General features: G+C 65.0%; 56 protein-coding genes (2 of these 56 cut by a window edge). 33 read left to right on the top strand and 23 right to left on the bottom strand.

The window, feature by feature from the left end; genetic code table 11:
• The 13 genes in view from ABIA90_RS02400 to ABIA90_RS02340 are tightly spaced (at most 30 nt apart) and all read left to right on the top strand, a layout consistent with a single transcriptional unit that may run on beyond the window.
• Positions 1-2073, top strand: partial view of a flotillin family protein gene (locus ABIA90_RS02400; RefSeq protein WP_354117151.1) — the 3' portion only. It extends 840 nt beyond the left edge of the window; the window shows 2073 of its 2913 coding nt (coding positions 841-2913); the start codon falls outside the window, past its left edge; it ends in the stop codon at positions 2071-2073.
• A 9-nt stretch (positions 2074-2082) separates the two neighbouring features.
• Positions 2083-2520: an SRPBCC family protein gene (locus ABIA90_RS02395; RefSeq protein WP_014496426.1), complete on the top strand. Its 438-nt coding sequence runs from the start codon at positions 2083-2085 to the stop codon at positions 2518-2520.
• A 5-nt stretch (positions 2521-2525) separates the two neighbouring features.
• Positions 2526-2969 (top strand): SRPBCC family protein, encoded by a 444-nt coding sequence (locus tag ABIA90_RS02390; protein ID WP_354117150.1) that lies wholly within the window; start codon positions 2526-2528, stop codon positions 2967-2969.
• Positions 2970-2971: 2 nt separating this feature from the next.
• Positions 2972-3790 carry an FAD binding domain-containing protein gene (locus ABIA90_RS02385; RefSeq protein WP_354117149.1) on the top strand — a complete coding sequence of 273 codons (819 nt, stop codon included), beginning with the start codon at positions 2972-2974 and terminating at the stop codon, positions 3788-3790.
• Between the two features lie 6 nt (positions 3791-3796).
• Positions 3797-4273, top strand: coding sequence for a (2Fe-2S)-binding protein (locus tag ABIA90_RS02380; protein ID WP_354117148.1), 477 nt, complete (start codon positions 3797-3799; stop codon positions 4271-4273).
• Positions 4274-4284: 11 nt separating this feature from the next.
• The gene (locus tag ABIA90_RS02375) at positions 4285-5877 is read left to right on the top strand and encodes a xanthine dehydrogenase family protein molybdopterin-binding subunit (RefSeq protein WP_354117147.1); all 1593 of its coding nucleotides are present in this window, start codon (positions 4285-4287) and stop codon (positions 5875-5877) included.
• Positions 5877-6899: a xanthine dehydrogenase family protein molybdopterin-binding subunit gene (locus ABIA90_RS02370; protein ID WP_014496431.1), complete on the top strand. Its 1023-nt coding sequence runs from the start codon at positions 5877-5879 to the stop codon at positions 6897-6899. The genes ABIA90_RS02375 and ABIA90_RS02370 overlap by 1 nt, the downstream gene beginning before the upstream one ends.
• A gap of 8 nt (positions 6900-6907) precedes the next feature.
• On the top strand, positions 6908-7789 hold the full coding sequence (locus ABIA90_RS02365) for an AAA family ATPase (RefSeq protein WP_028147224.1): 882 nt from the start codon (positions 6908-6910) through the stop codon (positions 7787-7789).
• Positions 7786-8907 (top strand): vWA domain-containing protein, encoded by a 1122-nt coding sequence (locus ABIA90_RS02360; protein WP_354117146.1) that lies wholly within the window; start codon positions 7786-7788, stop codon positions 8905-8907. Before ABIA90_RS02365 ends, ABIA90_RS02360 begins: the two co-directional genes overlap by 4 nt.
• On the top strand, positions 8904-9788 hold the full coding sequence (locus ABIA90_RS02355; protein WP_354117145.1) for an amidohydrolase family protein: 885 nt from the start codon (positions 8904-8906) through the stop codon (positions 9786-9788). The genes ABIA90_RS02360 and ABIA90_RS02355 overlap by 4 nt, the downstream gene beginning before the upstream one ends.
• A gap of 30 nt (positions 9789-9818) precedes the next feature.
• The gene (locus tag ABIA90_RS02350; RefSeq protein WP_028147221.1) at positions 9819-10667 is read left to right on the top strand and encodes an N-acyl homoserine lactonase family protein; all 849 of its coding nucleotides are present in this window, start codon (positions 9819-9821) and stop codon (positions 10665-10667) included.
• A gap of 22 nt (positions 10668-10689) precedes the next feature.
• Positions 10690-12264: an isochorismatase family protein gene (locus ABIA90_RS02345; RefSeq protein WP_354117144.1), complete on the top strand. Its 1575-nt coding sequence runs from the start codon at positions 10690-10692 to the stop codon at positions 12262-12264.
• A 3-nt stretch (positions 12265-12267) separates the two neighbouring features.
• On the top strand, positions 12268-12894 hold the full coding sequence (locus ABIA90_RS02340) for an FMN-dependent NADH-azoreductase (protein WP_039157148.1): 627 nt from the start codon (positions 12268-12270) through the stop codon (positions 12892-12894).
• A 71-nt stretch (positions 12895-12965) separates the two neighbouring features.
• On the opposite strand, the gene ABIA90_RS02335 is transcribed toward ABIA90_RS02340, so the two are convergent.
• Genes ABIA90_RS02335 through ABIA90_RS02310 form a run of 6 tightly spaced genes read right to left on the bottom strand, consistent with a single transcriptional unit; the run spans position 12966 to position 18828 of the window.
• Positions 12966-14015 (bottom strand): LacI family DNA-binding transcriptional regulator, encoded by a 1050-nt coding sequence (locus ABIA90_RS02335; protein ID WP_354117143.1) that lies wholly within the window; start codon positions 14013-14015, stop codon positions 12966-12968.
• Positions 14012-14656 carry a ThuA domain-containing protein gene (locus ABIA90_RS02330; protein ID WP_354117142.1) on the bottom strand — a complete coding sequence of 215 codons (645 nt, stop codon included), beginning with the start codon at positions 14654-14656 and terminating at the stop codon, positions 14012-14014. The genes ABIA90_RS02335 and ABIA90_RS02330 overlap by 4 nt, the downstream gene beginning before the upstream one ends.
• 10 nt (positions 14657-14666) lie before the next feature.
• Entirely contained in the window at positions 14667-15764 is a 1098-nt protein-coding gene (locus tag ABIA90_RS02325; protein WP_354117141.1) for a Gfo/Idh/MocA family protein, read from the bottom strand.
• Between the two features lie 22 nt (positions 15765-15786).
• Positions 15787-16635, bottom strand: a complete 849-nt coding sequence (locus ABIA90_RS02320) for a carbohydrate ABC transporter permease (RefSeq protein WP_247308867.1) — start codon at positions 16633-16635, stop codon at positions 15787-15789.
• Positions 16628-17566, bottom strand: a complete 939-nt coding sequence (locus ABIA90_RS02315) for a carbohydrate ABC transporter permease (protein WP_071915383.1) — start codon at positions 17564-17566, stop codon at positions 16628-16630. Before ABIA90_RS02315 ends, ABIA90_RS02320 begins: the two co-directional genes overlap by 8 nt.
• A 2-nt stretch (positions 17567-17568) precedes the next feature.
• Positions 17569-18828, bottom strand: coding sequence for an ABC transporter substrate-binding protein (locus ABIA90_RS02310; protein WP_354117140.1), 1260 nt, complete (start codon positions 18826-18828; stop codon positions 17569-17571).
• A 167-nt stretch (positions 18829-18995) separates the two neighbouring features.
• Here ABIA90_RS02310 and ABIA90_RS02305 point away from each other — a divergent pair, with 167 nt between their 5' ends.
• A complete protein-coding gene (locus tag ABIA90_RS02305; RefSeq protein WP_354117139.1) occupies positions 18996-19754 on the top strand; it encodes an SDR family NAD(P)-dependent oxidoreductase in 759 nt (252 codons plus the stop codon).
• Positions 19755-19912: 158 nt separating this feature from the next.
• Here the strand turns inward: ABIA90_RS02305 and ABIA90_RS02300 are convergent, their stop codons facing one another.
• Complete coding sequence (locus tag ABIA90_RS02300; protein WP_354117138.1) at positions 19913-20776, bottom strand: alpha/beta fold hydrolase; 864 nt, start codon at positions 20774-20776, stop codon at positions 19913-19915.
• A gap of 299 nt (positions 20777-21075) precedes the next feature.
• Between ABIA90_RS02300 and ABIA90_RS02295 the strand changes: the two genes are divergently transcribed.
• Positions 21076-22083 carry an alpha/beta fold hydrolase gene (locus ABIA90_RS02295; protein ID WP_354117137.1) on the top strand — a complete coding sequence of 336 codons (1008 nt, stop codon included), beginning with the start codon at positions 21076-21078 and terminating at the stop codon, positions 22081-22083.
• 91 nt (positions 22084-22174) lie between these two features.
• Here the strand turns inward: ABIA90_RS02295 and ABIA90_RS02290 are convergent, their stop codons facing one another.
• The 11 genes from ABIA90_RS02290 to ABIA90_RS02240 form a co-directional block, all read right to left on the bottom strand.
• Positions 22175-23218, bottom strand: a complete 1044-nt coding sequence (locus ABIA90_RS02290) for a uroporphyrinogen decarboxylase family protein (protein ID WP_354117136.1) — start codon at positions 23216-23218, stop codon at positions 22175-22177.
• Between the two features lie 35 nt (positions 23219-23253).
• Positions 23254-24123 (bottom strand): fumarylacetoacetate hydrolase family protein, encoded by an 870-nt coding sequence (locus ABIA90_RS02285; protein WP_063984355.1) that lies wholly within the window; start codon positions 24121-24123, stop codon positions 23254-23256.
• Between the two features lie 3 nt (positions 24124-24126).
• Positions 24127-24786 carry a polysaccharide deacetylase family protein gene (locus ABIA90_RS02280; protein ID WP_354117135.1) on the bottom strand — a complete coding sequence of 220 codons (660 nt, stop codon included), beginning with the start codon at positions 24784-24786 and terminating at the stop codon, positions 24127-24129.
• 9 nt (positions 24787-24795) lie between these two features.
• Positions 24796-25605 (bottom strand): ABC transporter permease, encoded by an 810-nt coding sequence (locus ABIA90_RS02275; protein WP_354117134.1) that lies wholly within the window; start codon positions 25603-25605, stop codon positions 24796-24798.
• A 7-nt stretch (positions 25606-25612) separates the two neighbouring features.
• The gene (locus ABIA90_RS02270; protein WP_041956016.1) at positions 25613-26419 is read right to left on the bottom strand and encodes an ABC transporter ATP-binding protein; all 807 of its coding nucleotides are present in this window, start codon (positions 26417-26419) and stop codon (positions 25613-25615) included.
• The gene (locus tag ABIA90_RS02265; protein ID WP_208085950.1) at positions 26398-27153 is read right to left on the bottom strand and encodes an ABC transporter permease; all 756 of its coding nucleotides are present in this window, start codon (positions 27151-27153) and stop codon (positions 26398-26400) included. Before ABIA90_RS02265 ends, ABIA90_RS02270 begins: the two co-directional genes overlap by 22 nt.
• Positions 27154-27158: 5 nt before the next feature.
• Positions 27159-28115, bottom strand: coding sequence for an ABC transporter substrate-binding protein (locus ABIA90_RS02260; RefSeq protein ID WP_354117133.1), 957 nt, complete (start codon positions 28113-28115; stop codon positions 27159-27161).
• A 52-nt stretch (positions 28116-28167) separates the two neighbouring features.
• On the bottom strand, positions 28168-28896 hold the full coding sequence (locus ABIA90_RS02255) for a GntR family transcriptional regulator (RefSeq protein WP_354117132.1): 729 nt from the start codon (positions 28894-28896) through the stop codon (positions 28168-28170).
• Between the two features lie 69 nt (positions 28897-28965).
• Positions 28966-29799 (bottom strand): N-acyl homoserine lactonase family protein, encoded by an 834-nt coding sequence (locus tag ABIA90_RS02250; protein ID WP_354117131.1) that lies wholly within the window; start codon positions 29797-29799, stop codon positions 28966-28968.
• Positions 29800-29820: 21 nt separating this feature from the next.
• The gene (locus ABIA90_RS02245; protein ID WP_027575101.1) at positions 29821-30207 is read right to left on the bottom strand and encodes a carboxymuconolactone decarboxylase family protein; all 387 of its coding nucleotides are present in this window, start codon (positions 30205-30207) and stop codon (positions 29821-29823) included.
• Positions 30208-30235: 28 nt separating this feature from the next.
• Positions 30236-31621: an MmgE/PrpD family protein gene (locus ABIA90_RS02240; protein WP_354117130.1), complete on the bottom strand. Its 1386-nt coding sequence runs from the start codon at positions 31619-31621 to the stop codon at positions 30236-30238.
• Positions 31622-31839: 218 nt separating this feature from the next.
• Here ABIA90_RS02240 and ABIA90_RS02235 point away from each other — a divergent pair, with 218 nt between their 5' ends.
• From ABIA90_RS02235 to ABIA90_RS02180, 12 genes are all read left to right on the top strand, one after another.
• On the top strand, positions 31840-32733 hold the full coding sequence (locus ABIA90_RS02235) for an NAD(P)-dependent oxidoreductase (protein ID WP_014496460.1): 894 nt from the start codon (positions 31840-31842) through the stop codon (positions 32731-32733).
• Between the two features lie 30 nt (positions 32734-32763).
• Positions 32764-34158 (top strand): MmgE/PrpD family protein, encoded by a 1395-nt coding sequence (locus ABIA90_RS02230; protein WP_354117129.1) that lies wholly within the window; start codon positions 32764-32766, stop codon positions 34156-34158.
• A 112-nt stretch (positions 34159-34270) separates the two neighbouring features.
• Positions 34271-35206, top strand: coding sequence for a branched-chain amino acid ABC transporter permease (locus tag ABIA90_RS02225; RefSeq protein ID WP_028147199.1), 936 nt, complete (start codon positions 34271-34273; stop codon positions 35204-35206).
• Between the two features lie 2 nt (positions 35207-35208).
• On the top strand, positions 35209-36981 hold the full coding sequence (locus tag ABIA90_RS02220; protein WP_354117128.1) for a branched-chain amino acid ABC transporter ATP-binding protein/permease: 1773 nt from the start codon (positions 35209-35211) through the stop codon (positions 36979-36981).
• Positions 36968-37675 (top strand): ABC transporter ATP-binding protein, encoded by a 708-nt coding sequence (locus tag ABIA90_RS02215; RefSeq protein ID WP_014496464.1) that lies wholly within the window; start codon positions 36968-36970, stop codon positions 37673-37675. The genes ABIA90_RS02220 and ABIA90_RS02215 overlap by 14 nt, the downstream gene beginning before the upstream one ends.
• Before the next feature lie 33 nt (positions 37676-37708).
• A complete protein-coding gene (locus tag ABIA90_RS02210) occupies positions 37709-38959 on the top strand; it encodes an ABC transporter substrate-binding protein (RefSeq protein WP_354117127.1) in 1251 nt (416 codons plus the stop codon).
• A 33-nt stretch (positions 38960-38992) separates the two neighbouring features.
• The gene (locus ABIA90_RS02205) at positions 38993-40228 is read left to right on the top strand and encodes an ABC transporter substrate-binding protein (protein WP_063984369.1); all 1236 of its coding nucleotides are present in this window, start codon (positions 38993-38995) and stop codon (positions 40226-40228) included.
• A 41-nt stretch (positions 40229-40269) separates the two neighbouring features.
• Positions 40270-40650, top strand: coding sequence for a carboxymuconolactone decarboxylase family protein (locus ABIA90_RS02200; protein ID WP_028137140.1), 381 nt, complete (start codon positions 40270-40272; stop codon positions 40648-40650).
• A 15-nt stretch (positions 40651-40665) separates the two neighbouring features.
• Positions 40666-41436 (top strand): SDR family oxidoreductase, encoded by a 771-nt coding sequence (locus tag ABIA90_RS02195; RefSeq protein ID WP_354117617.1) that lies wholly within the window; start codon positions 40666-40668, stop codon positions 41434-41436.
• 19 nt (positions 41437-41455) lie between these two features.
• Positions 41456-42196, top strand: coding sequence for an SDR family oxidoreductase (locus ABIA90_RS02190; protein WP_354117126.1), 741 nt, complete (start codon positions 41456-41458; stop codon positions 42194-42196).
• A gap of 23 nt (positions 42197-42219) precedes the next feature.
• Positions 42220-42933 (top strand): GntR family transcriptional regulator, encoded by a 714-nt coding sequence (locus tag ABIA90_RS02185; protein WP_282518547.1) that lies wholly within the window; start codon positions 42220-42222, stop codon positions 42931-42933.
• Between the two features lie 26 nt (positions 42934-42959).
• Positions 42960-43934, top strand: coding sequence for a tripartite tricarboxylate transporter substrate-binding protein (locus tag ABIA90_RS02180; RefSeq protein WP_085403182.1), 975 nt, complete (start codon positions 42960-42962; stop codon positions 43932-43934).
• Between the two features lie 12 nt (positions 43935-43946).
• Here the strand turns inward: ABIA90_RS02180 and ABIA90_RS02175 are convergent, their stop codons facing one another.
• Positions 43947-47051, bottom strand: a complete 3105-nt coding sequence (locus ABIA90_RS02175) for a DEAD/DEAH box helicase (protein ID WP_354117616.1) — start codon at positions 47049-47051, stop codon at positions 43947-43949.
• A 371-nt stretch (positions 47052-47422) separates the two neighbouring features.
• On the bottom strand, positions 47423-47683 hold the full coding sequence (locus tag ABIA90_RS02170; protein WP_071917581.1) for a hypothetical protein: 261 nt from the start codon (positions 47681-47683) through the stop codon (positions 47423-47425).
• A gap of 121 nt (positions 47684-47804) precedes the next feature.
• On the opposite strand from ABIA90_RS02170, the gene ABIA90_RS02165 reads away from it, so the two are divergent.
• Entirely contained in the window at positions 47805-48536 is a 732-nt protein-coding gene (locus ABIA90_RS02165) for a DUF3750 domain-containing protein (RefSeq protein WP_063984375.1), read from the top strand.
• 310 nt (positions 48537-48846) lie between these two features.
• Here ABIA90_RS02165 and ABIA90_RS02160 read toward each other — a convergent pair whose 3' ends face one another.
• Positions 48847-49902 carry a LacI family DNA-binding transcriptional regulator gene (locus tag ABIA90_RS02160; protein WP_354122418.1) on the bottom strand — a complete coding sequence of 352 codons (1056 nt, stop codon included), beginning with the start codon at positions 49900-49902 and terminating at the stop codon, positions 48847-48849.
• A 136-nt stretch (positions 49903-50038) separates the two neighbouring features.
• On the opposite strand from ABIA90_RS02160, the gene ABIA90_RS02155 reads away from it, so the two are divergent.
• From ABIA90_RS02155 to ABIA90_RS02135, 5 genes are read left to right on the top strand one after another with little or no spacing between them, the layout of a single operon-like run.
• Positions 50039-51055, top strand: a complete 1017-nt coding sequence (locus ABIA90_RS02155; RefSeq protein WP_354117124.1) for a TRAP transporter substrate-binding protein — start codon at positions 50039-50041, stop codon at positions 51053-51055.
• Positions 51056-51060: 5 nt separating this feature from the next.
• Positions 51061-52971: a TRAP transporter large permease gene (locus ABIA90_RS02150; RefSeq protein ID WP_502916615.1), complete on the top strand. Its 1911-nt coding sequence runs from the start codon at positions 51061-51063 to the stop codon at positions 52969-52971.
• Positions 52972-52990: 19 nt separating this feature from the next.
• Positions 52991-53530, top strand: a complete 540-nt coding sequence (locus ABIA90_RS02145) for a VOC family protein (RefSeq protein WP_014496479.1) — start codon at positions 52991-52993, stop codon at positions 53528-53530.
• An 18-nt stretch (positions 53531-53548) separates the two neighbouring features.
• A complete protein-coding gene (locus tag ABIA90_RS02140) occupies positions 53549-54754 on the top strand; it encodes a ribulose-bisphosphate carboxylase large subunit family protein (RefSeq protein WP_354117122.1) in 1206 nt (401 codons plus the stop codon).
• Positions 54751-56115 carry a four-carbon acid sugar kinase family protein gene (locus tag ABIA90_RS02135; protein ID WP_354117121.1) on the top strand — a complete coding sequence of 455 codons (1365 nt, stop codon included), beginning with the start codon at positions 54751-54753 and terminating at the stop codon, positions 56113-56115. The genes ABIA90_RS02140 and ABIA90_RS02135 overlap by 4 nt, the downstream gene beginning before the upstream one ends.
• 53 nt (positions 56116-56168) lie before the next feature.
• Here the strand turns inward: ABIA90_RS02135 and ABIA90_RS02130 are convergent, their stop codons facing one another.
• Positions 56169-57194 carry a glycoside hydrolase family 5 protein gene (locus ABIA90_RS02130; protein ID WP_354117120.1) on the bottom strand — a complete coding sequence of 342 codons (1026 nt, stop codon included), beginning with the start codon at positions 57192-57194 and terminating at the stop codon, positions 56169-56171.
• Between the two features lie 20 nt (positions 57195-57214).
• A protein-coding gene (locus tag ABIA90_RS02125; RefSeq protein ID WP_354117119.1) for an O-antigen ligase family protein crosses the window boundary here: on the bottom strand, positions 57215-57252 show its 3' portion. The gene runs 1249 nt beyond the window's last position; the window shows 38 of its 1287 coding nt (coding positions 1250-1287); the start codon falls outside the window, past its right edge — the gene reads right to left on this strand; it ends in the stop codon at positions 57215-57217.

Genomic DNA, 57252 nt, shown 5'->3' with positions numbered 1-57252 from the left:
GAGCAGGCGCAGATTTCCGCGCGGGAGACCATCGAGAAGGCACGCATCGCCAACGACCAAGCGATCGCGGAAGCCCGTATCGCCTCGGAGCGCGAGACACGCCAGCGGGAGATCGAACGTACCCGCACCATCGAGGAGAAGGAACTGCTCGCCCGCGAGGAGGTCGAGAAGACCCGGATCGCCAACCAGCGCTCGATCGACACCAGCCGCATCGCCTCTGAGCGCGAGGTGCGCCAGCGCGAAATTGAGCGGATGCGTACTATCGAGGAAGCCGAGATCGCCGCCCGCGAGGCGATCGAGAAAGCGCGTATCCAGCAGGACCGGGTGGTGACCGACGCCCGTATTGCCAATGAAGAAGAGACACGGCGCCGCGAGATCGAGCGGACCCGCGCCGTCGACGAAGCCGAGATCGCCGCCCGCGAAGCGACCGAAAAGGCCCGCATCGCCCAGACCCTGATTGTCAATGTCGAGCGCATCGCGTCAGACGAGCGCACCCGCGCGCTTGAGATCCAGCAGGTGCGCACGATCCAGGAAGCCGAGATCGAGGCCCAGCGCGCGGTCGAGGCCGCGCGCATCGCCCGCGAGCGGACGCTTGCCGCCGAGCGCATCGCCGCTGAGCAGAATACGCGGCAATTGGAGATCGAGCGGAACCAGGCACTCGACGTCGCGGGAATCAGCGCGCGCGAAGCCACCGAAGCCTCCCGCATCGCCCAGGAAGAACGAGTTCGTTCGCTCGAGATCGCCCGCAACCGCGCCGTCGAGGAAGCCGATATCGCCTCCCGCGAAGCGATCGAGGCCGCGCGCATCGCGCAGGAGAAGGCGATCGCGGCCGAGCGGATCCAGGCCGACAGGGAGACCAAGGCGCTGGAGATCGAGCGGACCGCCGCAGTCGAGGCGGCTGACCTCAAGCGGCGCGACGTGATCGAGCGCCAGCGCATCGGCGTCGATCTCGCGCTGGAGTCCGAGCGGATCAATTCGTCCAAGAAGCGCGAAGTGCTCAATATCGAACAGAAGAAGGCAATCGAGATCGCGGACGAAGACCGCGTCATCGCGCTCTCCACCAAGCGCTCCGAACGCATCGACGCCGACCGCCAGGTCAAGCAGGCCGAAATCGTCGCACGCAAGGACGTCGAGACCACTGACGTCTCGCGCGAGCAGGCGCTGGAGGCGGCACGGATCGAACGCCGCCGCTCGATCGAGCAACTCGAGGTCGCCCGCGTCCAGTCGCTCCAGGAAGCCGAGATTGCCGCGCGCGAGGAGGTCGAGCGCGCCCGCATTGCCTCCGATCGCGGCCTGGATGAAGCCCGCATCGGCCGTGAGCGCGAGCTGCGGAAGCTCGAAGTCAATCGCGAGAAGGAGGTCGAGACCGTTCTGATGGAGAAGGCGATCGCGATCCACCTGAAGTCGCTGGAAGAATCCGCCGCCCGGGCCTCGGCCGAGGAAGCGCGGATACATGCGACGGAGGCCACCGAGCGCGTCATCACCGCACGTGAAAACGAGATCGCCAGGCGTCGAAAGAGCGTGGAAATCGTGATCGCCGAGAAGCAGGCCGAGGAGACCCGAATTGCCGCCGAAGCCGAGCGCGTGCGCGCGGCCGTCGAGGCCGAGGCGCAGCGGCTGCTCAACGAGGCCGAGAACGTGCTGACCGACCAGGCTCGCTACTCCCTATTCCGCAGAAAGCTGCTCGACCGCATCGAAGGCATCGTGCGCGAGAGCGTCAAGCCGATGGAGAAGATCGAGGGCATCCGCATCCTCCAGGTCGACGGCCTCAACGGCAACGGCCATGGTGGCAATGGCGGCCGCAGCGCCACCGACGAGGTGATCGACTCGGCGCTGCGCTACCGCGTCCAGGCGCCGCTCATCGATTCGCTTCTGGCGGATATCGGCGTCGAGGGCGGCAGCCTCGCCAAGATGCCGGGCCTGATCCGCGAGGCCCGCGACATGCAGGGCATCAAGGAGTCCGCCCGCAAGGGCGGCGGTGGAGGCGGAGGCGGCGAGAAGCCGGCTGCAGCTCCCTCGCCTTCCACCGAGGGCGAACCGTCCGCGGAGCGCAGCCCCCGGAAGAAGAGCTGAGGTCGCATCATGGCCCGCGTCTATGTCTCAACCGTCGTCAATGCGCGCAACGATCGCGTCTGGGCGCGGGTGCGCGACTTCAACGGCATGCCGAACTGGCATCCCGCGATCGCGGAAAGCCGGATCGAGGGCGGCGAGCCCTCGGACAAGATCGGCTGTGTCAGGGATTTTCGCCTGCGCAACGGCGACCGCATCCGCGAAAAGCTGCTCGGCCTTTCCGACTACGACATGTTCTGCACCTATTCGATCCTGGAATCCCCCATGGGCGTCGAGAATTACGTCGCGACGTTGCGGCTGACGCCGGTCACCGACGGCGACCAGACCTTCATGGAGTGGACCGCCGAGTTCGACTGCGCACCCGAACGGGAAGCGGAGCTCGTCGGCAATATCGGCGGCGGCGTGTTCCAGGGCGGCTTCGACGCCCTCAAGCGCCAGTTCGGAGGGTGAGCTTCGTGCCGCATATCGTCAAGAGCACGATCCTGGATGCGTCCACCGATGCGGTGTGGAACGTGCTGCGCGATTTCAACGGACACGATCGCTGGCATCCGGCGGTCGCGAGCTCCACGATCGAGCGCGCGCACTCCCCTGACAAGATCGGCTGTGTCAGGCGCTTCAAGCTGCAGGATGGATCTGAGCTGCGCGAGCAATTGCTGGCGCTGTCCGATCTCGAGCAGACCTTCAGCTATTGCCTGCTCGATACGCCGGTGCCGATGTTCAACTACGTGGCGCACGTTCGCCTGCTGCCGGTGACCGACGGCGACCGCACCTTCTGGCACTGGGAGTCGCGCTTCAGCACCAGGCCGGAGGACCGCGATCGCATCATCCACATGGTCGCAGAAGACATCTATCAAGCCGGCTTCGAGGCGATCCGCCGGCACTTGAAGGAGGCGGTATAGCAATGGCCGTGACAGTGAAGACTTTTGCCAGCACCAGCGAAGCGGCCGGCGCGCTGTCGGCAGATCGCGGCGCACGCTATCTCGGCGGCGGCACGCTGGTGATGCGGGCGCTGAACGAGGGTGACGTCTCGGTCTCGACCGTCATCCGCGCCAGCGACCAAGCCCTGACCCGGATCGACGCGTCGGGCCCGCGCGTGACGCTCGGGGCCGGCATCACCTTCGCAAGAGTCCTCGCCGAGCGCGACCTCGGCTTCCTGCACGCCCCTGCCCGCTCGATCGGCGGACCTGCGGTGCGCAACATGGGCACGGTCGGGGGCAACCTGTTCGCGCCAAGTCCCTATGGCGACTTCACGGTGGCGCTGCTTGCGCTCGATGCCACCGTCGCCGTGCAGGGCGGCTTTGGCACGCGCGACATCGCCATCGAAGAGTTCTTGCAGTCGCGCGAGCGGCAGGCCGGCACGCTGGTGCTCTCGGTGTCCTGCGCACGGCCGGCGAGCGCGGACGCCTTCCGCTATCACAAGGTCGCCCGTATCAAGCCAAAGGGCGGCTCCGTCATTACGCTCGCAGCCCATCTGCCGATCAGCGGCGGACGGATCGCCGGGGCACGGATCGCGCTGGGCTCGATGGCGCCGACCCAGATTCGGGCACGCGCCGCCGAGCGTGTGCTCGAGGGACGTTCGCTGGATGCCGCGACCATCGGAGCTGCGGCGTCCGCCGTTACCGAGGGCACCTCCCCCTTCGACAACGCGCTCGGCAGCGCCTGGTATCGCCGCGAGATCGCCGGCGTCCATCTGCGCCGTCTCCTCTCGGGTCAGGAATAGCTCGTCATGGCCAAGACCGCCCTGCAATTTCGTCATAACGACCGCGACGTCGCGATCTTCGTCGATGGCGGCACCAATCTGCTGGTGGCTCTGCGCGAACTGATCGGCGATATGACGCCGAAATTCGGCTGCGGCCAGGGCGGCTGTGGCACCTGCAGTGTGCTGATCGACGGCGAGCTGCACCTGTCCTGCCTGACGCTGGCGGAGACCGTCGCCGGCCGATCGGTGGAGACGCTCGACGGCCTCAAGCAGGGCCCGAACCTGCATCCGCTCCAGCGCGCCTTCGCCGACAGTTTTGCCGCCCAATGCGGCTATTGCACGCCGGGCATGCTGATGGCCGCAAAGGCGCTGCTCGATCGCAATCCGCAGCCTAGCCGCGCCGAGGTCGTCGAGGCGATCTCCGGCAACATCTGCCGCTGTACCGGGTACGAACCCATCATCGATGCCATCCTCGCCGCTTCAGGCGGCCGGGCCAGCGCCTAAAGGATCTTGTCATGCTGGAACTGCGCAAGGACATTTTCGCCGACGAGCGCGACGACAACCTCAAGGAGATCGGCAAGGGCACGCAGCGCCAGGACATGCTCGGCCATGTCACGGGCACGTCGAGCTATTTCAACGACCACAAGCTTCAGGGCATGCTGCATCTGAAGGTGGTCCGCTCGACGCAGGCCCACGCGCGGTTGCGCCATATCGACACCACGGAAGCCGAACGCTCGTCCGGCGTGCGCCGGATCATCCGCGGCGCCGACGTGCCGCGCAATCTCAACACGCTTCTCAGCCTCATCAACTTCGGCAAGGACGACGAGCCCACGCTGGCGGCGGACAAGGTCCGCTACAAGGGCGAGCCGGTCGTCGCCATCGTCGCGGACAGCGAGCGCGAGGCGTTCGAGGCCATCGCAAAGGTGCGGATCGACTACGAGCCGCTGCCCGTCGTGCTCGACGTCGAGGACGCGCTCAAGTCCGGGGCGCCCGTCGTCAACGAGACCTATCCGAAGAACGCCTTCATCTATCACGACGTCCATGATCACCAGAAGCTGCGCTTCGGCGATGCCGACGCCGCGCTCGCGACCGCCGACCACGTGCTCGAACAGCGCTACCAGATGTCTCCGATCGAGCACGCGCCAACCGAAACCAATGGCGCGATCGCTGCGCCCGACACCAACGGGCGCTACGTCGTCTACACCTCGACGCAGGCGCTGTTCTTCTCGGTCGACACCTGCGCCAAGATCCTGGACCTGCCTTCCAACACCTTTCACTTCATCGGCGGCACGGTCGGCGGCGGCTTTGGCGGCAAGGTGGATACATTGACCGAGCCGCTCGCGATCCTGGGCGCGATGCTGACCGGGCGTCCCGTCCGCTACGTGTTCGGGCGCGAGGAGGAGATGCAATACGGTCCGCCCCGCGGCGCCGAGCGCATCTACATCAAGGACGGCGTGATGCGGGATGGCCGTGTCATCGCGCGAAAAATCCGCGCCTATTTCGACAGCGGCGCCTATACGAGGCTTTCCAGCTACGCCGCCGTGAAATGCGCCGCGCATCTGCCCGGGCCATACACTATCCCCAATGTCTATGGCGACGTCTATTGCGTCTTCACCAACCGGACGCCCGCGACGGCGATGCGCGGTTTCGGCGTCACCGCGATGGATTTTGCGATCGAGTGCCAGATGGACAAGCTGGCAAACCTCGTCGGCATGGACCCGATGGAGTTCCGGATCCTCAATGCCTATCGCGACGGCGACATGAAGGCGCATCGGCGCGAAGCCAAGAACACCGCGCTGATCGAGTGCGTCCAGGTCGCCGCCGAGAAGGCGAAATGGCCGATCCGCGAGGAGTTTAAGCGAGCGTCATCGCGCAAGGACGGCGGCGGCAGCCGCGCCGTGATCCCGCCGACACCGACGGATTCGCGCAGCCGACCGGCCGCGCCAGTCCAGCAGCGCACCAGCTATGACCGGCTCTCGCCCACCGTCACCCGCGAACCACCGCGCGAACCGCCGCCCCCTGCGCCGTCGCCACCTCCACCGCGGCCGGCCGCGCCCTCGCATGGCGCGCCCCGCTTCTCCTCCGTGTTCGGCACCAGGAGGCGCTGATGACCCGGCATCGCGGACGCGGTATGGCGTCGATTAACTATCCCATCGGCATGAATCTCGGCGGCGATCCCAGCCAGGCGTTGGTTCATTCCAACCCGAGCGGCAAGTTCACGGTGGCGCTGTCGTCGATCGACCTCGGCCAGGGCATGAAGTCGGTGACGCGGCAGATCTGCGCGGAGACACTGGGCGTTCCCGTCGAGGACGTCTATGTCGACACCGCGGATTCCGACACCGGTCCGCATTGCATGGGCTCCTTCGCCTCGCGCGGCACCCATCGCGTCGGCAATGCGGTGATGGCCGCGGCGCGCGAGGCACGCGGCGTGATGATGGAGGCGGCCGCCGAGGAGCTCGAGGTCAACGCCGCCGATCTCGAAACCGACGGACGTGGCAACATCCACGTCAAGGGTGCGCCGCATCGCTCGATCTCGACCAAGGACGTCGCCATCGCCGCCCAGTTCAAGCAGGGCAAGACCATCTCCGGCCGCGGCATATTCCTCGTGCCCCTGTCCAACGTCGACCCCGAAACCGGCGAGATGTCGCCGGCGACCTGCTACGCCCATGCCTGTCTCGTGGCGGAGGTCGAGGTCGACGACGAGACCGGTGAAGTCGCGATGGTCCGCATGGACTCCGCCTATGAGCTCGGCCGCGCGCTCAATCCGCGCCTGGTCGAGCAGCAGCTCGTGGGCGGCGCCTGGATGGGCATCAGCCACGCGCTCTACGAGACGACGGAGCCTCACTATCCCGACCCCGTTCACGGCCCCCGCGACTTCGTCGAATATCTGATGCCCGGCCCGGGCGACATTTGCCCGCACGATATCGCCGTGCTGGAGCGCCCCGCGCCAGATGGCCCGTTCGGCGCCAAAGGACCGGGCGAAATGTGCGCCAATCCCGTGCTGCCGGCTGTCGCGAATGCGATTTTCAACGCCGTCGGCGTACGCATCGACGATCTGCCGATTACGCCGGAAAAGGTGCTGCGCGCGATCAAGACCCAGGGCGGCGCGCGGCCACAGGCGCGACGCTGAGACTGGCCATGGCAGTCCGCAGCAACATCGTCGGCATCGACAACCCCGAAGCGCTGGAGAAGGCGCTTCGGGCAGCCTATTACCTCGCCGATGAAGGGCTCGCGACCGCGGCCTATCTCGGCCTTGCCCTCGGCAAACCGCTCCTGCTCGAAGGCGCCCCCGGCGTCGGCAAGACCGAGGCCGCGAAAGCCATCGCCGCCGTCCTCGGCCGCCGCCTCATCCGCCTGCAATGCTACGAGGGCATCGACGCCTCGGCCGCGCTCTACGAGTGGAACTATCCACGCCAGATGCTCGCGATCCGTCAGGCCGGCGACGAGAGCATCGACATCTATGGCGAGACGTTTCTGATTGAGCGGCCGATGCTGGCGACGCTCCGCGCGCCCGACTCGACCGTGCTGCTGATCGATGAGATCGACCGCGCCGACCAGGAATTTGAGGCGTTCCTGCTCGAATTTCTCTCGGACTTCCAGATTTCGATCCCCGAACGCGGCACAGTGCGCGCGGCCGAACGTCCTGTGGTCGTGCTGACGTCGAATCGGACACGAGACCTGCACGAAGCCCTGCGCCGCCGCTGTGTCTATCACTGGATCGACTATCCCACCGAAGAGCGGGAGGCGCGTATCGTGATGCTGCGGGCCTCCAGCGTCGCCGAGGCGACTGCGCGGGCTGTCGTCGCGGCCGTCGGCAAATTGCGCCGCGAGCCGCTCAGCAAGGCACCGGGCATTGCAGAGGCCGTCGACTGGGCTGAAGCGGCGACGCTCCTTCACAAGGGCGGTGCGCGCTGGCCCGACGCCTTCAAGCGCTCGATCGGCGTGGCGCTGAAAGACGAGGAAGACCTGCACTTCATCTCGCCACGGCTCGACGTCATGCTCGCGGAGGCAACCGCATGAGCACCGAGCCGGAGCTTCCGCGCGCCGCCCGCATCTTCGTCTCCTTCGTCGCGCTGCTGCGCGCCAACGGCTTTACCGTCGCGCCCGAGCAGACCACCTCCTATCTCGCCGCGATCGAGCTGCTCGGGCCGCGCGATCTCAACGACATCAGGCAATCGGCGCTGGCCACGCTCGCCCCGCCACCCGAGCGCCGCACGACCTTCGACCGGCTGTTCGACCTGCACTTCCGCGGCAACGAAGCCATCGAACATGTCGATGACGGTGAGGACGACGAGACTGTCCGGCTCCAGGAAGAGGGCCGCGGCGAACAGGACCCCCTGTTCTCCGACGACGCCAACGAATCCGGCCTCGCCGCGACGCGCACCGAGGCGCTGGTGGAGCGCCGCTTCGCCCAGCTCTCCGCCACCGACGCGCTCCGGCGCCTGGCGCGCGAGGCCTCCCGACGCCTGCCGCAGCGTCGCGGCCACCGGCGCATGCGCGCCCGCCGCGGGCCGTTTGCCGACCTACGCCGAACCCTGCGCGACAGCGTGCGGAGCGACGGCGAAATCCTGCGGCTCGGGCACCTGAAGCGGCGTCAGCGCCGACGAAAACTCCTGCTGCTGATCGACGTCTCCGGCTCGATGAAGACTCGCACCGAAGAGAATATGAAGCTGGCGCATACGCTGGTGCAGGCCGCGCCCAATGTCGAGGTCTTCACCTTCGGCACGCGGCTGACCCGCGTCACCCGCCCGTTGCGTCTCAAGCGTCGCGAGCAAGCGCTGAACGCGGCGGCGCACCTCGTCAGCGACTGGGACGGCGGCACCCGCATCGGCGACGCGCTGCAAGCCTTCCTCGCGGTGCCGCGGTTCGGCGGTTACGCGCGAGGCGCGGCCGTCGTCGTCGTGTCGGACGGGCTGGAGCGCGGCGAAGTCGATGCGTTACGCGACGCGGTCGCAAAGCTGTCGCGGCGCGCCTGGCGCGTGAGCTGGCTGACACCGCTCGCAACGGGCCCGGACTTCCGCCCGCAGACCGAGGCGCTGGTGGCCATCGAGCGCTTCGTCGATGATCTCGTGGATGGCGGTTCAAGCGCGTCGATTGTCGCGCACATTCTGACGTTGGGACGGAGGAGAACGGCGTGAGCGACATGGTCGACGGCCATCATCACATCTGGCGACAGGCCGACCTGCCCTGGCTGACCGGCCCGATGCAGCCGCGCATCTTTGGACCCTACGAGCCGATCCGTCGTGATTATCCGATCCGGGAATATCTCGACGACCTCGAGGGCACCGGCGTCACCCGTTCGGTCTATGTCCAGACCAACTGGGCCAACGACCGTTTCGAGGACGAGGCAGCCTGGGTCCAGCAGACCGCCGACGAGCACGGCTGGCCGCATGCCATCGTCGCCTACGCCGACTTCGCCGTCGACGACGTGCGCCCGCAGCTCGATCGCCTGAAGCGCTATCCGCTCGTGCGCGGCGTGCGCATGCAGCTGCACTGGCACGACAATCCGCTCTATCGCTTCGCGGCCAAGCCCGATCTCTGCGTCGATCCCATGGTCCGCCGCAACATCGCATACCTGGCCGACTACGGCTGGAGCTTCGACCTCCAGGTCTTCACGCCGCAGATGCCGGACGCGGCGCAGCTCGCCGAGTCCTGCCCCAGGGTGACCTTCATCCTCCAGCATGCCGGCATGCTGGAGGACCTCTCGCCCGCGGGCCGGGCCGCCTGGCGCGCCGGGATGGCCCGGCTCGCAGTCTGTCCGAACGTGGTCTCAAAACTCTCCGGGCTCGGCACCTTCATCCATCGCAACGATCCCGCGCATATCGCGGCCGTCCTCACCGATACCGTCGCGATTTTCGGCGCGGAGCGCTGCCTGTTCGGCTCCAATTTTCCGATCGAGAAATTGTGGACCAGCTATCGGGAGCTCGTCGGCGCCTTTCGTGCCGCGGCCGCGAGGCTGACGACCGAGCAGCAGGACGCAATTTTCAGGACGACGGCGACGCGCGTCTACCGGCTTTGACAGACAAGAACAGAACAGGGAGGGAAACGAATGGCGCTGGAGATCAAGATCCTGGACTATGGCGATATCGAGCTGGAATCGAGCTTTCTGGTCCTCGGCCGCGACTGCGGCCGCACTCGCCGCGTCCTCACCCTCGGCTTTCTGATCCTCGGCGGCAAATATCCGGTCGTGGTCGATACCGGTTACCGTTCCAACCAGATCATGGAAACGCTCGGGATGCGCGGCCTGCAATACCACGAGCACATGATCGAGAACCAGCTCGCCCGCCACGGCGTGCGCATGGGCGACGTCCGCTTCGTCTGCCACACCCATCTGCACATCGACCACGCCGGCAAGGACGATCTGTTTCCGATGAACACGACCGTCGTCCTCAACCGGAAAGAACTCGAATATTCCGTCTCCGGCTTGATGCATCCGCAATATCCGGCGCCCGACATCAAGCATCTCATCGACCGACTGCACACCAAGAGTGCGCTGCGCTTCCTCGACCTCGAGATCACAGGCCCTATCGAGCTGATGCCCGGCGTCTATTGCGATGCGGCCAACGCACATACCGAAGGCTCGATGAACGTCATCGTCGAGACTGCCGACGGGATCGCGACGATCTGCGGCGACGTGATCTACGACTTCAACGACCAGATCGTCACGCCCTTCAACGAGATCCACGACTGGGAGCCGCGGACGACGGGAAACCACGGCACCAGCAAGCGGGCCGAGAAGGCGTCGATCAAGAAGCTGCTCAGCAATTCGCGCTATCTGCTGCCGGTGCACGACAGGCCGGCCAAGATCGAGGGCGGCATGGTTGTTGGACGGCTGCACGACCAGGTCCCCGGCCCGATCGTGCAGTCGCTGCCCGCGCGCAACTGGTTCCCTGCCTGACGTGAGTTGAGGATATCGACCGATGACGCACGTTACCTTGCGCTCCGAATTCGAGACCCTGATCGACCCCTACGCGCCGGTCGCGCAGGTCGGAACGGGCTTTGACTTCACGGAAGGGCCGATCTGGCATCCGGTCGATCATTATCTCCTGTTCTCGGACATGCCGGGCGACGTACGCCGGCGCTGGGATGCGCGGCGCGGCGTCGCGGAGGTCAAGCGCCCGTCGAACAAATGCAACGGCATGACCTACGATGCCGAGCTCAATCTGATCGTCTGCGAGCACGCGACCTCGTCGCTGATCCGTGAGCGACCGGACGGGCGGCGCGAGGTGCTGGCCTCGCACTTCCAGGGACAGGAGCTCAACAGCCCCAACGACGTCTGCGTACACTCCTCCAGTGCCATCTATTTCTCCGATCCCTGGTATGGCCGCATGCCGGTCTATGGCGTCGAGCGGCCGCGCCAGCTCGGCTTCCAGGGCGTCTATCGCGTCATGCCCGGCGGCGAGCCGAAGCTCGTGGTGGACCGCAATTTGTTCGACCAGCCGAACGGGCTGTGCTTCTCGCCAGACGAGAAACTGCTCTATGTCAACGACACCGTGCAGGCGCTGATCCGCGTATTCGACGTCAACGGCGACGGCTCGCTGTCGAACGCGCGCGTGTTCGCGAGCGGCATCCGCTCCGAGCTGGAGCCGGGCCTGCCCGACGGCATGAAGTGCGACCAGCATGGCAATGTCTGGGTCACCGCCCCGGGCGGTGTCTGGGTCTATTCGCCGCGCGGCGAGTTGCTGGGGAAGGTCCGCGTGCCTGAGCTCGTCGCCAACCTTGCCTGGGGTGGCCCGGATTTCCGCACGCTCTATCTGACGTCGACGCATTCGGTCTATGCCATCCCGACCAAGGCCGGGCCGCGTCATGAGCCCTATATGAGCGGCAAACGCGGCAGCGGCGGCGCAAGTGCCGGTCCCGCGGCTGCCACACCCATCCTCGCCGATGGCGAGATGCGGCTCGATCCAGGCCGCTGCGCCATGATCATTCAGGATCTTCAAAACGACGTCATCATGGATGGCGGCGCGTTCGCCGAGTCAGGCGCACCGGGGCATGCGAAGCAACAGCATGTGGTCGAGAACGTCCGGCGCCTGGCGGAGACAGCTCGCGCGCGCGGCGTCGCCATCATCCATGTCTGGTTCGTGGTCGAGCCCGGCGCCCCCGGCGTGACGCTGAACGCACCGCTGTTCGAGGGTCTCGTCGACAGCAAGGCGATGGTGCGCGGCAGCTGGGGCGCCGCCCCGGTCTCCGGCCTCGAGCCGCGGCCCGGCGATTTCGTCGTCGAGAAGATGCGGATGAGCGCCTGGGAAGGCACCCGGCTGGAGACGATCCTGAAAGCCACCGGCCGCGACATGATCATCAACACCGGCGCATGGACCAACATGTCGGTCGAGCACACCGCACGCACCGGCGCCGACAAGGGCTATTTCATGATCGTGCCGGAAGACTGCTGCTCGACCATGAATGCCGACTGGCACTCCGCCTCGATCAACTTTGCCATGCAGAACGTCGCAATCGTCACCCGGGCGGATGCCGTCATCAGAGCGCTGGGATGAGTGGTGGCAAAGCTCTTGCACCTCTCCTGCTCGCCCCGTGCCGACTCCGAGTCGAGCGCCGGCGCGCGCGTCTTTCTTGACGGGTTTCGGCAGGCCCGTCCGGACTGGGATATCGACGTCGTGGATCTCTGGCGCGAGCGGCTGCCGGAATTCGCAGGTCCCATCGTCGAAGCCAAATATGCGCGTATGAAGGCGCAGCCCTTCAACGACGCGCAACGTGACAGCTTTGCCGAGGCCGAGCGGATGGCGCTGCGGTTTTCACTGGCCGATCGTGTGCTGATCTCGACGCCAATGTGGAACTTCAGCATTCCCTACAAGCTCAAGCAATGGTTCGATGTCATCGTCCAGCCCGGGCTCACCTTTCGGTTCGATCCCTCCCTGGGATATCTCCCGCTGCTGAAGGACCGACCAACCACGGTGATCCTCGCCAGTGGCAGCGATTTCGCCACCGGAATGAACCGCGGGCGCATCGACATGGCAACGCCTTACCTGCGGGAAATTTTGCGCTTTATCGGTATCAGCAATGTCCGTTTCGTGCCGATCGGGCCAACCACCGGGCCGCAACAGCCCATCGAGGCTGCCCGCGAAAGAGCCCATCAGCACCTCGCAGCAATGGCAGCGAACTTCTGAGCACCGTTGAGGCCGCTGCGGCACTTCGCGACACCTATCGAAGCAAGCTGCGCATCACCTGCGAACGCGACTCACGGCAGGTTGTCCCGCAGAAAGATATCGATGCGGATGCGCTCCTGGTCGGGGCTGATGGGCTCACCCGAACAATGCGCGAGCAGAACTCGCGCCGCAGACCGCGCCTCGTGACCGGGATCCTGGTTGATGATGGCATCGAGCGTGCCGCGGACCAGGAAACGCCGCGTGTACTGGGTCAGCTCGTGCGTGATCCAGACCACTTCGCGCGCGCGGCCCGAGGCCTCCAGCGCATTGGCGATGCCGCGGTTCCCGGCGCCGCAGCAGTAGATGCCGCGGAGATCGGCGTGGCGCGCCAGCAGTGCGACCGTGAGCTCCCGGGTGCGCTCGCTGTCGTCGCGGCCTTCGATCACCGGCAGCGCGAGCAGGTTCGGATACTCGCTGGACAGGATCTGGTGGAAGCCGAACTGCCGCTCGGTGTGATCGCGCAGCGATAACGATCCCGCGATCACAGCAACCTTCCCTTCGCTGCCGGCGAGGAAACGTCCCATCAGCGTTGCCGCAGTTCGCCCCGCGGCCGGGTTGTCGATACCGACATAATGGAGCCGGCGCGAACTCGGCGCGTCCGACACAAGAGTCACCACGGCGACCCCGCGCGCGGCGAGCTCGTCGATCGCGGCGCGCACCCTGGGATGGTCCAGTGCGATGACGGCGACGCCCTGATAGGCCGGCGACAGGTTTTCCAGCGCACCGGCGAGCACATCCGGATCGAACACGTCGACATGGAGGATATCGATGAAGCCGCGGTGGCCGGCGAGCCAGTCCGCGGTGCGTTGGACCTGTTCGGCCAGGTTGGTCATGAAGCTGTTACTGCCGCTCGGCAGCACGAAGGCGAAGCGGAACGTCTGCCCGCGGGCGAGCCGCGCGGCCGCGACATCGCCCCGATAGCCGAGTTTTGCTACCGCGGCCTCGACACGTGCGACGGTCTTGGCGCGCACGCCCTCGCGCCGGTTGACGACGCGGTCGACGGTTGCGAGCGAAACGCCCGCCGCACGCGCGACGTCCTCGAGCGTGGCGCGAACGGCCGGCTGCGTCGCACCGGCTGTCATTCGCGCGCGGCCCACAGCATGCCGCGGGTCATCAACGTTCGGATCTCCGGTACGTCGAGCTCGTAAGCGCGGTGGCCGAGCGAGGAGTAGAACACCCTGCCCGCGCCGTATCGCTTCTTCCAGACCACAGGCATCACCACGCCGTCGATCCAGGGCGCGTGCTCGCTGGTGAAGGTCGTCGTCGCCAGCACCTCGTTGGCGGGGTCGACATGCATGTAGTACTGCTCGGAACGATGCTCGAAACTCTTCAGCCCCTTCATGATGGGGTCATCCGGCTTCGTCAAGTCGACCTTGTAGTCGATGATGTTGCCGGGATGCGCGACCCACTGCCCGCCGCACAGGAACTGGTAGTCGACGGACTCGCGGAACGCATCGCACATGCCGCCATGATGCCCGGCCAGCCCGACGCCGCCACGCACCGCCGCGCAGAGATTGAGCGCTTCCGCCTTCTCGATCTTCGACATGGTATAGATCGGGATGATCAGCGACAGATCGTGGATCGCGGGATCGGCGAACGCCGCCGTCGTGGTCTCGACCCGGACCTCGAAGCCTTCGGCCTTCAGCCAGCCGCGGATCATCGAGGCGCAGAGATCGGGATCGTGTCCCGGCCAGCCGCCCCATACAATCATTGCCTTGCGCATGGTCATTCCCTCAGTCGATCTGTCCGGTTTCACGTCCGGCCGGCAGCATCGCCGGCCGCTCCACGCAGCTCCCGATCTTGACCCGGCGTCCTTCGTCGGCGGAGGTCTGGAACGCCTCCATCACCTCGAGCACATGGAAAGCGAGTGCGCCGCTGGCGCGATGCGGACGGTTGTTCAGGATCGCGGAGGCCATGTCGGCGACCCCGATGGAACGAAACTCGCCATCGACATGACCGTGGGTCAGCGGCACCGGCTCCCATTCACCGCCAGTCTTCGCGACCTGCACCTCGCCGCCGAACCGGTTCGGGTCCGGCACCAGCATGCTGCCCTTGTCGCCATAGATCTCGATCGGCGCGTGCCGGTGCTTCGGCACGTCGAAGCTCATCGCGATCGAGACGACCGCCCCGCTCTCGAATTCGAGCGTGCCGGCGACATGGGTCGAAACCTCGACCGGGATAAGGGTGCCGTTCATCGGCTGGCTGGTGACCAACCGCTCGGATTTCGGACGCGCGGTCGAGCCCATCACGCTCGCGACCGGGCCAAGCAGCTGCACGAGATCCGTGATGTAATACGGCCCCATGTCGAGCATCGGCCCTCCGCCGCGAAGGTAATAGAAGCCCGGCGATGGGTGCCAGCGCTCATGGCCAGGGCAGCCGAAGAAGACGCTGCCCGCGACCGGCGTGCCTATCGTGCCATCGTCGATCAGCTTGCGCGCGGTCTGGTGCCCACCGCCAAGAAACGTATCGGGCGCGCAGCCGACGCGAAGGTCCTTTTGCGCGGCGAGATCCATCACCTTGCGGGCTTCCGCGACGTTGATGCCGAGCGGCTTCTCGGAATGAACGTGCTTGCCGGCATTCAGCACGGCGAGGCTGACGTCGGTATGGGCGAGCGGGACCGTGAGATTGATGACGATCTCGACATCCTCCCGCTTGAGCAGTTGATCGACCCGCATCGCTGGCAGCCCGAAGGCGGCGCCCTGCCGCTCTGCCGCATCGCTGCGCATGTCGGCGAGCGCCTTGATTTCCATGACCGGAAAGCGCTGGGCCGCCTTCAGATAGGCGGTGCTGATATTGCCGCAGCCGATGATTCCGATGCCGACTTTTCTCATTGTGATCTCCGTAAGGTATCGTTCATCCCTTGACCGCGCCTGCGGTGAGGCCGGCGACGATGTGCTTCTGCGCCAGAAGAAAGAGAATGATGGTGGGCAGGATGGTCAGCGTGATGAAGGCCAGGATCAGGTGCCACTCGGACGAATACTCGCCCTGATAAACCATGATGCCGAGCGGCCAGGGATAGAGCGCATCGGTGTTGAGCATCACCAGCGGCAACAGATAGGCATTCCAGCTGTTGACGAAAGTGATGGTCCCGACGGTCGCCAGGATCGGTCGCGACAACGGCAGCGTCACATAGCGGAAGAATTTGATATAGCTACAGCCGTCGACCAGCGCGGCCTCGAGCAGTTCATAGGGAATGTCCTTGAAGAAGCGCCGCAGCAGCAGCACGCTCATCGCGAGGCTGAAGGCCACCTGCGGCAGCGCCACGCCAAAATAGGTATCGAGCAGCCCGAGATCGCGTACCTTGATGAAGAGCGGCAGCACCGCGGTCGCGGCCGGAAACAGCAGGCCGAGCGTCAGGTAGCTCAGCAGCATCGATGAGCCGTAGAACCTGACATGGGCGAAAGTGAACGCCGCCATCGAGGCGACGATCAGGGTCAGGGTCACCGTAAGCGTCGAGATGATCAGCGAGTTGCGCAAGAGCTGCCAGTAGCGCGCGGAGAACAGGATGTCGGCATAGTTCTGCCACTCCCAGTGACGCGGCAGGCCGAACGGATTGACGCGTAGTTCGCCGAGCGATTTGAAGCCGCCGAGCAAGGTCGCGAGCAGCGGCACCAGCACGAAGACGGCAACGACGGCGAGGAACACCGCCTTGAACAGCACGGCAGGATCTAACGGCGTACGATTGGTCTCGGTGCTACTCATCACGCATGAACCATCGCTTGTACGTGAAGGCAAAGGTCACGCAGATCGTGAACAGAATGACACCGATGGCGCTGCCATATCCGACCCGCATGCGGGAGATGCCGTTGTTGTAGAGGAAGCTCACCAGCGTGTTCGAGGAGTCCGCAGGCCCCCCGCGCGTCAGCGGCATGACGAGGTCGAACAGCTGCAGCGAGCCGACGATGGCGAAGAACACCGAGAGGCGAATCGTCGGATAGAGCAAGGGGATGACCACGTGTCGCAGGGCTTGCGAACGCGTCGCGCCGTCGATGCGCGCGGCTTCGATCAGGCTCTTGTCGAGGCCCTGGAGCGCCGCGATGAACAGCATCATGTGGAAACCGAAGTACTTCCAGACGACGACGATCAGCACGGCCAGCATTGCCGTATCGGTCGAGGCCAGCAGATGCGGGGGCTCGGCGCCGAAGGTACGCCAGATCGAGGCGACAAGGCCGTAATCGCCGTCATAGACGAAGCTGAAGATCAGCCCGGTCGCGATCTCGGCCAGGATATAAGGCATGAAGAACAGCATGCGCAGCGCCACCGCCCCGCGAAAGCGTTCGGCGAGCATCAAGGCCAGCGTGAGCGCAAGCGGCAGCTGGATGGCGAGCGAAACAGCGATGATCAGCCCGTTGTTGCGCAGCGCGAGCCAGAAGGCGCGTGTCTCCAACACGAAACGGTAATTGTCGAAGCCGATCCAGTTGGTCGGCCTGCCGAACCCGTTCCAGTTGAAGGCCGAGTACCAGGCCGCCTCGCCGATCGGCAGCACCACGAACAGCGTGAACAACAGCAGCGCCGGCGGCAGGAACAGGATCAGGACCGTCAGCCTGCCGTCCCAGCTCGGGCCGCGCTCGGCGACCTGCGGGAGCTCACCGGCAACGTCCATCGCCGACACGCTCGCGGCCCGGCGTGCCACCGTCAGTTACCCTGCTTCCACGCCGCCTCGATCGCCTTGGCCGCGTCTTGCGGGGTCATGCTGCCGCCGGCGATCTCGGCGGTGACGTCGTTGACGACGCGGCCAACCGAGGGGCCGAGGCTCTGGTCATAGAAGTTCTGGTGGTAGTTCGACTTCGCCAGATTGGCCGCGATCAGCTTCATGAAGGCGTTGTTGAGGCCGGCATCCGCGCCCTGCACCACGGGGATGATGAAGTTGCCCGCAGCAAGCCGCGTCTGCACGTCCCTGGAGACGAAGTATTTCAGGAAATCGACGGCCTCCTTCGGCGAGCCCTTGGTGATCAGCCAGCCGGTGATGCCGCCGAGCGTATCGGTTGGGGCGCCCTTGCCGCCGGCCACGACCGGGAAGTCGAACCAGCAGATCTTGTCTTCGCTCAATCCGACCTTGTCGGCGGCAAGCGCGCGCTGCAAATGATAGACCGTGCTGATGGCAAGCGTCATCGCCGCCTTGCCATCGCCGAAATAGCCGACCGCCTGTGGATTCTTGAAGCCGAGGAAGCCATTCTGGAACGGCTGGAGATCGACGAGTTGCTTGAACAGCTCGCCGGATTTCCGGAAGGTCTCGCCGGCGAAGCCGCCGTCCTCGCCGCGCAGCGCCGCGTCGAAGGCCGGCTTGCCGCCGACGCGCACCGCAAGATGCGTCCAATAGAAGTGCAGCGGCCATTTGTCGGCCCCGCCGACCACGATCGGGGTCACGCCGGCGGCTTTCAACGTCTTCACCGCGGCAAGCAGATCGTCCCAGCTCTTGATCCCTGCGGGATCGACCTTCGCCTTCGCCATCAGCTCCTTGTTGCAGAGGAAGCCGACCTGCGACAGCGCAGTCGGAAGACCATAGACGCGGCCGTTGGCCGTGAAGGCGGCGAGCGCCGCCGGCGTGAGGCTGTCGCTGTAACCCTTCACCTGATCGGTGATGTCGTCGAGGACGCCAGCCTCGATCTGCGTCTTCAGGACGCCGCCGGCCCAGCTGTAGATGATGTTCGGCCGGTCCTTGGATTGCAGGATGGTCGGCAGCTTGGCCTTGTAGGCCTCGTTCTCGAGGAACTGCATCTCGATCTTGGTGCCGGGATGCGACGCCTCATAGGCCCGCGCAACCTCCTCCCAGATCTTCACCTGGGCCGGATTGGCTTCGATGTGCAGCCACTTGACCGTCGTGTCGGCCGCGGCGGAGTTGGCCCAAAGCAGGCACGCGACGGCGGCGAGTCCCAGCTTCCCGAGCAGTCTCATCACATTCCTCCCAACCGGCTCTTATTCTTTGGCTGCAATCCTGCCTTCGATTTTTGAGGTACGCAACTAAAATTCTGATCTATGCACCTCACGCGGGGAATGGCTAAGGTTGGCGGGACAACTGGGCGGCGCCTCGCACCGCCCGCAACGCAACTTGAGAGGTGCCCATGGCCGCCGTTTATTCCGACCTTGCCGGCAAGGTCGTTCTCGTCACCGGTGGCGCATCGGGGATTGGGGCTGCGATCGTGCGGCGCTTCGCGCAGCAGAAATCCAATGTCGTGTTCTTCGATATCAAGGCCGACGAGGGCGAACGCCTCGCACGCGAGCTGTCGGATCAGGGTCTGGCTGCGCATTTCCAGCGCGTCGACCTGACTGACATCGCCGCGTTGCGCGCCGGCGTCGCCGAGACGCGCAAGACACACGGCGCGATCAATATCCTCGTCAACAATGCCGCACATGACGAACGGCACAACACCGAGGAGATGACGCCGGAATACTGGGACGACCGCATCGCGGTGAACCTGAAGCACCAGTTCTTCGCCGCGCAAGCCGTGCTGCCGGACATGAAGGCGGCGAATGCCGGCGCCATCATCAATTTCGGCTCGGTGTCGTGGATGGCCGGACAAGGCGGCATGGCCGCGTACACGGCCAGCAAGTCGGGCGTGGTCGGTCTGACGCGCTCCCTCGCGCGCGATTACGGTCCCTACAACATCCGCGTGAACGCGATCGCGCCGGGCTGGATCATGACCGAGCGCCAGCTCGAGAAATGGATGACGCCGGCGGGCGAGATCGAACTGCAGCAGCGACAGTGCCTGAAGCGCCGGCTGGTACCGGACGAGATCGCGAAATTCACCGTCTTCCTTGCCTCCGACGAGGCCTCCGCCTGCACCTCTCAACATTACGTCGTGGATGGCGGCTGGGTGTGAGATGCTTTGAGGGTCGTGGGCGGGACCAGAGCTCGAACCTGGGCCCCGCTGACTAAGAGTCAGCGGGTGGCTCCGTCCAGTTGTTTGCACAAGCCGAGGTCGCGAAGCCTATTGGAAAGATGCCAATGGCACTTTCAATCAGCTCACACCGCGACAGTTCAGCCGTGTTGCTGCGTGACGCTCGGACGTGAGTTGGTGACGGCCTCGCGTATCATTCCGGCGACCAGCTTCGGCGCGGTGATCGGCGATGCATGATCGACTTTCTCGGAGCGAACCTGCGCACCCATCCGTCGTGCCAGGAATAGCTGTGTCGCCGGATTGATCATTCGATCCTCCTCGGCGACAAGGTACCACGACGGCTTTGCCTTCCATGCCGCTTTCGGAGCCTTTTCCTGGATTGCCGCGACGGCAATGGGACGCTGGATCGCAGCAAGGAGCGCAGCCTGCTCAGGTCGGGCATGCTGGCACCAGGCCGCGCCAAACCGGTCGTTCGGCATCCAGAGGAAACCATGACTGTCGGGGGTGAGTTTCGGCGCCTCCGGCGACGGCTTGTCGCGATAGAATATTTGCGCGACTGTTTCGCCTTCGTCGGGAGAGAGAGCCGAAATGAAGACCAGCGACCGCACTCTGTCCTGCGTGACCGCACCAATGACGGCGCCGGCATAGGCATGCGCGACAAGGACAACCGGCCCGTCGGTCCGCTCCAACGCTCGCTCAAGCGCCGCAACATCATCCGATAGCGATGTGAGCGGGATCGGCGCCGCCATCGTCTTTAGTCCCTCGGACTGCAGTAGCGTAATGACGTGCGCCCAGCTTGAACCGTCGGCCCAGGCGCCGTGGACGAGAACGACGGTGGCGTCCGTCCCCGCAGCTTCCGATCTTCTGCTGACGTCGCGGGCGACCTTCTTGCTCGCTCGGGCATTTGCAACCGCCGGCGCGATCACGCCGAATGGTGCTGCCGCAACAGTCGTTGCCGCAGCACCAACGAAACGCCGGCGATCGTGGTTGATTTCGTCGGACATGGATCCTCCATTGCTCTGGCGGCTTGCGTTGACGCACCTCCGCTTACCCTGACCTCCCGCTATTCGGCGACGCGACCAAATTGGTTACAGGCGGAGGATCATTCCAGCGATCACTTCCCGACTGCCCCCGCCTCTGCCCCATCGCGCCAGCGGGATGACCGAAATCATCAGCACGAACGGTTCAGTGACGCTAATCCTGCGAAAGCGCGCTTCCACGCAGGTGCTAACATGTCTCACCGCGTCGTCATTGAGGGGGGCGTTTGCCAGGAGCGTCGCGCGAACCTCGAAGGACCTCAGGGATGACAGAAAAGACAAACATCGAGCGCCGCACCTTCGTCCAGGTGATGACCGCTGCATCGAGCGCCGCTCTATCACTGGCGCTTCTACCGCGACGCGCGGCTGGCCAATCCCCAAACAATTCCGCCTCGAACGCTTCCGATCTCTTCGAGACAAAGGAGATCAAGACCGATGACAACACCATTTTCATCAGGCGCTACGGGAGCGGATCCCCACTGCTCATGGTCCATGGATTTCCGCGAACCAGCCTGATGTGGCGTCAAGTCGCGCCGCGCCTCGCCGGTAATCGCACGGTCATCTGCGTCGATCTTCGTGGATATGGCCGCAGCGGCGTTCCCGCTTCCACGGAGGATCACTATCCCTATACAAAGCGGGCGATGGCGAATGAGCTTGTCGCCGTGATGGATAAGCTTGGCTTTTCCAAATTCGATCTGGTTGGACACGATCGGGGCGGTCGCGTTTCCTACCGTCTAGCGCTCGATCACCCGGAGAAGGTGCAGCGTCTCGCAGTGTTTGACGTGCTGCCGATCTCGGAAGCCTGGGGCCACGCCGACGCAAAGTTCGCCATGACCTACTGGCCATGGAGCCTCCTCTCGCAGAAAGCACCGCTTCCCGAAAAATACCTGATCGGTGCGCCGGACGCGGTATTCGACAATCCCTTCGGCCAAGGCTCATTCGGCCCCGAAGTGAAAGCGGAATACATCGAAACCTACCGCGATCCGGCCCGGGTGCATGCGATCTGCGAAGAGTACCGCGCGGCCGCAACCCTGGATATCGAGCATGACAAGGCGGACCAGAAGGAAGGCAGGCGCATTAAGTGCCCTATGCTGCACCTGTGGGCCTCCGGCGGGCCACTCGATACATTCTACGAGCAGAATGGCGGCGCATTGGGAATTTGGAAGAAGTGGGCCGACAACGTACAAGGTCGGGCCGTCAAGGGCGGTCACTTCTTTCCTGAGGAAAACCCTACCGACACAACGGAGCTTCTAACCAAATTCCTGTCGGCTTGAACGGCAGCTGACGCCCGCGCAGATTTCGACCAGGCTGGCCACAGCCAGGCGATGGCCGGCGAACGAACGATCCTCGCCGGCCCAGCTCCATTCAGCCGATCTCCCGCCGGACTATGGCCGCCGCATCGCACATCGCCTTCAGCTTTCCGAACGCGGTTGCGCGCGGCATGTACTTCATGCCGCAATCGGGCGCCGCGACCAGGCGGTCCGGCGAGACGTATTTCAAGCCGTTCCGGACACGGGCGGCCACAGTGTCGACGCTCTCGATCGCGGGATCAGCGAGGTCGAGCACGCCGAGCATGATCTTCTTCGACGACAGGTCCCTGAGCACGCCGAGGTCGAGCTTCGGCTGCGCGGCCTCGATCGAGATCTGGTCGGCAATGGTGTCGTCGAGCTCGGCGAGGAAGGAATAGCCGGCCGGCTTGTTCGAGCCCGGCACGACCGCGGCATAGCCGAAGCAGAGATGCACGACCGTCGGCACCGTGATGCCCTTCAGCGCCCGGTTGATCGCCTTGACGGCATAGCGCTTGGCGAGATCCGGATTGTTGCGCACCCAGGGCTCGTCGAGCTGGATCACGTCGGCGCCAGCCTCCTGCAGATCGAGCGCCTCGGCGTTGACGGCCTCGGCCAGCGCCATCGCGAGCTCCTCCTCGTCCCTGTAGAACTCGTTCTTGGCCTGCTGGCTCATGGTGAACGGGCCCGGCAACGTGATCTTGGCGGCACGGTCGGTGTTCTTGCGCAGGAACTGCATGTCGTGCAGCTCGACCGGTCCCTTCCGCTTCACGGGGCCCACGACGCGCGGCACCGGGGTCTGGGTGTTGCCGGTGCGCGCCACGATCATCGCGGGATTGTCCCCGTCGATGCCGTCGAGTGCAGTGGCGAAGCGGTTGGAGTAGCTCTCGCGGCGGATTTCGCCGTCGGTCACGATGTCGATGCCGGCGCGCTCCATGTCGCGGATCGCGACGATGGTCGCATCGTCCTGCGCCTCCTCCAGATGCTCCGCCGGCAACCGCCACATGTCGTGCAGGCGCGTGCGCGGCACCACCTTCGACAGCATGGCGCGATTCACCAGCCATTCCGGCTGCGGGTAGCTGCCGACCACCGTGGTCGGCAGGATATGCGTTGGCATGGGCATGGGATTCTCCTTCTTATTGTTGTGGAGCGCGGCTCTCAGGCCGCGCGCGTCGCCGTGGCCGATCCCTCGTCCTTGACGGGGTTGCGCAGGATGCCGATGCCGGAGATCTCGATTTCCACGACGTCGCCGCCCTTCATCCACAGCGGCGGCGTACGATAGGCGCCGACGCCGCCGGTCGTGCCTGTGACGATGACATCGCCGGGCGCAAGCTCGGTGAACGTCGAGCAGTAAGCAATCAAGGCCTGCACGTCGAAAACGAGATCAGAGATCGGGGCCTTCTGCACCTCGACGCCATTGAGGCGCGTGATGAGCGTCTGCTTGGTGACGTCGGTCAGTTCGTCGGTCGTGACCATCCAGGGCCCGAAGCCGCCGGTGCCGGCAAAATTCTTGCCAGGCGCGAATTGCGAGGTGTGGCGCTGCCAGTCGCGGATGCTGCCGTCATTGTAGCAGGCATAGCCGGCGACATGGTTCAGCGCAGCCTCGCGCGAGATGCGGCGACCAGCCTTGCCGATGATGACGGCCATCTCGCCTTCGTAATCGAAACGCTCGGACTCCAGCGGCCGGATCATCGGCTGGCCATGGCCGACCTGGCTGTTCGCGAAGCGGGTGAAGATCATTGGATGCGCCGGCGTCGGATGGCCGCTCTCGGCCAGATGCGTGGCGTAGTTGACGCCGATGCAGAAGATCTTGTCGGGATCGGGCACGGTCGGCAGCAGCGCGACATCCTGCAGCGCGTAGTCGGGCTTCTCGCCGGCGAGTTTCTTGAGCTCGTCGAGCGATCCCTTCGCCAGCAGCGCCTTCAGCGTCGGATAGGCCTTCAGGCGCTTGCCGGCATCGATGACGCCCTTGTCGGTGACGATGCCATAGCTCGCGGTGCCGGCGATCGTGAAGCTTGCAACTTTCATCAGTCAAACACTCTCTTCGATGGAGGAAACATAGTCGTTGATCGGAAGCGCGATCGCGCCGTTGCGGATCGGAACACATTGCGGCGGGAAGTCCTGGCGGAAGCGGGCGCCGGCCGCCTCGGCAGCGTCGAGGAAACGCTCGAGATGGTCCATCGCGCCGGTCGGAAGATCGTGCAGCACCATCAGCGTCCAGGGCTGCCGGCTGCACTGGTCGAGTGCGCGCTCGGTCCAGCCCTCGGGGTCGTCCCAGTCGCGCGGAATCGCATTCCAGAGCACGCAGCTGTGCTTGTTGCGGGCGAGATAGTCTACGACGGAGGGTTTCAACAGCCGCGCATCCAGATTGCCGCCGCCACCGAACGGCCGGAACCAGCGCTGGGGATGCGCGAGATCGGAGATCGCAGACTGCGTGCGGCCGATTTCGTTCTCTGCCGTCTCGCGATCCGCCTGCTCACCGAGCGGAATGGTGTGCGTAAACGTGTGATTGCCGATCCAGTGCCCCTCCCCGTGCGCACGCACCGCAAGGCCGCGCCGCGCGGGGTCAGCGAGCTTCTCGCCGATGACGAAGAAGGTGGTCTTGATGCCGCGCTCGGCGAGAATGTCGAGCACACGCGGCGTCACACCCGGATCGGGGCCGTTGTCGAATGTCAGGGTCAGATCGTACACGCCAGTACCTCAGGTCGCCGGCTGCATCGCGCGCGACGCGATCTCGTCATTGGCCTGACCGGCCCGCGTGCCGGTCTGCCAGATCGCCGCCTTGCGCTCGATCCAGCGGATCGCAGCGTTGAAGGCGATGGCGAGGAACAGCACGAGCAGCACGCCCGCGAACACGTGCGGACTATCGAGAATTGTGCGGTAGCGCGAGATCAGATAGCCGATGCCGGCCGATGAGATCAGCATCTCCGAGACGACGACGCCGACGATGACCAGCGCACCGCCGACACGCAGGCCCGACAGCACCGTCGGAATCGCCGCCGGGATGATGACGCGGATCAGCCGCTGGCTCAACGTGGCGCCCATGCTACGTGCCGCGAGCAGGAGCTGCGGATCGATGGTCTGGATGCCGGCGGCGGTGGCGAGCATCGTCGGCAGGAAGCCATAGATCGAGGCGAACGCGATCTTGGACTCCGAGCCGATGCCGAGCCATACCGTGAAGACGGGATAGAGGATCACGAGCGGCACCGCATACAGGCTCGACACCATCGGCATGATCAGGACGCGCGGACGCGGCAGGCTGCCGACGATCGCGCCGAGCAGGATGCCGCCGCCGCAAGCGAATGCCATGGAGACCACGACCTCGTAGAGCGTCACCGCGAGCGCATGACCGTATTCGGCAGCGTCGGTCCATCCGGCGATCAGCGTCGACGACAGCGACGGCAGGAACAGTTCGGGAATGAGCCCGGTGCGCGGCAACAGCTCCCACAACGCAATCAGCCCGGTCACGATCAGGTATCGCAGCGTCGTCGCGCTTATTCTGGCGCTCATCTCCGCCTCACGCCGATTTGCGGATGTGCCGCCAGATGCGGTCGCGCAGCGCGCCAAAGGCGTCGCCGCTCAGCATCTCGTAGGTGCGCGGCCGCGGCAGCTGGACCTGGAGATGGTCGACGATGCGGCCGGGCCGCGCCGACATCACGATCACCTCGTCAGCGAGATAAACGGCCTCCGTGAGGCTGTGCGTGACGAAGACGACCGTCTTGCCGGTCGCAGCCCAGATCCGCAGCAGCTCGTCGCCCATGGTCATGCGCGTCTGCTCGTCGAGGGCGGCGAACGGCTCGTCCATCAGCAACACCGGCGGGTCCTGCACCAGCCCGCGCGCGATCGAGACACGCTGCTTCATGCCGCCGGACAATTCGTGGGGATGCCGCCTGCCGAAGCCGTCGAGGCCGACCAGCTTGAGCGCATCCTGCGCCTTGGCGCGGCGCTCGGCCTTGGGCACGCCCCGCAGCGCCAGCGGAAACTCGACATTGTCCTCCGCCGTCAGCCACGGGAACAAGCTCGCTTCCTGGAACACCACACCGACCCTGTCGGGGTCGGGCTGCAGGATCGGCGCGCCGCTGATGGTGATCGTGCCGGAGGTCTGCTGGCGCAGACCCGCCATCATCATCAGAAGGGTCGACTTGCCGCAGCCGCTCGGGCCGACCAGCACGACGAAGCGGCCGGGCTTGACCTCGAGCGAGACGTCCTCCAGCGCGACGACGTCCTGCGACCTCGTCTTGAAGACCTGACCGACGTTCTTCACCTCGATCGCGCCGGCCCGCGCGGCGGGCTTCAACGGGGTCACGTTCGCCAATGGCTGCATCGCGTTTCCACCCATCTGACAAGTTCGTTGAAGGTCATGGCGATCGCGGCCACCATCACGACGCCGGCGAGGAGCTGCTTCATCTGGAAGTTCTCGCCCCAGGTCGCGATCTGGTGACCGATGCCGTCGCGTGAGGCGTACATTTCGGCCAAAATCACGCCGGTGAGGTTGAAGATCATGGAGATCCGCAACGCCTCCAGCAGCACCGGCAGCATGCTCGGCAGATAGACCCGGAACGCCGTCTGCATCGGCGTAGCGCCATAGGAGCGCGCCACCGTCAAGTGCTCGACCTTGACCGATTCCACCGCCGTGGTGGTCGACATGATCACGATAAAGATCGTCGAGAAGAAGCCGAAGCCCACCTTCTGGGCAAAGCCGACCCCGAACACCAGGATGAACATCGGCAGGAAGATCGACTTCGGGATACTGAAGGCAAAGAACAGCAGCGGCTTGGCAACGTCCGCGAAGTAACGGTTCTCCGCGACCAGGAAGCCGATCACCGCACCGAAGGGCACGGCCAGCGCGAACGCGGCCAGCACCTCGGTCGCGGTCACCATCAAATCCTTCTGCACCGCCGCGCGCTGCAGGAGATCGCCGAGCGTCGCAAACGTGTCGGACGCCGACGGCAGCAGGCGCGGATTGACGATGCCGGTGCGCGACAGCACCTCCCAAAGCGCCAGGACCGCGATGATGATCGCGATCCGCGCAAGGTTGATGACGAACGTGCTTTGCATCGTGACTACTTGGTCGGAACCGGCTTGAACTTAGCCGAGATCACGTCCTCGACCGGCACGATGTCCTTGAGTCCGCCGAGCTTGGCGAGGTCGAGCGAGAGCTGCACGGCCGCATTGACGTCCGCCGCGCCCATGTCGCCGCTGGTCTCGAGCTTCATGATCGTGTTGTCGTACTCAAGGCCCGCGATCTCCGGCGGCATTTCATAGAGCTCAGCGATCAGCTTGACGGTGACGTCGCGGTTGGCGCGCATGAACGCGACCGCGCCGTAGAGGGCGTTCACCGCCTTCTGCACCATCTGGGGCTTGGCCTCGGCGAATTTGTCGAGCACGATCCAGCCTGCGGTGAGGTTCGGCGGGACCGCGGTCGCGTAATCGAGGATGGGCTTGGCCTCGCCGGACTTCGAGATCTGGAAACTCAGAGGCGAATAGACCACGGCCGCCTCGACATTGCCGGCCAGCAGGTTCGGCACCAAGCCACCGCCGCCGACGGGAACGCGCGTAAAATCGATCTTCTTGTCCTGGATGGTCCACAGCGCGAGCAGGTCGGAGCCGGAGCCAGCCGCGGTGATCGCCACCTTCTTGCCGTTGAGGTCCTTGACGTCGAGCGTCGACTTAGTCGGGACCATCAATTGCCAGCCGAAATTGCCCATCGCGGCATTGGCGACGATCCGCGACATCACGCCTTTCTTGCGTCCGGCGGACACCAGCGACGGCGGATCGAGAATGATGTCGGCCGCGCCCGCAGCCATGCCTTCGAACGTCTCGGCGCCGCTGCGGTAGATCGTCAACTCGGCCTGGATGCCTTCCTTCTCGAACAGTTTCTGCCGCACCGCCGTCTCGGCAATCGTCGTCGGCCAATAGGTTTTCGTGGGCAGGCCGACGCGGATGGTGTCGGCGGCGCTCGCAGGCCCCGCCAGAATTGCGGTGGCGATCAGCGACATCAGCGCGTGATTGATCTTCATTATTGGCTTCCTCCCGGTCTCTGTTTTTTGTGTGCCGGATTTTTCCGGATCGTCAGGTCGTACGGCTCACCTCCGCAATGCGAGAGGCGGCGAGCTCGACGAATTCTTTGGTGGTGCCGAAGTGCTTTGACAAGGCGCGAACTGCCGCATCCGCATCGCGCCTGATCACGGCGGCGACGATCGCCTTGTGTTCGGCTTCGACGTTGCGCGGCTTGCCACCGGCCTCTCGGCGGATCGAGAGGCGGCGATATCGCTCGCTCTGCTCGTGCAGCACGTCGCGGAAGCCGAGCAGCCATGGCGAGCCGCACGCGTTGACCAGCGCGCGATGGAAGATGCGGTGACGGACCACCCACTCCTCGTAGTGCACGGTCGGATCGTCGGGATAGCGATGGGGAACGGCCTTCAAATCCGCCCAGGCGGATTTCACCGATGCGAGCCAGGCCTCATCGCCCCGCTCGATCGAGCGGCGGAGCGCAAGCCCCTCGATGTCGATACGGGTCTGCGTCACGTCGGCGAGATCGGCGAGTGACACCGGGCTCACGCGAAAGCCACGCTGGTCTGACGCCTGCACGAGCCCGTCCGCGACAAGTCGCGACAGCGCCTCGCGCACGGCGGCGAGACTCACGGAGAACTGTTTGGCGAGCCCCGCGATATGCAGCTTCTGGCCCGGAGGCAGCCGCGTCGCCAAGATGTCGGCACGCAGACGTTCGTGCAGCGCCGACGTCAGGCTGCGCGGACCATCCCCGGGGCTTCCGGACAACTGGAACTGAAGCGGACCCATGGTCGGATGATTGCAAGGCAGCGGCCGCTGGTCAACAGAAAATCGAAAATCGATTTTTTCTAGCTTAGGTTACGTTGCGCCTTGCCCAACGTCCTGGGAATGCGCGGACCTGGACGGCGCCACGTCGAGACGAACCGCTACGCCCTTCAAATCCGGGCCTGGCGCCGGGTAGAGCTTCATGACGAGCGGATCATGGCCAGGAACGATGTGGTCCGCGTCCGGCGCCGCGGCTCGCAGCTTGTCGAAACCCACCAGCATGTCACCAACATGAAATGCTGTCGTGAACGGACGCTCGCTCGTCATGTTCTCGTAGAAGTGACTGACGTCGGAGGCGAGCACGACCGGCCCGCGGCGCGTGTTGACGCGGACGAACTGAAGACCGGCCGAATGCCCGCCGGCCGCGTGGACCGTCAGTCCGGGCGCGATCTCGGCGTCGCCCTCGTAGAACAGCACCCGGCGCGCATAGTTCAGCCGCACGATCCCGCAGACGTCCTCGACCTCGAAGGAATGCGACAGCCTCGGATACTGCATATAGCGCCCGGTGGCGTAGGCGAGCTCGCGCTCCTGAAGATGAAACCGCGCATTCGGAAACCGGTCGAAATTGCCGGCGTGATCGTAGTGCAGATGCGTGAGGATCACATCCTTGACGTCGGCCACGTCGACATCGAACGCGGCAAGCGTCTCCACCGGGCAGCGCAGGAATGTTCGCCTGCGCTGCCTTGCGATTTCGGCGTTGAACCCGGTGTCGATGACGAAGGTGCGACCGCCCCCCCTCGCCAACCACATGAAATAGTCCATCGGCATCGGCCCGTCATGCGGATCGCCGCCGATGAAGTGCTCGCTCCGCTGGGCATCCCGCGTTGCATAGCGGATGGCGAAGAGCTCGTATTCCGGGTCGGCCATGGGGCCTCCAATCAAGCGGGCTCAGGACCCCGCATCGACCTCGTTGAAGGCCTCGCGCGCGTTGCGGAAGGCGTCGATGCCGGCGGGCACGCCGCAATAGACCGCGACCTGGAGCAGGATCTCCTTGATCTCCTCCTTGGTCAGCCCGTTCTTCAGGGCGCCCTTGACGTGCAGCTTCAGTTCGTGCGGGCGGTTCAGTGCGCCCAGCATCGCCAGATTGACGATCGAGCGTGTGCGGCGGTCGACGCCGGGCCGCGTCCACAACGCGCCCCAGCAGAATTCGGTCGACCACTCCGCCATGGTGCGCGTGAACTCGTCGGCACCGGCGATCGACTTGTTGACGTAGTCCTCGCCCAGCACCTCTTTACGAACTTTGAGGCCCTTTTCGAATAGTTCGGTTTTGCTCATGATCGTCCCTTTCCGGTCTTGAGAGATTCTAGTTGGAAATTGTTTGGCGCGACGCCGATGGTGGCCGCAGTGACTGCAGCAGCGTGGCGACGTCGTCCGCCGCATCAAGCCGCCAGACCGCGTCGATGACGCGGTCTGCATCCCAGTCGCTTCGACCGGTCCTCACGCCTTCGCGCAGCTTCTCTTCGATCTCGCGGTCTGAAAGCGGCGCAGCCTGGCTGCCGCGCGGCGACGTCACGGTCTCTGTGAGACTTTCACCAGACGACAGGCCCAAGGTGACGCGCGCAGCACCATCGGGCATCTGAGCATCAAGCTCCGCCCTCACCCTCTGCCGCAGTCGCGCGATATCGGGCCGGACCACGGTCTCCTGCGCGAACTCGGCCACACCGGCCGCGCCGAGCAGCAGTCCGCAAGCCACACAATGATGGATGCTGACGCGCGCATCGCGTTCGTTGTTGACCGGGCGATCACCGCGCGCGAGCAGCAGTGCCGAGCCCTGCACTGTCACCGACTCGATCTGGTCAACGCGTCGTCCAATCCGTTTGCGCAACAGCAGGCAGGCGTCGATGACCGAATGGAACACGATGCCCGCCGGATAGGGCTTGTAGGTGTTCTTCGCGATCTCCCAGGTCTTGCCGAGGCCATCGAGCATGCGGGCGAGATCCGGCTCATCCCCCATGGTACGCGCCCAGCCGAGCGGCCCCTCGATGGCGCGGGGCGCAGCCTCATAGCCCTGCTGCGCGAGCAGCGCGGCGAACAACCCGTTACGCGCGGCATTGCCGACGCTGACATTCTTGGCGGCGCTTGGCAGATTCTCGACATTGCCGGCCGACTGGCTCGCTGCAAGTCCGATCGCGTTCGCAATCCCTTCCGCGGGCAGGCCCAACAGCTTCGCGCACGCCGCCGCAGCGCCAAAAATCCCGCAGGTCGAGGTGATGTGCCAGCCGCGGGCATAATGACGCGGCGAGACTGCATTGCCGATGCGGCACTCCACATCCACGCCAAGGATAAACGCGGTCAGCACCGCGCGCCCCGTCAGCTTGCGCGTCTCCGCCAGCGCCAATATCGGCGCGGCGACCGGCGCGGCCGGATGGATGATCGTTTCAGGGTGCGTGTCGTCGAAGTCGAGCAGATTCGCCGAGATGGCATTGAGAAACGACGCGCACAGCGCGTCCATGGACTGCGAATGGCCGATGATTGTCGATGTCGCGGCGCCGCTGAACGGCGACAGCGTGCGCATCGCGGCCGTGACCACCGGATCGCGTGCGGAGCCGAGCGCGGTCGCAAAGAAATTGAGGATCGATCGCCGCGCCTCAAGACTCTGCGCCTCCACGTCCGCCCACGACGAGGACGCGACGAAATCGGCGAGCGTCTTGCTCACACTCGGAATTGAATCTTGCGGCACGCGGGGCATCTTCCTCGTTTTCCCGGACCATATGACGATCCGCGGCAAACTGTCGACCCCAAATGTTATGCTTGACAGCTTGTCTGACAATCATAACAATCCGTCCCGTTGGCGCGGAGTCCCGCGACCACGACGACGGCTGCCGACAAGGCCGGCCGGCGATAGCGATTGACCAACGAGATCAAGAAGGCGCGCCCGTCACGGGATCGCGCGACAGGGAGTAGACGATGGCGGGAGAGATCCTCGGCGTAATCGGCACGGGCCGCATGGGCGGCCCCATGGCGGGGCGATTGATCGACGCGGGCTATTCGCTCGTCATATATGACACGCAGACCGAAGCGACCCAGCCGCTGGTCAAGCGCGGCGCCCAGCTTGGCAAATCGCCGGCCGATGTCGCCTCCCGCGCCGATATCGTGCTCGCCAGCCTGCCGACGCCCGACATCGTCAAGGCGGTCACACTCGGACAGGACGGCATCAGCAGCGGCAGCCGCGCCAAGATTGTCATCGATCTCTCGACCTCGGGTCCCGGCGCCGCGAAGATCGTTGCGGAAGGCCTGAAGGCCAAAGGCATGACGCTGGTCGATGCGCCCGTGAGCGGCGGCATCAAGGGCGCCGTCAACGGCACGCTGGCCGTGATGGTGTCCTGCCCGCAGGCGACCTACGAGACCGTGCAGCCGATCCTGAAGAATTTCGGCAAGCTGTTCTACACCGGCGACAAGCCCGGCGTGGCACAGACGGCCAAGCTCGCCAACAATCTGATGGCGGCCGCGGCGCTGGTGATCACGTCCGAAGCCGTCGCGATGGGCGTCAAGGGTGGCGTCAATGCCAAGGTGCTGATCGACATCATCAACGCCAGCAGCGGCCGCAACAGCGCCTCCGAAGACAAGTTCCCCCGCGCGGTGCTGCCCGGCACGTTCGATTTCGGCTTCGCCACCGGCCTCTCCTACAAGGACGTCCGGCTCTGCGTCGACGAGGCCGAGGCCATGGGCGTGCCGATGGTCTGCGGCGCGGTGGTGCGGCAGATGCTCGCGATCACCAACGCCAAGTACGGCGCCTCGTCCGACTTCACCTCGATCGCCAAGGTCCTCGAGGAGTGGGCCGGGGTCGAGATGCGCGGCTGATCACGCAAGCCTTCAGGGAGAGCGATTGCGATGACGATCGGCCCGACCGGATCAGGCAAGGTCTCGCTCGCGCGCCAGATGGCGCGGAGCGTGCTTGCGCTTGATCTTGGAGATTTCGGGCCGGAGGTCGTCGCGAAGGCAAAGCTCTGCCTGCTCGACTTCCTGTCCTGCGCCTTCGAGGCGGGCCAACATCCCTGGAGCCGTCAGGCGGTTGCGATCGCACAAGCCGGCGGCGCTGCAACGATCATCGGGACGTCAAAACTCTCCTCGTCGGCCGATGCCGCCTTTGCCAACGCCGTGATGGGGCATGGTCTCGTCCGCGAAGACATGCACGCGGCCAGCATCGCGCACCACGGCGTCGTGATCTGGCCGACGCTGCTCGCGCTGTCGGAGCAGACGCCGCTGCACGGAGCCAGGCTGCTCGCTGCCGCTATCATCGGCTATGAGACCGGCGCGCGGATCGGCCGCGCGCTGCTGACGTCCGATCTCGCACGGCTCTATCGCCCGACGGGGCTCGTGGCGCCGCCGGGCGCGGCGCTGGCGGGAAGCTTTGCGCTTGGCCTGTCCGAGGACCAAGCAACCAGCGCCGTCGCGATCGCGGCCAATACATCCAGCGGGCTGAACGAGTGGCCGCATGCCGGCGGCTCGGACATGTATTTTCATCCGGGTTTTGCAGCCAGCAACGCGATCAAGGCGGTCGGTCTTGCCGCTGCTGGTGCGTTCGGCTCGGAAACCATACTGGAGGGTGAAGCCGGCCTGTTCGCCGCCTATCGCCGCCAGGCCGCGCCCGACAGCATCACGCTCTTCCCCGAAGGCGAGAGCGAGATCATGGCCGTCTACAACAAGCCGGTCCCGGCCTGCAATTTCGCGCAGACCGCGGCCCAAGCAGCGCTTCGCGTCTCGCACGAGCTCGCCAGCACTGAGGAGATCGACCGCGTCATCATTCGCGCACCCGATGCCGCCGTTCGCTATCCCGGCTGCGACTCAATGGGGCCCTATCGCAACGCGCTTCAGGCCAAGATGAGCATTCCCTTCAGCGTTGCTGCGACGCTGACGCGGGGCGAGATCGAGGAAGAGAACTATTCCGAACTCGATGATGCCGACATCATTCGCCTGGTCGCGGTCACCGATCTCGGGGCAGATCCAGGCTTCACCGCCGCCTTCCCCGGCAAGCAGGGCGCAGAGGTGACCGTGCATCTGCGCGGCGGCCGGACCATCCGGCACGCTTTGCCCGACGTCATCGCCGCAACGCCTTCAGATATTCGTGCGCGCTTCCGCGCCGCCGCAACCAGAGTCCTTGGCGACGATCGCGCGCACCGGCTCGAGCAACTCATCGACGGCTGCGAGCAGCTCGGCAATGCCGGCGACATCGCAGCGCAGTGTCGTCTGGATGCGCCGGAACGAGTTTTACGATCGGCATCATAAGAAATGCCAAACAATACGGGGGAAACATGGTCGACCGGGAGACCAGCCTAGCAGTGCCGACGACGCACAATCGCCAGCAAGCCGGCGCTCGCGCCGCGCGGAGGCGGGGCTGATGGAAGGCTTCTTTCAAGCGCTCGCTGCGGGCCTTTTGATCGGCGCCGTCTACGGCCTGATGTGCGTCGGGCTCGGCCTGATCTTCGGCGTCATGCGCGTCATCAACTTCGCCCATGGCGATTTCATGATGCTCGGCATGTATGCCGCCTTCTATCTCTTCACCGCCGCCGGCATCCAGGCGCTGTTCGGCAACACGGTCGGGCCGTTCGTGGCTATCCTGCTGGCCGGCCCCGTGCTCGCCGTGTTCGGCTATTTCGTCCATCTGGCCCTGATCTCGCGCGTCTCGGGTACACGCACCGCCTCACTGGAAGGCGAAGGCCATTACGCCCAGCTCATCCTGACGCTCGGCATCGCGCTGATCCTGCAGAACGGCGGCCTCATCGTGTTCGGATCGGTGCTGGCCTCGATCCGCACGCCGCTGTCGAGCTCGGCCTGGGAGTTCGTTCCCTTCTTCGACATCAGCATCTTCCTCAACAAGGCGCGCAGCATCGACGCGATCGTTTCGCTCGCGATCATGATTCTGCTTTCGCTGCTGATCACGCGGACCCGGATCGGCAAGTCGCTCCGCGCCGCCGCCGACAATCCGACCGCCGCGACCTATATGGGCATCGACGTCGACCGCGCGCATCGCACCGCCTTCGCGCTCGGCTGCGGCATCACCGCGATTGCCGGCGGCCTGCTCGCGACCAACTATCCGTTCCACCCCTTCGTCGGCCTCGAATACGTGATCGTCATGTATGCCGGCGTCGTGCTCGGCGGCATGGGCAGCATCATCGGCGCCTTCTGGGGCGGCATGACGATCGGCCTCGTGCAGCAGATGTCGACGCTGATCCTGCCGACGCAATTGCAAAATGCCGCGATCTTCGCCGTGTTCCTCCTCATCATTTTCTTCCGTCCGCAAGGTTTCTTCGGGCGCATGGTCGAGAGGACGTGACCATGCTCCGGATGCGTTCACTGCTGCCTCCCCTGCTCTTCACGCTCGCTTACGCTGGGATCTCACTCGGCGTCACCAACTCCTACTACCAGCTCATCCTGACGCTGGTGCCGGTGTGGGCGGTGTTCGGCCTGTCCTGGAATCTGCTCAGCGGCTACACCGGGCTGATCTCGTTCGGCCACGCAGCCTTCTTCGGCATCGGCGCCTATGCGACCGCGCTCGGGCAGATTTATTTCGATATCTCCCCCTGGCTGCTGATCCCGGTCGCCGCCATGCTCGGCGGCATCGCCGGGCTGCTGATCGGATTTCCGACCTTCCGCCTCCAGGGCCACTACTTTGCGCTCGCGATGCTCGCCTACCCGCTCGCTATTCTCTACGTGTTCGAGTGGCTCGGCTTCCAGGAGGTGACGCTTCCGATCAAGCGCGACGCGCCGATCGCCTATATGCAGTTCTCCGATCCCCACATCTACACGCTGCTGGGGCTGGCCATCATGCTTGCCACCATCGTGCTGACGCAGGTGATCGAGCGATCCCGCTTCGGCATGGCGCTGCTCGCGATCAAGCAGAACGAGGCTGCGGCGGAAGCGGCCGGAATCAACACGCTGGCCTGGAAGCTGCGCGCGATCACGCTGAGCGGCGCGATCGCCGCCGCCATCGGCGGGTTCTATGTGCAGGTGCTGCTGGTCGTGACCCCGCAGTCGGTGTTCGGCATGCTGGTGTCGGCACAGGCGCTCACGGTCGCGATGTTCGGCGGCGTCGGCACGGTCTGGGGGCCGGTCATCGGCTCCGTGATCCTGATCCCACTCGCCGAGATCCTGCACGCAGAGGCCGGTGCGCGCATCCCCGGCATTCAGGGCGTCATCTTCGGCCTGGCGATCGTCTGTGTCATCTTGCTCGCGCCGGAAGGCCTGTTCTGGAAACTGCGCGATCTCCTGCGCAAGCGAAATGCATCCAAGGCAACGGCTAGCGACACTCCGGAAACGGCGGTCGCCAACGTCACGGCGCTGAAGCCCGCCGCGCGGCAGCGTGCGGCCACTGGCGAGGTGATGCTCGAGGTTCGCAATCTCTCGCGCTCCTTCGGCGGCCTCAAAGCCGTTCAGGACGTCAGTTTCAAGCTGCACAAGAACGAGATCCTCGGCATCATCGGCCCGAACGGCGCCGGCAAGACCACGCTGTTCAACCTCCTCAACGGTTTTCTGAAGCCGAGCGAGGGCGAGGTGCTGATCGACGGCCGCAACATGTCCGGCCAACGGCCGCACGTGATCTGCGAGGCCGGCATCGGGCGAACTTTCCAGGTCATGCGCCCATTCCTGCGCATGTCGATCCTCGACAACGTCGTGGTGGGGGCCTATGTGCGCGCCCGCTCCGACGCAGAGGCACGCAAGCTTGCCGCCGACGCGGTCGCCCGCGTCGGGCTCTCCGCCGTGGCTAACCGTGTCGCCGGCGAACTCTCGACCAAGGAGCTGCGGCTGATGGAGCTCGCCCGCGCGATCGCCGGCCAGCCCCGCATCCTGCTGCTCGACGAGACGCTTGCGGGCCTCGGCCACGGCGAAGCGGACGAGGTCGTCGCCGTGATCCAGCAGCTCGCACGCGACGGCATGACCATCGCCATCATCGAGCACACCATGCAGGCGATGGTCCGCCTGGTCGACAGATTCCTCGTGCTCGACCATGGCGCCGTCATCACCGAGGGCCTGCCCGAAGTGGTGACGCGCGACAACCGGGTGATCGAGGCCTATCTCGGCAAGAAGTGGGCGGGCCATGCTGCGAATTGAGGGATTAAGCGCGGGCTATTCGGCCAAGCCCGTCCTGAACGACGTGTCGATCAATGTCGGCGCGGGCCAGTTCGTCGCGATCGTCGGGCCCAACGGCGCCGGCAAGACGACGCTATTCAAGACGATCTCCGGCATCGTGAAGCCGAGCGGCGGGGCAATTACGTTCGACGGCGTCGATCTCCTCGCAGTGCCGCCGCCGCAGCGCGCCCATCTCGGCATCGCCCATGTCCCCGAGGGCCGCCAGGTCTTCCCGTCGCTGACGGTGATGGAGAACCTCGAAATGGGCGCGATGACCGAAAGCGGCCGGCGCGACTGGCAGGCCAATATCGAGCGCATCTTCGAATGGCTGCCGGTGCTGAAGGAACGCCGCAACCAGTTCGCGGGCACGATGTCCGGCGGACAGCAGCAGATGCTCGCGATCGGCCGCGGCCTCGCCTCCTCGCCGAAGCTGTTGATGCTGGACGAGCCCTCGATGGGTCTCGCGCCGTCGACAGCGGACTTCATATTCGAACGGCTGATCGATATCCGGCGTCAGTCCGGGCTGACCATGCTGCTGGTCGAGCAGCGCGTCGCGGAAGCGCTGGAGTCAGCCGACCACGGCTATGTCCTCGAAGCCGGACACGTCGTGCTCGAAGGCAACAACGATACGCTGCGCGCCGATGATCGCGTGCGCAAAGCCTATCTCGGCATGTGACGAACAAAAAACAAAGAGCAGGGAGACAACAAGATGAACAAGACATCGAAGGGCAGGATATCAAAAGGACTGACGCGCCGGACCGTGCTGTCGGGTGCCGCCGCCGTCGGCCTCGCCGGCGTGGCACGTGCGCAGGCGCCGGCCGAGGTCAAGGTCGGATTGATCGTCCCGCTGTCGGGCATCTACACCCGCCCCGGCCAGGTGATGAAAATGGGCGCCGAGATGGGCATCGAGCACATCAACGCGCAAGGAGGCATCAAGGCGCTCGGCGGCGCCAAGCTGAAGCTGGTGGTGATCGACTGCGGCGACACCACCGAGAAGGCCAAGAACGCGGCGCAACGCATGGTAGCGCAGGAACCCGATCTCGTCGCCGCCACCGGCTCTTATCTGTCGTCCTTCACCCTCGCCGTCACCGAGGTCACCGAGCGCGCCGAACTGCCGGTGCTGACACTGTCCTATTCGGACCTGCTGACCGACCGCGGCTTCAAATACATCTTCCAGACCGCCGCGACCGCGAGCCGTCAGTCCGAGCTCGGCCTGCCGACGCTGATGAAGCTCGCCGAGAACGCGTCGGGCAAGAAGCCCAAGACCGTGGCGATGCTGATGGACAACACCGCGACATCCGTCGCCACCGCCAAGGCACTCAAGGAAAAGCTGCTCGCACAGGAAGGCCTCCAGCTTGTCGTCGAGGAAGTCTGGACCCCGCCGCTGTCGGATGCCACCCCGCTGATCCAGAAGGTCCGCTCGACCAAGCCCGATCTGCTCCTGTTCATGCCGAATGCAGTGTCGGACGCCAAGCTGGGGTTGGAGAAGATCAGCGAGTTCGGCCTCGGCCAGGGCAAGATCCCGACGGTGTCCTTCAGCATCACCATCGCCGAGCCGGACATGCTCCAGAGCGTGAGCCCGGAGACCGTGCAGGGCATCATGACCATCGTCGCCAACTGGGGCTCGAAAGGCCACGAAGCCCTGATCGCCGAGCTCAAGGCCAAATACAAGGAGCCCTGGATGACGCAGAACGTCATCTCGACCTATGGCGACATGTGGCTGATGAAGGAAGCGCTGGAGAAGGCCGGCAAGGCGGACCGCAACTCGGTCGCGCAGGCGTTCCGCACCATGGATGCCGGCCCGTCGAAATACTATCCGGGCGGCCAGCTCAAATTCGACGAGAAGGGCCGCCGCGTCGGCGCCGGCGTCGTCATCGTGCAATGGCAATCGGGCGTGCCTGTCACCGTCTATCCGCCCGATCTCGCGCAAGCAGAGCCGTTCTGGCCGAAGAAATCCTAAGCGCCGCGCGATTTTTCAGGGAGGAGAATTGTCATGACTGCAAAAAGCAAGTTCACGATCTCGCGGCGAACGCTATTGGCCGGCGCGTCCGGCACGCTGATCGCATCCCGCGCCTGGGCGCAGCAACCTTCAGAGGTGAAGGTCGGCCTGCTGGTGCCGATCTCCGGCCTCTACGCGCGTCCGGGAACGGTGATGCGTGAGGGCGCCGAGATGGCGGTCGACCACATCAACGCGCAAGGCGGCATCAAGGCCCTCGGCGGCGCCAAGCTGAAGCTGGTCGTGCTCGATTCCGGCGACACCACGGAAAAGGCCAAGAACGCCGCCCAGCGCATGGTCGCGCAGGAGACCGATCTGGTTGCTGCCAGCGGCGCATACCTGTCCTCGTTCACGCTCGCGGTGACCGAAGTCACCGAGCGCGCCAGCCTGCCCGTCCTCACCCTCTCCTATTCCGACCTGATCACCGACCGCGGATTCAAATACGTGTTCCAGACCGCGGCCACCGCAGGCTCGCAGGCACGGCAGGCGTTGCCCCAGATCATCAAGCTAGCGGAGACGGCCTCAGGCAAGCGGCCGAAGACGGTCGCGATCCTGACCGACAACACGGGGGCCTCGATCGCTTCCGCAAAGGCGATGCGCGAGGGCCTGCTGGCGGAGAACCAGTTGCAGCTGATCGTCGACGAGACGTTCACGCCGCCGCTGGCTGATGCGACGTCGCTGGTGCAGAAAATCCGTTCGGCCAAGCCCGATCTGCTGTTCTTCCTGCCGACGGTGATCTCGGACGCGAAACTGCTGCTCGAGAAGATGAACGAGTTCGGCCTCGGCCAGGGCAAGATTCCGACCATCTCGTTCGGCATCGCGATCGCCGAGCCCGACATGCTGCAAACCGTCAGCCCCGAACTGCTCCAGGGCGTGCTGACCTGCGTCGCAAGCTGGGGCGCCAAGGGCCACGAGGCGCTGATCGCGGAATTGAAGACCCGCTACAAGGAGCCGTGGATGACGCAGAACGCGATCTCCACCTATGGCGATATGTGGGTGATCAAGGACGCGCTAGAGAAGGCCGGCAAGGCCGACCGCGTTGCCGTCGGCGAGGCGCTGCGCACCATGGATGCCGGCCCCTCGAAATACTATCCGCTGGGCGAGATCAAGTTCGACGAGAAGGGCCGCCGCGTCGGCGCCGGCATGACCATCGTGCAGTGGCAGTCCGGCGTGCCGGTGACGGTGTTCCCGCCCCAGCTCGCGCTGGCGCAGCCGTTCTGGCCCAAAAACTGACCTGAGAACTGACAACGCCCGAAAGAAAAACGGAGAACAAGATGGACAAGGCGACCTACGACCGCGGGCTCGAAATCCGCAAGAGCGTGCTCGGCAACGAGTTCGTCGACAAGGCGATCGCATCCGCGGACGAGTTCAATCGTCCGATGCAGGACCTCACCACGGAATATTGCTGGGGCTACGTCTGGGGGCGCGAAGGCCTCACGCGCAAGACCCGCAGCTTCCTCAATCTGGCGATGCTTTGTGCGCTCAACCGCCCGCACGAGCTGAAGACGCATGTCCGCGGCGCGCTCGCCAACGGCGCCACCAAGGAGGAGATCCGCGAGGTCTTCATGCAGGTCGCGATCTATTGCGGCGTGCCGGCCGGCGTGGATGCGTTCCGGAACGCGAAGGAAGTCTTCGCCGAGCTCGACAAGAAATAACGGAGCGTGACGACGATGAAGGGCAAATGGGCACTCGTGACCGGTGCGACCGCGGGCCTTGGCCTCGCCGTCGCGGAAGGCCTTGCCGGCGCGGGCGCCAATATCGTCCTTCATGATCTCGTCGCGCCGAAGCAGGCCGCGGATGACCTCCGCGCCCGCTTCGGCGTCGAGGTCGTCTCGGCCGGCGCCGATCTCGCCCAGCGCGAGGCGATCGAGGCCATGATGGCCGATCTGCTCGACCGCTGCGGCGCCATCGACATCCTCGTCAACAACGCCGTGGTCAGGCATTTCTCCGCCATCGAGCAGTTTCCGCCCGATCGCTGGGAGCAGGCGCTGGCCGTCAACCTGTCGGCGCCGTTCCATTTGATCCGCCTGGCGCTGCCAGCCATGAAGCAGCGCGGCTGGGGCCGGATCATCAACATGGGCTCGATCTATTCCAGCCGCGCGGTCGAGGATCGCATCGACTACGTCACCACCAAGACTGCGATCCTCGGCATGACCCGTGCGGTGGCAATCGAGACGGCGCGGAGCGGCATCACCTGCAACACGCTCTGCCCCGGCACCCTGCCGACGCCCGCCATCCTCAACAAGATCGCAACGATCGCGTCGAACAGCGACCGTCCGGTCGACGACGTGACCAAGGAATATCTCGGCGAGCGCCAGCCGACGCAGCGGTTCATCGAAATGAATGCGGTCGCCGCCATGGTCGTCTTTCTCTGTGGGCCCGCGGCAAACGATATCACTGGCGCCAGCCTGCCGATCGACGGCGGCTGGTCGGTCGCATGAAAGCATTGGGAGTGTTGCGATGACTGAACAATCGGGCCAGAGTGTCGTGCTGACGGGTGCCGCGGGCGGCATGGGACGCGCCATCACCAAGGCCTTGCTGGAAAGCGGCCGCCGCGTCGTGCTGGTCGATCGCGACGCCAAGGCGCTTGAGGAACTCGCGTCCACGGCGGGCAACGCGGTGTTTCCGATCCAGCTCGACATTAGCAATGGGCAGGCCGTAGATCGCCTGCCGGACGCCATTCCCGCGCAGTTCAAGCCGGTCGACGTCCTCATCAACAACGCCGGGCACGATATCGGCGGGCGGACGCGGTTCGATGCCGGCTCCGCCGACGACTGGTCCAACATCATCCAGACCAATCTGATCGGCCTGATGCGCGTCACCCGCGCGATCCTGCCCGACATGGTCAGGCGCAACGCCGGCCATGTCGTCAACATCAGCTCCATCAACGCCGTCCGCATCGTCCCCGATATGGCCGCCTACAGCACCAGCAAGGCGGGCGTGCACATGTTCACCGAGACGCTGCGGGGCGAGCTGGCGGAAACCGCGATCCGGGTCACCGAACTCCAGCCAGGCCTGACCCGGACCAACATCATCCTGACCCGCTACCGCGGCGACAGGCAGAAGGAAAAGGACTATTTCGACCAGTTCAGGATGGCGCTCGAGCCTGCCGATATTGCCCGCTCGATCGTCTTCGCCCTGGACCAGCCCGCGCACGTTCAAATTGCCGAAATGATGATTCTGCCTGTAAACCGGTACTGACTTTTCCCAACCAGGGTCCGGACATGGAAAGACGTAGCGAATTGCAGTCGACACTCCGCATCGAGGACGTCCCGACCGTCCGGGCGATGGTCGCGCAAAAGCTGCGCGAGGCGATCATGTCCGGAACACTCAAACCGGGCCAGCGCCTGGTCGAGCGCGAGCTCTGCGAGATGATGGGCGTCAGCCGCCCCTCGATCCGCGAAGCCCTGCGCGCCCTCGAAGCCGACGGCCTCGTCAACATCGTCCCGCACCGCGGCCCCGTGGTCTCCACGATCAGCCTCGAAGAAGCCCGGCAGCTCTACGCGGCGCGCGCGGTGCTCGAAGGATTCGCCGGCCGCGAATGCGCCAGACTCCACGATCCGGAAGTGGCTCGGCGGATCGGGGAAGCCCTGACGCGGCTGAAGGCGGCAGCGGCCAAGCAGGATCTCGTCGGAAGCCTCGAAGCCAAGACCGACTTCTACGCCGCGCTGATCGGCGGCTGCCGCAACGCCTTCATCGAGCGCATGCTCAAGCCGCTGCACGACCGGATCCAACTGCTGCGGATCACGTCGATGTCGCAGCCGAAACGGATCAACAAGAGCCTGCGCGAGGTCACCGCGATCTGGCGCGCGATCCAGAACGGCGATCCAGATCTCGCCGAGCGCTGCTGCGTCGATCACATCAATGCGGCTGCGGTGGCCGCGCTCGACATGATTGAACGAAACGCCGCCAAGGAGGCGGCGCCTTCCGACGACTAGAAAAACAAGAATTCAGGGAGTGTTCGATGTTGTCTCTGGTACGATCGCTGATCCTGTGTCTCCTGCTCTTGCCCTGCGGCGCGGCAATCGCAGACGACTACCCCACCCGCCCGGTCACGATGATCGTGCCGTTCTCCGCCGGCGGCCCCGGCGACGTCATCGCGCGAATTCTCGGCAACGCCATGAGCGCGACGCTGAAGCAGTCCATCGTCATCGAGAATGTCGTCGGTGCCGGCGGCACACTCGGCACCAACCGCGTCGCCAAGGCGGCGCCTGATGGCTACACGCTGCTCCTGATGCATGTCGGCCAGGCCACCGCGCCCGCGCTCTACGCAAAACTGCCGTTCGATCCCGTCGGCGACTTCGCCATGATCGGGCTCGTCACGGACGTACCAATGATCCTGGTGGCCCGGCCGAATTTCCCGGCCAAGGATCTCGGCGAGATGATCGCGCGCATCCGCAGCGAGGGCGACAAGATGACTTTCGGCAATGTCGGTCTCGGCTCAGCCTCGCAGCTCTGCGGCCTGATGTTCATGAGCACCACCGATACGAAACTCTCGCAAATCTACTACAAGGGCGGCGGGCCCGCGCTGAACGACGTCATCGCCGGCCATATCGACGTCTATTGCGATCCCGCGACGGGACCGACACCCTATATCCAGTCGAACACGATCAAGGGCTACGCGATCACCAGCAAGACGCGCGTCGCGACACTGCCTGGCGTGCCGACCTCGGCCGAGGCCGGCGTTCCCGAATTCGATGTGACGACCTGGTATGGCCTCTACGCGCCGCGCGGCACGCCGAAGCCCGTGGTCGACCAGCTCGTCGGCGCGCTGCAGACGGCGCTCAAAGACCCTGCGTTGATCAGCCGCTTTGCCGAGCTCAGCATGGCTCCGGTCGAGGCCGAGCGCGCGACGCCGGCTGCGCTTGAAGCCTTCCTGAAGGCGGAGATCGCCAAATGGGGGCGGATCATCAAGGCAGCCGGAATCGAGCCGCAGTAGGTCCCGCCTGCTTCACTCGTCCAGAAGCTCCAGGAATTCCTCGATCCGGCCGAACGGGTCCGCGTGCCCGCGGGCGGCGCAGACGACGCGATCGCCGTCGCGCTGGAGCGATCGCGCTCTGGATTTCCGCAGCCGTCCGGGGAGGAAAGTCGCGGCGACGGCCTCGGGCCCGACATCGAGCCTGACGATACCACGCCGCTTGCAATCGATCCGGAGCCTGGCGGCCGCAAAGAAATCGCGCGCCTCCGGCGGGAGCCTGCCGAAACGGCGCGAGGTCTCCTCCTCCAGGTCTTCCAGATCGTCGTCGCTCCGGCATCTCGCGGCGCGGCCATAGATCTCGAGCCGCATTGCTTCCGATTGCACATAGCCTTCAGGCAACATGTCGCCGACAGGCAGATTGAGATCCGGCACCCACAGAAAGGCGCCCGAGTCGTTCACTCTTTCCGAGGCGAGCTTCAGGAGATGACTGTAGAGCACCGGCCCGAACACCTGCACGTGCCCAGACTGCTGTTCGGAAAACAGATCGCCGGCGCCCCTGAGGTCCAGGTCGCGCTCGCTGATGGCAAAGCCGGCGCCGGGCTTGCTGAACTCCTCGAGGACGGCCAAACGCTTCTCGGACTGTTCCGAGGTCGACTCCGTCAGCAGATAGGCGAAGGCGCGCGTTCCGCCGCGTCCCACCCGCCCCCTGAGCTGATGGAGCTGTGCGAGGCCGAACTTTTCGGGCCAGCACACCACGATGGTGTTCGCGCGCGGGATATCGAGACCGCTTTCCACGATGTTGGTCGCCAGGAGGACGTCCGCCTCGCCATCGACGAAACTCATCATGCGGTCGTCGAGGTCGTCGACGGGCATCTTGCCATGAAGGCAGACGATGCGGAGGTCGGGCGCCAATGATTGCACGCGCGCCAGCATCGGCTCGAGGTCCTGGATGCGCGGGCAGATCAGAAAACTCTGTCCGTGCCGCCGCCGCTCGCGAAGCAATGCTCCGGCAATGGCCGCATCCGAAAGCGGAGCGATCTTGGTCACGATCGGAAGCCGGTGAACCGGCGGCGTTGCGATCACGCTGAGATCCCGGAAACCCGCAAGACCAGCAGCGAGCGTGCGCGGGATGGGCGTCGCGCTCATCCAGAGCGTATGGGCATTCTTTGCCAGCCCAGAAAGCTTCGCCTTCTCGGCCGCTCCGAAGTGCTGCTCTTCGTCGATGATGACGAGGCCAAGATCGGCGAACTTCACATCCTTTGCAGAGAGCGCCTGCGTGCCGACAACGACTTTCAGCCTGCCGCTTCGCAGGCCCTCCTTGATCCCTCGCGTCTCCGGGCCGGAGGTCGCTCGCGACAGGCTTCCGACATCGATACCGAGAGGACCGAAGCGCTTGCGGAAGGTTTCGACATGCTGCCGCGCCAGGACCGTGGTCGGCACCGCGATCGCCACCTGTTTCCCGGACAGCGCCACGGCGGCTGCCGCGCGCAACGCGACCTCGGTCTTTCCAAACCCGACGTCGCCGCACACCACCCTGTCCATGGGATGACCTGCCGCGAGATCATCGAGCACGTCCTGAATGGCCTTCGCCTGATCGACGGTCGGGAAATACGGAAAACGCGCAACGAACCTTTCATAGAGCGGCCCGGGTGCGACCAGTTTCGGCGCGCGGCGGCGGTGGCGCTGGCTGATGTGCTTTGCGAGCGCCTTGGCGGCGACCTGAATCTCCGCCTCGGCCTCGGTCCGCCGCGCCCACCATGTGCTTCCGTCCGCCTTGTCCCGCGCCAGCTTGCCGGGCTCGGCCGCATACGGCCAGATCAAGGCAAGATCGGCCGGCGGCACGAGAACGGCGTTGTCTCCCGCGAACGCAAGCCTGACCATCTCGCGCCGCGATCCCGTCCCCATGGCGAGGGTCTGCAAGCCGTCGAGCAGAGCGAGTCCGCGCTGCAAATGGACCACCGCCGCGCCGCGTTCCGGAACGTCCGGATGGTCGAATGCGGCCGTCCACGCTCTCGCCATGGGCTGTGGATGATGGGCTCTGCTGCCGAGCACGTCGGACGCGGTGACGATGACGAGAGGCTTGCGGCCGGCCCCGACGAAGCCGGCATCGAAGTCGGCAAGGAACGCTGTTTCGCGCTCCCGTCCCTCTGTCGCCTCGCTCCAATCGGCGCAGCGCTCCGCCTTGATGCCGCTCATCCGCTCCATTGCGCGAAGGTCATCCTCGACGGCCGCGACGAACAGCACCCGCGACCCGGCGCGTTGCATGTCGTCAATAAATGCGCGGAGGATCTTTCTTGGCGAAGAGGCCTTCGAGAAATCGGGCGTCGGCGTGAAGGCCGATTTTTGCGGAAGCACGCTGATGCTCTTCTTCAGCCGCTTCCAGTCCGCCCATCCGAGATACTCGCGCTCCGCATCCCTGCGGCCAGCGGCCTCCTCGATGGTGCCCAGCCAGATATCGGCGTGGCCCGGTACGCCGGCATCCACGATCCACCGCGCGCGAGCGCAATAATCCGGCAGCGTCGCCCGCTGTCCGCGCTTGCCTCCGAGCGCAATCTGTTCGGACATCGGATCGATCAGCAATTCCCTGGTCTCGTAGACGACCTCATGCTCGACCGGATCGACGGCAACGATCTTACGGATAACACCGTCGGAATGTTCGATCCTGAAAGGACCAAGTGCGCCCGCGGGAAACACCTCGAACGTCTTGCCGTGGAACAGGACGCCACCCGGATATTCCGCCTCTTCGTCGAGGTCGTAGCCGAGCGCATCCAGACGGCGTTCCAGCTCGGCCTCCGAATAGGCCGCGCCCACTTTCAGGCTGAGGCTGGTCTTTGACCAGCTCGCCGGCAGCGGCAGCCGCTCCATGATGGCCTCTGCGGTCGATACGAGGAAGACCGGCTTCCTTGCCTTGGCGAGGCGCCGCAACACCGAGCTCCGCCTGCCTGCGATCTCGCGCGACGGCTCCAGACCATCGAATGGCAGATTGTTCAGTCGCGGGAACACCAGCACGTCGACCGAAGGGTCGAGCGCGTGGATCACGCCGCCCAGCCGCTCCGCCCTGTTCTCATTGTCGCAGAGGAAGACGAGGCCGTCGCGGCCGGACTTCTCCCACTGCTCGCGCAGATGCAGCGCCAGCATGCCGAGCGGCGATGTGGACGAGACCGCAGAACGCGACGCGCTCTTGCCTTTCGAGCCTTTGCTCTCTGTGCTCTTCGAACCCTTGCTCTTTGAACCCTTGCTCTTCGAGCTCTTGGTCTTCGGGCTCTCGCCTTTCGAGCTTTTGGCCTTGGTCTTTTTCGCGCCGGTCGCGGCCCGGGCTTTTTTGGTGGACGCCAATGTGTATCCAACTTTGTTTCAGAAATAGAGTCGCGCGCCGACGAGCCCTGCCGTAGAGCTCGGTCGACAACGCGGACTGGGCCTAAGCGCCCAAGCACGTCATTACAATTTCACGATTGCGTTGGAAAGCACGGATGCAAGCCCGGGAGGCCGCTTGCACGGCAAAATAAGGCCTACTGCAGGACCTTCGGCAGCACCACGACCACGTCGACGCTCTGCCCGAGGACTTGAGTCGCAACCACCGCGAGGTGATGCGAGAACTCGTCCTCGATCTCGCTCGCGCAGTCTTCGTCCCTGGCAATGGCGAACAGCAGATTGCCGTCGATCTCGTCGAATCGGATGCCGGCGAAGATGCGATCGAACGTCTCGGCGCCCGCGATGCCCGCGATTCGCGCCTGGATGGCTTGGTCTTCGATGAGGGACAGTTTCATCATAATCGGGAACATGGGGGCGCACCTCCCAAATGCAAGAGCAGAAGCGTGCTGGCGCGACCCGCCGGGCGAACTATATTAATCGTGTTGTCCCGCCTGCCCCCGTCTGCCCTTGAGGAAACTCTTGATTCTCTTCCTGCTGCTGGTCTCCGTGCCGATAGGACTGTCGGCCGGACGCTATTATCTGTTCGGCGATGGCCGGGGCAATTGGCAGACGGCGGATCGCTCGAGCGCCGGCCTGTTGCCGCCGGCATCGGCCAATCCGGACGCGCTGATCCGGGTCTTTGCCGCGCGCACGGTGCGGTGGCGCAGCATTTTCGCCGTCCACAGCTGGATCGTCGTCAAGGAGAAAGGTGCCAGCACCTACAGCCGATACGACTACACGGCGTGGGGCGACCCGATCCGGAGCAACGGATTTGCACCCGACGGCCGCTGGTTCGGCGCCATGCCCGAAACCGTCGTGGCGGTCGACGGCGCGCGGGCCGAAGCGCTGATCCCCAAGATCCGCCACGTCGTCGAGACCTACAAGTTCCGCGCCTACGGCGATTACAGCGCCTGGCCCGGACCGAATTCCAACACCTTCGTGCAGGCGGCGCTGGACGCCGTTCCCGAGCTTCGTGCCGTCCTTCCACCCACCGCGGTCGGCAAGGACTATCCGTACAGCGGACGCTGGGCCGGCATCACCCCTTCCCGCACCGGCGCCTACGCCTCGCTGTCGGGTTACCTCGGCATGACGGTCGGCTGGGTCGAAGGGTTCGAGATCAATTTCTTCGGCGCGGTGCTGGGCATCGACATCCGGCGGCCGGCGCTCAAGCTCCCCGGCATCGGCCGCCTGGGCGTCGCCGCCGGCCTGTAGAGCGCCTGCCGACGCCTCGCCAAACAAAAAACTGAAAAACAACCCCATGCACAGTAGAACCGCCCTTGGCCGGTCGGTCGCGGTGGCGCGGCTTAAGTCGAGATGAGGCTTGGGTGAATTGCCTTGCGCGCGCTGAACGAGAGGCATCTCTCCTGCAACGCACGTTGAGCTGCTCGACGAGCCCGATGTCTTCAGACGCCGGTCATTTGACTCGTCGGGCAAAACACCGGCAAAATTGCATCGTGGCAATCAGGCTATGGATACGCTCGACCAGGCCGACCATGGGTCCAGCAAGCCGCCTCCTTGGATCCTAGCCCCCAAGCGCCGGAATATTTTCGCGAAAGATGATCTCGCTACGCGGCGCCTCGATGCCGTGCATGGCGCTGCGGCCGGCGCGCAGATTGTCGAAGATGCCGACACAGCTCATCATCGTGTTGAGCTGATTTTGAGTGATGACGGCATCCATCGTCCCATCGAGCAGAAAGCCGCGCGTATCCGAGGTCAGACCATGGCCAATGAAGACCACGTCACGCGCCCGGTTCATTTCGTTCAGGGCGCGAGCGACACCATCGGCGGCGCCGCCGATGTTGTAGATTCCGGCAAGATCCGGATGCTGGCCCAGCAGCATGCGCGTCTGGCGATAGTTGCGGTCGGCGTCATCATGGCCTTCGCGCAGGCCCACGACCTTGATGGCCGGGAATAGTTCTTCGAAGACGTGCAGAAAGCCCATTTCGCGTTCTTCGTGCGCGCGGTAGCTGCGGCTGCCCGCGATCATCGCGACCTTGGCCGGACGCTCGCCCAGAAAGCGCGCGATCAGATAGCCGGCAGTGCGTCCGATCGAGCGATTGTCCAGTCCGATATAGGCCGCGCGGCGCGCGTTCAGGATATCCGAGATCAGCGTCACCGTCGGCACGCCGTGCTCCGCTAATCGGTCGACGGCTTCCCTCACGACGGGATGCTCGAGCGCCATGAAGGCGATGCCGTCGGCCTTGTCGCGGGCCCGCCAGAGCTGACGTGCCAGCAGGTCGGGATTGAAGCCCTTGATGGTGTCGACCTGACAATGGACGTTGAAGGGCGCGAGCCGGCCGTCGGAATGCGCGATCAGCTGCCCGAGCGTGGACAGGAAGCGGTTGGTGCCGGCCGGCAGCAGGAACAGCAGCCGCATCGGCTTGGGCCGCATCGCCGCCAGGATGTTCTCGGCCGGCATGTAGTCGAGCTCGGACGCAGCGGCGAGTACCCGCTGCTGCGTAATCGCCCGCACACCGGGCCGGCGATTCAGCACGCGGTCGACCGTCGCCGTGGAGACGCCGGCCCGGCGCGCCACGTCAACGATGCGGCTCAGCGAAGGAGCCACTGGTCTATTCATTCCGGGGCCCAATCGTCGAATACATCAAAAACCATCATCTTTATCGTTTGACATGCTAGCTCAAAGTCGCAATTTTCGCATCAACATTGTCGCAGAAACATCAAATAACATCAAATCGCTGTTGGAGGAGAAGCCCATGTCCCTGACCCGTCGGCGCGCCCTGCAAGCCCTGTCCGTCCTCCCCGCCGCGGGCCTGATCGGCGGTCTCTCGCGCCCGGCCCGGGCGGCCGAGTTCTCGCTGAAATACGGCAACAACCTGCCGCTGACGCACCCCCTCAACATCCGCGCCCAGGAAGCCGCCGACCGCGTCGCCAAGGAGAGCAATGGCCGGGTCGAGATCGCCATCTTCCCGAACAACCAGCTCGGCGGCGACACCGACATGCTCGCCCAGGTGCGCAACGGCGCGCTGAACTTCTTTACGCCCTCCGCGCTCGTGGTCGCGACCCTAGTGCCGATCGCCGCGATCAATGCGGTCGGCTTTGCCTTTGCCGATTACGATCAGGTCTGGAAAGCGATGGACGGCGGGCTCGGCGCGCATATCCGTGCCGCCATGGCCAAGGTCGGCCTCCATACGTTCGAGAAGATGTGGGACAACGGCTTCCGCCAGATCACCAGCGGCGCCAAGCCGATCGAGAGCGCCAAGGACATGGACGGCCTCAAGATCCGCGTGCCCGTGTCTCCGCTCAGCATCTCCATGTTCAAGGCGCTCTCGTCCTCGCCGACCAGCCTGCAATTCAGCGAGGTCTATTCGTCGCTCCAGACACGCATTGTCGACGCGCAGGAAAATCCGCTGCCGATCATCCAGGTGGCGAAGCTCTACGAGGTGCAGAAGTACTGCGCGATCAGCAACCACATCTGGGACGGCTTCTGGTTCATCGCCAACGCCCGCGCCTTCAACGCCCTTCCCGCCGATCTCAGGACCATCGTCAGCAACGCCATCAACGATGCCGGCTTGAAGCAGCGCGAGGACATCAAGACGTTCAATGCGACCGTGCAGGCCGATCTCCAGAGCAATGGAATGAAATTCACCACGCCTTCACCGGACTCGTTCCGCGCAAAACTGCGCGACTCCGGCTTCTACGGCGAATGGAAGGGCCGCTTCGGCGACGAAGCCTGGGCGCTGCTCGAAGGCGCCGTCGGCAAGCTGGCCTGAGCGCGATGACGATCGCAGAGCATCAGATGACGGACTATCTGGCGGCGGCCGGCCACCCTGCTTCCGCTGCGGGCACGCGCAAGCTTGCGAGCGCCTTTGGCACCGTCGACCGCTGGCTCGGTGCGGTGGTCGAGACCGCCGCGGCAGCTGTCGTGCTGGTCGAGATCGGCATCATGCTCGCCGGCGTCATCATGCGATACGTCTTCCACAGCCCGCTGATCTGGTCGGACGAACTGGCCTCGATCCTGTTTCTCTGGCTCTCGATGCTGGGCGCGGTGATCGCGCTGCGCCGAGGCGAGCACATGCGCATGACAGGGCTCGTCAGCCATGTCGGCCCGGGCGCACGCGCCTTTCTCGACACGATCGCGGCGGTGGCGCCGCTAGCCCTGCTGGCGCTGATCCTGCATCCCGCCTTCGATTATGCGAGCGAGGAACAAGTCATCGTCACCCCGGCGCTGGAGATCAGCAATGCCTGGCGCGCAGCCGCAATTCCCGTCGGGATGACCCTGATGGCCGTCGTCGCCGCGATCCGGCTCGCGACGCATCACCGCCCCGCGTTGATCGTCGCGGCCCTCATCACCATCGCCGTCCTGATTGCCGCATTCTGGCTTGCCGGACCGCTGCTCGCCCCGCTCGGACGCTACAACCTCATCATTTTCTTCGTCGGCGTGGTCGCGGCCAACGTGTTCGCCGGCGTACCGATCGCCTTCTCCTTTGCGCTCGCGACCTTCGGCTATCTGGCGCTGACAACCAGCGTACCGATGATGGTGATGGTCGGCCGTCTCGATGAGGGCATGTCGCACCTGATCCTGCTCGCGGTGCCGCTGTTCATTTTCCTCGGCGCGTTGATCGAAATGACCGGCATGGCGCGGGCCATGATCCAGTTTCTGGCAAGCCTGCTCGGACATGTCAGGGGCGGACTGTCCTACGTGCTGATCGGGGCCATGTATCTGGTCTCCGGCATCTCCGGCTCGAAGATCGCCGACATGGCCGCGATCGCGCCGGTGCTGCTGCCGGAAATGCAGCGGCGCGGCGCCAAGCCCGGCGACCTCGTCGCGCTGCTGTCGGCCACCGGCGCGCAGACCGAGACCATTCCGCCGAGCATCGTGCTGATCACCATCGGCTCGGTGACCGGTGTCTCGATCGCGGCGCTGTTCACGGGCGGGCTGCTGCCGGCCCTGGTCGTGGGCACCGCGCTCTGCGTGGTGGTGTGGCGACGCTACCGGAACGAGGATCTGAGCCATGTGCGGCGGGCCTCGAAGCGCGAGATCGCAAAGCTCACCATGATCGCTCTGCCCGCCATCCTGCTGCCCTTCGTGATCCGCACTGCCGTGGTCGAAGGTGTTGCCACTGCCACGGAGGTCTCGACCATCGGCATCGCCTACGCCGTGCTGATGGGCCTTGTGGTCTACCGCCAGTTTCCCTGGCGGCGGCTGAAATCCATGCTCGTCGAGACGGCCTCGCTGACGGGCGCAATCATCTTCATCATCGGCTGCGCCACGGCGATGGCCTGGGGACTGACGCAATCGGGCTTCTCGCAACAGCTGGCGAAGGCGATGGCGGCGATCCCCGGCGGCGCCTACGGCTTCCTCGCGATCTCGATTGTGGCCTTCGTCGTGCTCGGCAGCGTGCTCGAAGGCATTCCGGCCATCGTGCTGTTCGGCCCGCTGCTGTTTCCGATTGCCAAGCAGGCCGGCGTGCATGAAGTGCACTATGCGATGGTCGTGATCCTCGCGATGGGCATCGGCCTGTTCGCGCCGCCGTTCGGCGTCGGCTATTACGGCGCCTGCGCGATCAGCAAGATATCGCCGGACGAAGGCCTCAAGCACATCTGGGGCTATGTCGCGGCGCTCTTCATCGGCCTCGCCATCGTCGCGGCCGTGCCGTGGCTGTCGATCGGCTTCCTCAAATTCTGAAGATCATGGGAATCATGCAATGAGCCGTTTTTTTGGTGAGATCCGGCAAGCCGGCTACGTCGTTGACGACATCGAGAAGGCCATGGATTATTGGAGCCGCGAGCTCGGCATCGGGCCGTGGTTCTATAATCCGCGGGTTCCAATCGTGAACTACCACTATCGCGGCAAGGCCTATGAGCCGCACAATTCGGTGGCGCTGGCCAATTCCGGTCCGCTGCAGATGGAGCTGATCCAGATCCGCAACGATGCGCCGTCGATGTATGCCGACTTCCTGAAAGCCGGGCATAAGGGTCTGCAGCACGTCGCCTATTGGACCGAAGACTACGACGCCGATCTCTCCCGTCTCGAAGCCGAGGGTTTCAAGCCGGTCATGAGCGGCGAAGTCGGCGCGCGCGGTCGTTTCGTCTATTTCGACACGGAGTACCATCCGGGAACGGTGATCGAACTGTCTGAAGTCTCGGGACCCAAGGGCAAGATGTTCGATCTCATCCGCGCCGCCGCCAAGGGCTGGGACGGGCGCGACCCCGTGCGTCCCTTCCCCGATCTAACCAAGCTCTAGACTGTCTGCGCTCCCGTGATGCAAAATCCCGTTCGCATCGAAGCCGACTATCTGATCGAAACGCCTGAAGATCCGCGTCTTGCCGCGGAAACCATGGCGGGCGAGCAGTCGAGCGGCACGTTCGTTGCGGTGCCCGGCGAAACGCCGGAGCTGAAAGCGCGTGCGGCCGCCCGCGTCGAGAGCATCGAGTTGCTTGATGCGATCTCCGCGCCATCGCTCCCGGTCGCCCGCCCGATCAACCCCGACGGCCCCTGGAATCGCGCGCGCGTGACGTTGTCATGGCCGCTCGACAATATCGGCGCGTCACTGCCCAATCTCGTCACGGCGATCGCCGGCAATCTCTGGGAGTTGCGCCAGCTGACCGGCCTGCGCCTGCTCGACCTGCGCCTGCCGCTCGCGTTTGCCGCCGCGTATCCCGGACCAAAATTCGGCGTCGCCGGCACGCGCGAGCTGACCGGTGTCAACGGCCGCCCGCTGATCGGCACCATCATCAAGCCGAGCATCGGGCTCAGCCCCACCGAGACGGCCAATCTGGTCGCCACGCTCTGCGAGGCCGGCATCGACTTCATCAAGGATGACGAGCTGCAATCGGACGGCGCCTATTGTCCGTTCGACGCGCGCGTGCGCGCCGTGATGCGCGTCGTCAACGACCACGCCGATCAAACCGGCAAGAAGGTCATGATCGCCTTCAACCTCACCGGTGAGATCGACCAGATGCGCCGCCGGCATGATCTGGTGCTGGCTGAAGGCGGCACCTGCATGATGGCGAGCATCAACTCGGTCGGGCTCACAGGCATGGTCGAGCTCGGCCGCCACACCCAGCTTCCCGTTCATGCGCATCGCAACGGCTGGGGCGCGCTCAACCGTCATCCCGCGCTCGGCTGGGATTACACGGCCTGGCACAAGATCTGGCGGCTGGCCGGCGCCGACCACATGCACGTCAACGGCATCGGCAACAAGTTCAGCGAGACCGATGACAGTGTGGTCACATCCGCAAAGGCGGCGCTGACGCCGATGTTCGCGCACAAGCCGTGCATCGCGATGCCCGTGTTCTCCTCGGGCCAGACGCCGGCTCAGGCTGCACCGACCTGGCGCGCACTCGGCTCGACAGATCTGATCTTCGCAGCAGGCGGCGGCATTCTCGCCCATCCCGATGGACCGGCCGCCGGCGTTGCCGATTTGCGCGCAGCATGGGACGCCGCGATGGCGAGCCCGCAGCCGTGAGCGGCGCATCCACCCTGCCCGACGGTCCACTCGTTGCTTTCTATGGCGACGATTACACCGGCTCGTCCGCGGCGATGGAGGCCCTCACGTTCGCGGGCCTGCCGACAATCCTGTTCCTCGAACCTCCAACGCCCGAACGTCTCGCGTCCGCCAGCCAGTTCCGCGGCATCGGCATCGCCGGCACGGCGCGCGCGAAGGATCCGGCCTGGATGGAGCAAAACCTTCCGCCGGCTTTCGCGGTGCTCGCAGGTATCGGCGCGCCGATCGCACACTACAAGGTGTGCTCGACCTTCGACTCCTCGCCGCAGATCGGCTCGATCGGGCGTGCGATCGATCTCGCGGTGCCGCAGCTCGGCGGCACCTGGCATCCGCTCCTCGTGGGATCGCCGGCGATGGGGCGCTATCAGATGTTCGGCCATCTGTTCGCGGCCGTGAATGGCGTCGGCCATCGTCTCGACCGGCACCCGACCATGTCGCGTCATCCGGTGACGCCGATGGACGAGTCCGATCTCGGCCGACATCTTGCAAAACAGACGGCGCGATCGATCGGACTGATCGACTTCGTCACCATGGCCAATGGCGGCGCGGATCTGGCGCTCATGCGCGCGAGGGGCGCCGGCACCGAGATCATCTCGCTCGACGTGCTCGACCAGCCATCCCTGATCGAGGCCGGTCGCCTGATCTGGGAATATCGCGGCGAACGCCTCTTTGTCGCCGGCTCGCAAGGTGTCGAGCAGGCGCTGGTCGCCTATTGGCGGTCGGCGGGCCTGATTGCCGACAGCAAGCCTGATCTGCGCCTTGCCGGCGTCGAGCGCATCGCCTGCGTCTCCGGCTCCTGCTCGCCCGTCACCGCCGCGCAGATCGCCCATGCCGCGGACAATGGCTTCGATATCGAGCGGCTCGATGCGACGCGCGCCGTCGACGCGGCCGAATGGACCAGGGAGATCGGCCGCGCTGTCGCGCGTGCGCTCGCAGCACTCGCGTCGGGGCGCGATGCGCTCCTGATCACCGCAAGCGGCCCCGACGATCCCGCCATCGGCGCGCTCAACGCGGCCATCAAGGCGAGCGGCGCAACGGCGAGCGCAGTGAACGAGCGCATCGGCGCGGGGCTCGGCGAGGCACTGGACGCCATTCTGGAAACCGCGCGGCTCCCGCGCGCCGTGGTCGCCGGCGGCGACACGTCCGGACATGCGCTGCAGGCGATGGGCATCTATGCGCTGACCGCGATCGCCCCTCTCGCGGAAGGCGCGCCACTCAACCGCGCATCGTCGGATCGCGCGCATGCGAATATCGAGATCGCGCTCAAGGGCGGACAGGTCGGCGGGATCGATCTATTCTGCCGGGCCAGAGACGGCGGTTAGCCGTCACCGCTAGACGATCGTGATCCGGCCGATATTGGCTTTGAACTGCGGCTTCAACGGGCCGGCGGGATCAGGGCGCGCAGGATGTCGGGCTTCCAGGCCTGACGGGCGCTGTCAAAGGCCGCGAAATCATGGTCGAACTGCCAATAGGCCCATGCCCAGCCACGTCTGTCGGCGCTTCGCGCCACGAACGACAGGTATCTCTGGCGACTCTCGGATGGAGCCCGTTCGTATACCCCGAACTCGCCGAGATAAACCGGGCGTTTCTCTCTCTCCGACCACCGGCCGACCTTCTCGAAATCAGCGGTCGCCCTGGCTTCGTCGTCCGGACTGCCCCAATCCAGCGGCCCGATGCGCGCGAACGTCTCGGACCATGGCGCACCCTGATGCGTGAAGCGTATCGGCGCGTAATAATGAAAGGTGACGATGAGGTTCCTGTCGCCAGCGGGGAGAGCCAGATCGTCGATGGGAATCTCGTCTGTGTTGAGAACGGCAGCAATGACCCGCCGCTCGGAGTTGGTGCGGCGGATGATGCCGATACATTCGTTGAGGAGCGAATTCCAGCTGGCGGACGTCATCTGTCCCCCCGGCTCGTTCAAGACCTCGAAGACGAGCCCGGGATATCTTCCGGCATAGCGCTCCGCGATCTGCCGCCAGAATGCCCTGAGCTTCTCGCCGCATTCGGATACATCACGCTGACAGACATGCGTGTCGTGCTCGTCGAGGATGGGAACGAGGTTCCTGGCGAGGATTTCCTCGATGACGGCATCAAGCCTTCTCAGCACGACCTCATCCAGCACATTCCCGCGATCCATGAACTTGAAGCCGAAGAAATTGATCCTGACGTGCGAGAATCCGGCCTTTCTGATCGCCGTCAAATTGTCCAGACGGAACGGCGCGTTCTGACCGCCCTCCCAGATTCCGTCATAACCGAGAATGTTGATCCCGCGTCCCAATTTTGCCGCGTCGCGAGGCACGACCTGCCCGGCGCCATGGGCGTCGGAGCAGAGCGATGCGAAGACGAAAGCCGCTGCGGCAAGATTGAAGCTTCTCGACCAGCGAGCACGGTGAGCGGTCATCCTGCTTCCATTCCGTAAGGTTAGAAATCGGTCTCCGGCACCGGCCTGCACGTTGCAA

This window comes from Bradyrhizobium sp. LA6.8, from assembly GCF_040547935.1.
GTDB classification, from domain to species: Bacteria; Pseudomonadota; Alphaproteobacteria; order Rhizobiales; family Xanthobacteraceae; genus Bradyrhizobium; species Bradyrhizobium barranii.
The sequence above is the reverse complement of the archived record's forward strand: the minus strand, read 5'-3'. Positions and strand labels throughout refer to the sequence as shown.

Coding starts and splice junctions, on each gene's coding strand:
- ABIA90_RS02395 (WP_014496426.1), top strand. CDS start 2,083: ATGGCCCGCGTCTATGTCTCAACCGTCGTCAATGCGCGCAACGATCGC.
- ABIA90_RS02385 (WP_354117149.1), top strand. CDS start 2,972: ATGGCCGTGACAGTGAAGACTTTTGCCAGCACCAGCGAAGCGGCCGGC.
- ABIA90_RS02380 (WP_354117148.1), top strand. CDS start 3,797: ATGGCCAAGACCGCCCTGCAATTTCGTCATAACGACCGCGACGTCGCG.
- ABIA90_RS02375 (WP_354117147.1), top strand. CDS start 4,285: ATGCTGGAACTGCGCAAGGACATTTTCGCCGACGAGCGCGACGACAAC.
- ABIA90_RS02370 (WP_014496431.1), top strand. CDS start 5,877: ATGACCCGGCATCGCGGACGCGGTATGGCGTCGATTAACTATCCCATC.
- ABIA90_RS02365 (WP_028147224.1), top strand. CDS start 6,908: ATGGCAGTCCGCAGCAACATCGTCGGCATCGACAACCCCGAAGCGCTG.
- ABIA90_RS02360 (WP_354117146.1), top strand. CDS start 7,786: ATGAGCACCGAGCCGGAGCTTCCGCGCGCCGCCCGCATCTTCGTCTCC.
- ABIA90_RS02350 (WP_028147221.1), top strand. CDS start 9,819: ATGGCGCTGGAGATCAAGATCCTGGACTATGGCGATATCGAGCTGGAA.
- ABIA90_RS02345 (WP_354117144.1), top strand. CDS start 10,690: ATGACGCACGTTACCTTGCGCTCCGAATTCGAGACCCTGATCGACCCC.
- ABIA90_RS02335 (WP_354117143.1), bottom strand. CDS start 14,015: ATGACAGCCGGTGCGACGCAGCCGGCCGTTCGCGCCACGCTCGAGGAC.
- ABIA90_RS02330 (WP_354117142.1), bottom strand. CDS start 14,656: ATGCGCAAGGCAATGATTGTATGGGGCGGCTGGCCGGGACACGATCCC.
- ABIA90_RS02325 (WP_354117141.1), bottom strand. CDS start 15,764: ATGAGAAAAGTCGGCATCGGAATCATCGGCTGCGGCAATATCAGCACC.
- ABIA90_RS02320 (WP_247308867.1), bottom strand. CDS start 16,635: ATGAGTAGCACCGAGACCAATCGTACGCCGTTAGATCCTGCCGTGCTG.
- ABIA90_RS02310 (WP_354117140.1), bottom strand. CDS start 18,828: ATGAGACTGCTCGGGAAGCTGGGACTCGCCGCCGTCGCGTGCCTGCTT.
- ABIA90_RS02305 (WP_354117139.1), top strand. CDS start 18,996: ATGGCCGCCGTTTATTCCGACCTTGCCGGCAAGGTCGTTCTCGTCACC.
- ABIA90_RS02300 (WP_354117138.1), bottom strand. CDS start 20,776: ATGTCCGACGAAATCAACCACGATCGCCGGCGTTTCGTTGGTGCTGCG.
- ABIA90_RS02295 (WP_354117137.1), top strand. CDS start 21,076: ATGACAGAAAAGACAAACATCGAGCGCCGCACCTTCGTCCAGGTGATG.
- ABIA90_RS02290 (WP_354117136.1), bottom strand. CDS start 23,218: ATGCCCATGCCAACGCATATCCTGCCGACCACGGTGGTCGGCAGCTAC.
- ABIA90_RS02285 (WP_063984355.1), bottom strand. CDS start 24,123: ATGAAAGTTGCAAGCTTCACGATCGCCGGCACCGCGAGCTATGGCATC.
- ABIA90_RS02275 (WP_354117134.1), bottom strand. CDS start 25,605: ATGAGCGCCAGAATAAGCGCGACGACGCTGCGATACCTGATCGTGACC.
- ABIA90_RS02270 (WP_041956016.1), bottom strand. CDS start 26,419: ATGCAGCCATTGGCGAACGTGACCCCGTTGAAGCCCGCCGCGCGGGCC.
- ABIA90_RS02265 (WP_208085950.1), bottom strand. CDS start 27,153: ATGCAAAGCACGTTCGTCATCAACCTTGCGCGGATCGCGATCATCATC.
- ABIA90_RS02260 (WP_354117133.1), bottom strand. CDS start 28,115: ATGAAGATCAATCACGCGCTGATGTCGCTGATCGCCACCGCAATTCTG.
- ABIA90_RS02255 (WP_354117132.1), bottom strand. CDS start 28,896: ATGGGTCCGCTTCAGTTCCAGTTGTCCGGAAGCCCCGGGGATGGTCCG.
- ABIA90_RS02250 (WP_354117131.1), bottom strand. CDS start 29,799: ATGGCCGACCCGGAATACGAGCTCTTCGCCATCCGCTATGCAACGCGG.
- ABIA90_RS02245 (WP_027575101.1), bottom strand. CDS start 30,207: ATGAGCAAAACCGAACTATTCGAAAAGGGCCTCAAAGTTCGTAAAGAG.
- ABIA90_RS02240 (WP_354117130.1), bottom strand. CDS start 31,621: ATGCCCCGCGTGCCGCAAGATTCAATTCCGAGTGTGAGCAAGACGCTC.
- ABIA90_RS02235 (WP_014496460.1), top strand. CDS start 31,840: ATGGCGGGAGAGATCCTCGGCGTAATCGGCACGGGCCGCATGGGCGGC.
- ABIA90_RS02230 (WP_354117129.1), top strand. CDS start 32,764: ATGACGATCGGCCCGACCGGATCAGGCAAGGTCTCGCTCGCGCGCCAG.
- ABIA90_RS02225 (WP_028147199.1), top strand. CDS start 34,271: ATGGAAGGCTTCTTTCAAGCGCTCGCTGCGGGCCTTTTGATCGGCGCC.
- ABIA90_RS02220 (WP_354117128.1), top strand. CDS start 35,209: ATGCTCCGGATGCGTTCACTGCTGCCTCCCCTGCTCTTCACGCTCGCT.
- ABIA90_RS02215 (WP_014496464.1), top strand. CDS start 36,968: ATGCTGCGAATTGAGGGATTAAGCGCGGGCTATTCGGCCAAGCCCGTC.
- ABIA90_RS02210 (WP_354117127.1), top strand. CDS start 37,709: ATGAACAAGACATCGAAGGGCAGGATATCAAAAGGACTGACGCGCCGG.
- ABIA90_RS02205 (WP_063984369.1), top strand. CDS start 38,993: ATGACTGCAAAAAGCAAGTTCACGATCTCGCGGCGAACGCTATTGGCC.
- ABIA90_RS02200 (WP_028137140.1), top strand. CDS start 40,270: ATGGACAAGGCGACCTACGACCGCGGGCTCGAAATCCGCAAGAGCGTG.
- ABIA90_RS02195 (WP_354117617.1), top strand. CDS start 40,666: ATGAAGGGCAAATGGGCACTCGTGACCGGTGCGACCGCGGGCCTTGGC.
- ABIA90_RS02190 (WP_354117126.1), top strand. CDS start 41,456: ATGACTGAACAATCGGGCCAGAGTGTCGTGCTGACGGGTGCCGCGGGC.
- ABIA90_RS02185 (WP_282518547.1), top strand. CDS start 42,220: ATGGAAAGACGTAGCGAATTGCAGTCGACACTCCGCATCGAGGACGTC.
- ABIA90_RS02180 (WP_085403182.1), top strand. CDS start 42,960: ATGTTGTCTCTGGTACGATCGCTGATCCTGTGTCTCCTGCTCTTGCCC.
- ABIA90_RS02175 (WP_354117616.1), bottom strand. CDS start 47,051: ATGCTGGCGCTGCATCTGCGCGAGCAGTGGGAGAAGTCCGGCCGCGAC.
- ABIA90_RS02170 (WP_071917581.1), bottom strand. CDS start 47,683: ATGATGAAACTGTCCCTCATCGAAGACCAAGCCATCCAGGCGCGAATC.
- ABIA90_RS02160 (WP_354122418.1), bottom strand. CDS start 49,902: ATGAATAGACCAGTGGCTCCTTCGCTGAGCCGCATCGTTGACGTGGCG.
- ABIA90_RS02155 (WP_354117124.1), top strand. CDS start 50,039: ATGTCCCTGACCCGTCGGCGCGCCCTGCAAGCCCTGTCCGTCCTCCCC.
- ABIA90_RS02150 (WP_502916615.1), top strand. CDS start 51,061: ATGACGATCGCAGAGCATCAGATGACGGACTATCTGGCGGCGGCCGGC.
- ABIA90_RS02145 (WP_014496479.1), top strand. CDS start 52,991: ATGAGCCGTTTTTTTGGTGAGATCCGGCAAGCCGGCTACGTCGTTGAC.
- ABIA90_RS02140 (WP_354117122.1), top strand. CDS start 53,549: ATGCAAAATCCCGTTCGCATCGAAGCCGACTATCTGATCGAAACGCCT.
- ABIA90_RS02130 (WP_354117120.1), bottom strand. CDS start 57,194: ATGACCGCTCACCGTGCTCGCTGGTCGAGAAGCTTCAATCTTGCCGCA.